Source organism: Micromonospora sp. RP3T, from assembly GCF_003027925.1.
Classification (GTDB): Bacteria; Actinomycetota; Actinomycetes; order Mycobacteriales; family Micromonosporaceae; genus Micromonospora.
In genome coordinates this window covers 1-57398 of sequence record NZ_PYPS01000042.1, presented here as the reverse complement: position 1 = coordinate 57398, position 57398 = coordinate 1, and the positions used below count along the sequence as shown (strand labels likewise).

General features: G+C 72.6%; 52 protein-coding genes and 1 tRNA gene (1 of these 53 running past the window's edge). 36 read left to right on the top strand and 17 right to left on the bottom strand.

Features of this window, described 5'->3' with window-relative positions; genetic code table 11:
* Positions 1–2496: the 3' portion of an ATP-dependent Clp protease ATP-binding subunit gene (locus C8054_RS27240; protein ID WP_107161747.1), read on the top strand. It extends 42 nt beyond the left edge of the window; 2496 of the gene's 2538 nt are visible here — the last part of the coding sequence; the start codon falls outside the window, past its left edge; its stop codon occupies positions 2494–2496.
* A gap of 79 nt (positions 2497–2575) precedes the next feature.
* Here C8054_RS27240 and C8054_RS27235 read toward each other — a convergent pair whose 3' ends face one another.
* Positions 2576–3475 carry an A/G-specific adenine glycosylase gene (locus C8054_RS27235; protein WP_107161745.1) on the bottom strand — a complete coding sequence of 300 codons (900 nt, stop codon included), beginning with the start codon at positions 3473–3475 and terminating at the stop codon, positions 2576–2578.
* A 96-nt stretch (positions 3476–3571) separates the two neighbouring features.
* Here C8054_RS27235 and C8054_RS27230 point away from each other — a divergent pair, with 96 nt between their 5' ends.
* From C8054_RS27230 to C8054_RS27220, 3 genes are all read left to right on the top strand, one after another.
* Positions 3572–4084: a glycine cleavage system protein R gene (locus C8054_RS27230; RefSeq protein ID WP_107161743.1), complete on the top strand. Its 513-nt coding sequence runs from the start codon at positions 3572–3574 to the stop codon at positions 4082–4084.
* On the top strand, positions 4081–4644 hold the full coding sequence (locus C8054_RS27225) for a peptide deformylase (protein ID WP_107161741.1): 564 nt from the start codon (positions 4081–4083) through the stop codon (positions 4642–4644). The genes C8054_RS27230 and C8054_RS27225 overlap by 4 nt, the downstream gene beginning before the upstream one ends.
* Before the next feature lie 105 nt (positions 4645–4749).
* On the top strand, positions 4750–5514 hold the full coding sequence (locus tag C8054_RS27220; protein ID WP_107161740.1) for a hypothetical protein: 765 nt from the start codon (positions 4750–4752) through the stop codon (positions 5512–5514).
* A 6-nt stretch (positions 5515–5520) separates the two neighbouring features.
* Here the strand turns inward: C8054_RS27220 and disA are convergent, their stop codons facing one another.
* The 4 genes from disA to C8054_RS27200 form a co-directional block, all read right to left on the bottom strand.
* Positions 5521–6708 (bottom strand): DNA integrity scanning diadenylate cyclase DisA, encoded by a 1188-nt coding sequence (disA, locus tag C8054_RS27215; RefSeq protein ID WP_107161783.1) that lies wholly within the window; start codon positions 6706–6708, stop codon positions 5521–5523.
* Between the two features lie 142 nt (positions 6709–6850).
* Entirely contained in the window at positions 6851–8299 is a 1449-nt protein-coding gene (gene radA, locus C8054_RS27210; protein WP_107161781.1) for a DNA repair protein RadA, read from the bottom strand.
* Positions 8300–8406: 107 nt separating this feature from the next.
* Positions 8407–9204 carry a hypothetical protein gene (locus tag C8054_RS27205; RefSeq protein ID WP_107161739.1) on the bottom strand — a complete coding sequence of 266 codons (798 nt, stop codon included), beginning with the start codon at positions 9202–9204 and terminating at the stop codon, positions 8407–8409.
* A gap of 142 nt (positions 9205–9346) precedes the next feature.
* Positions 9347–10186 carry a UbiA family prenyltransferase gene (locus C8054_RS27200; protein ID WP_107161737.1) on the bottom strand — a complete coding sequence of 280 codons (840 nt, stop codon included), beginning with the start codon at positions 10184–10186 and terminating at the stop codon, positions 9347–9349.
* 45 nt (positions 10187–10231) lie between these two features.
* Between C8054_RS27200 and C8054_RS27195 the strand changes: the two genes are divergently transcribed.
* From C8054_RS27195 to C8054_RS27180, 4 genes are all read left to right on the top strand, one after another.
* On the top strand, positions 10232–10987 hold the full coding sequence (locus tag C8054_RS27195; RefSeq protein WP_107161735.1) for a methyltransferase domain-containing protein: 756 nt from the start codon (positions 10232–10234) through the stop codon (positions 10985–10987).
* A 41-nt stretch (positions 10988–11028) separates the two neighbouring features.
* Positions 11029–12195, top strand: a complete 1167-nt coding sequence (locus C8054_RS27190; RefSeq protein ID WP_107161733.1) for an acyl-CoA dehydrogenase family protein — start codon at positions 11029–11031, stop codon at positions 12193–12195.
* A gap of 77 nt (positions 12196–12272) precedes the next feature.
* Positions 12273–13292 (top strand): type III polyketide synthase, encoded by a 1020-nt coding sequence (locus C8054_RS27185; protein ID WP_107161779.1) that lies wholly within the window; start codon positions 12273–12275, stop codon positions 13290–13292.
* A 31-nt stretch (positions 13293–13323) separates the two neighbouring features.
* Entirely contained in the window at positions 13324–13917 is a 594-nt protein-coding gene (locus C8054_RS27180; protein WP_107161728.1) for a hypothetical protein, read from the top strand.
* Positions 13918–13932: 15 nt separating this feature from the next.
* Here the strand turns inward: C8054_RS27180 and C8054_RS27175 are convergent, their stop codons facing one another.
* Complete coding sequence (locus C8054_RS27175) at positions 13933–14613, bottom strand: hypothetical protein (RefSeq protein WP_107161726.1); 681 nt, start codon at positions 14611–14613, stop codon at positions 13933–13935.
* Positions 14614–14943: 330 nt separating this feature from the next.
* Between C8054_RS27175 and C8054_RS27170 the strand changes: the two genes are divergently transcribed.
* The 5 genes from C8054_RS27170 to C8054_RS27150 all read left to right on the top strand — a co-directional run bounded on the left by C8054_RS27170 (position 14944) and on the right by C8054_RS27150 (position 18849).
* A complete protein-coding gene (locus C8054_RS27170) occupies positions 14944–15429 on the top strand; it encodes a CarD family transcriptional regulator (RefSeq protein WP_091610855.1) in 486 nt (161 codons plus the stop codon).
* 53 nt (positions 15430–15482) lie between these two features.
* Complete coding sequence (gene ispD / locus C8054_RS27165; protein WP_107161777.1) at positions 15483–16178, top strand: 2-C-methyl-D-erythritol 4-phosphate cytidylyltransferase; 696 nt, start codon at positions 15483–15485, stop codon at positions 16176–16178.
* A gap of 97 nt (positions 16179–16275) precedes the next feature.
* Positions 16276–16758, top strand: coding sequence for a 2-C-methyl-D-erythritol 2,4-cyclodiphosphate synthase (gene ispF, locus C8054_RS27160; protein WP_107161724.1), 483 nt, complete (start codon positions 16276–16278; stop codon positions 16756–16758).
* Positions 16759–16800: 42 nt separating this feature from the next.
* On the top strand, positions 16801–17799 hold the full coding sequence (locus tag C8054_RS27155; RefSeq protein WP_107161722.1) for a lipopolysaccharide assembly protein LapB: 999 nt from the start codon (positions 16801–16803) through the stop codon (positions 17797–17799).
* Positions 17800–17808: 9 nt separating this feature from the next.
* Entirely contained in the window at positions 17809–18849 is a 1041-nt protein-coding gene (locus tag C8054_RS27150; protein ID WP_107161720.1) for an NAD(P)-dependent alcohol dehydrogenase, read from the top strand.
* A 51-nt stretch (positions 18850–18900) separates the two neighbouring features.
* Here C8054_RS27150 and C8054_RS27145 read toward each other — a convergent pair whose 3' ends face one another.
* Positions 18901–20067 carry a homogentisate 1,2-dioxygenase gene (locus C8054_RS27145; RefSeq protein ID WP_107161718.1) on the bottom strand — a complete coding sequence of 389 codons (1167 nt, stop codon included), beginning with the start codon at positions 20065–20067 and terminating at the stop codon, positions 18901–18903.
* Positions 20068–20160: 93 nt separating this feature from the next.
* Here C8054_RS27145 and C8054_RS27140 point away from each other — a divergent pair, with 93 nt between their 5' ends.
* The 5 genes from C8054_RS27140 (at position 20161) to C8054_RS27120 (ending at position 24576) form a co-directional block, all read left to right on the top strand.
* Entirely contained in the window at positions 20161–21027 is an 867-nt protein-coding gene (locus C8054_RS27140) for a hypothetical protein (protein ID WP_199199941.1), read from the top strand.
* Positions 21024–22223, top strand: coding sequence for a fumarylacetoacetase (gene fahA, locus C8054_RS27135; RefSeq protein WP_107161713.1), 1200 nt, complete (start codon positions 21024–21026; stop codon positions 22221–22223). Before C8054_RS27140 ends, fahA begins: the two co-directional genes overlap by 4 nt.
* A 161-nt stretch (positions 22224–22384) precedes the next feature.
* Complete coding sequence (locus tag C8054_RS27130) at positions 22385–22594, top strand: DUF397 domain-containing protein (protein ID WP_107161711.1); 210 nt, start codon at positions 22385–22387, stop codon at positions 22592–22594.
* Between the two features lie 112 nt (positions 22595–22706).
* Positions 22707–23189, top strand: coding sequence for an SRPBCC domain-containing protein (locus C8054_RS27125; RefSeq protein ID WP_107161708.1), 483 nt, complete (start codon positions 22707–22709; stop codon positions 23187–23189).
* A gap of 133 nt (positions 23190–23322) precedes the next feature.
* Entirely contained in the window at positions 23323–24576 is a 1254-nt protein-coding gene (locus tag C8054_RS27120; RefSeq protein ID WP_107161706.1) for a PQQ-binding-like beta-propeller repeat protein, read from the top strand.
* A gap of 73 nt (positions 24577–24649) precedes the next feature.
* Here the strand turns inward: C8054_RS27120 and hisC are convergent, their stop codons facing one another.
* The 4 genes from hisC to hppD are packed head-to-tail and all read right to left on the bottom strand — an operon-like array spanning position 24650 to position 28757.
* Entirely contained in the window at positions 24650–25753 is a 1104-nt protein-coding gene (gene hisC / locus C8054_RS27115; protein WP_107161704.1) for a histidinol-phosphate transaminase, read from the bottom strand.
* Positions 25750–26799 carry an RDD family protein gene (locus C8054_RS27110; protein WP_107161775.1) on the bottom strand — a complete coding sequence of 350 codons (1050 nt, stop codon included), beginning with the start codon at positions 26797–26799 and terminating at the stop codon, positions 25750–25752. Before C8054_RS27110 ends, hisC begins: the two co-directional genes overlap by 4 nt.
* A 28-nt stretch (positions 26800–26827) precedes the next feature.
* Positions 26828–27541 carry an RDD family protein gene (locus C8054_RS27105; protein WP_107161702.1) on the bottom strand — a complete coding sequence of 238 codons (714 nt, stop codon included), beginning with the start codon at positions 27539–27541 and terminating at the stop codon, positions 26828–26830.
* Between the two features lie 10 nt (positions 27542–27551).
* Positions 27552–28757 (bottom strand): 4-hydroxyphenylpyruvate dioxygenase, encoded by a 1206-nt coding sequence (hppD, locus tag C8054_RS27100; protein WP_107161699.1) that lies wholly within the window; start codon positions 28755–28757, stop codon positions 27552–27554.
* A 138-nt stretch (positions 28758–28895) separates the two neighbouring features.
* On the opposite strand from hppD, the gene C8054_RS27095 reads away from it, so the two are divergent.
* The 7 genes from C8054_RS27095 (at position 28896) to C8054_RS27060 (ending at position 38855) form a co-directional block, all read left to right on the top strand.
* Complete coding sequence (locus C8054_RS27095) at positions 28896–29402, top strand: Lrp/AsnC family transcriptional regulator (RefSeq protein WP_107161697.1); 507 nt, start codon at positions 28896–28898, stop codon at positions 29400–29402.
* Between the two features lie 138 nt (positions 29403–29540).
* Positions 29541–30938 carry a PQQ-binding-like beta-propeller repeat protein gene (locus C8054_RS27090; RefSeq protein ID WP_233220203.1) on the top strand — a complete coding sequence of 466 codons (1398 nt, stop codon included), beginning with the start codon at positions 29541–29543 and terminating at the stop codon, positions 30936–30938.
* Positions 30939–31015: 77 nt separating this feature from the next.
* Complete coding sequence (locus C8054_RS27085; RefSeq protein ID WP_107161695.1) at positions 31016–32683, top strand: fumarate hydratase; 1668 nt, start codon at positions 31016–31018, stop codon at positions 32681–32683.
* A gap of 226 nt (positions 32684–32909) precedes the next feature.
* Positions 32910–35891, top strand: coding sequence for a BTAD domain-containing putative transcriptional regulator (locus tag C8054_RS27080; protein ID WP_107161693.1), 2982 nt, complete (start codon positions 32910–32912; stop codon positions 35889–35891).
* Positions 35892–35935: 44 nt separating this feature from the next.
* A complete protein-coding gene (locus C8054_RS27075; RefSeq protein ID WP_199199940.1) occupies positions 35936–37345 on the top strand; it encodes a class II fumarate hydratase in 1410 nt (469 codons plus the stop codon).
* Positions 37346–37891: 546 nt separating this feature from the next.
* Positions 37892–38122, top strand: coding sequence for a winged helix-turn-helix domain-containing protein (locus C8054_RS27065; protein ID WP_107161689.1), 231 nt, complete (start codon positions 37892–37894; stop codon positions 38120–38122).
* Positions 38123–38258: 136 nt separating this feature from the next.
* The gene (locus C8054_RS27060; protein ID WP_107161687.1) at positions 38259–38855 is read left to right on the top strand and encodes a GNAT family N-acetyltransferase; all 597 of its coding nucleotides are present in this window, start codon (positions 38259–38261) and stop codon (positions 38853–38855) included.
* On the opposite strand, the gene C8054_RS27055 is transcribed toward C8054_RS27060, so the two are convergent.
* The gene (locus tag C8054_RS27055) at positions 38822–39367 is read right to left on the bottom strand and encodes a CGNR zinc finger domain-containing protein (protein ID WP_107161685.1); all 546 of its coding nucleotides are present in this window, start codon (positions 39365–39367) and stop codon (positions 38822–38824) included. The genes C8054_RS27060 and C8054_RS27055 overlap by 34 nt on opposite strands.
* 73 nt (positions 39368–39440) lie before the next feature.
* Here C8054_RS27055 and C8054_RS27050 point away from each other — a divergent pair, with 73 nt between their 5' ends.
* The 4 genes from C8054_RS27050 (at position 39441) to C8054_RS27035 (ending at position 46194) form a co-directional block, all read left to right on the top strand.
* Entirely contained in the window at positions 39441–40403 is a 963-nt protein-coding gene (locus C8054_RS27050) for a DMT family transporter (protein ID WP_107161769.1), read from the top strand.
* The gene (locus tag C8054_RS32905) at positions 40393–40572 is read left to right on the top strand and encodes a hypothetical protein (protein WP_233220202.1); all 180 of its coding nucleotides are present in this window, start codon (positions 40393–40395) and stop codon (positions 40570–40572) included. The genes C8054_RS27050 and C8054_RS32905 overlap by 11 nt, the downstream gene beginning before the upstream one ends.
* Positions 40573–40661: 89 nt before the next feature.
* Entirely contained in the window at positions 40662–42353 is a 1692-nt protein-coding gene (locus tag C8054_RS27040) for a S8 family serine peptidase (protein ID WP_199199939.1), read from the top strand.
* A 289-nt stretch (positions 42354–42642) separates the two neighbouring features.
* Entirely contained in the window at positions 42643–46194 is a 3552-nt protein-coding gene (locus tag C8054_RS27035) for a hypothetical protein (protein WP_107161681.1), read from the top strand.
* 125 nt (positions 46195–46319) lie between these two features.
* On the opposite strand, the gene C8054_RS27030 is transcribed toward C8054_RS27035, so the two are convergent.
* The gene (locus tag C8054_RS27030; RefSeq protein WP_107161679.1) at positions 46320–47621 is read right to left on the bottom strand and encodes a hypothetical protein; all 1302 of its coding nucleotides are present in this window, start codon (positions 47619–47621) and stop codon (positions 46320–46322) included.
* Between the two features lie 290 nt (positions 47622–47911).
* A complete protein-coding gene (locus tag C8054_RS27025) occupies positions 47912–48559 on the bottom strand; it encodes an IclR family transcriptional regulator (RefSeq protein WP_107161677.1) in 648 nt (215 codons plus the stop codon).
* A 63-nt stretch (positions 48560–48622) separates the two neighbouring features.
* Here C8054_RS27025 and cysS point away from each other — a divergent pair, with 63 nt between their 5' ends.
* Positions 48623–50038, top strand: coding sequence for a cysteine--tRNA ligase (gene cysS, locus C8054_RS27020; protein WP_107161675.1), 1416 nt, complete (start codon positions 48623–48625; stop codon positions 50036–50038).
* On the top strand, positions 50038–51162 hold the full coding sequence (gene rlmB, locus C8054_RS27015; protein ID WP_107161673.1) for a 23S rRNA (guanosine(2251)-2'-O)-methyltransferase RlmB: 1125 nt from the start codon (positions 50038–50040) through the stop codon (positions 51160–51162). The genes cysS and rlmB overlap by 1 nt, the downstream gene beginning before the upstream one ends.
* Before the next feature lie 61 nt (positions 51163–51223).
* On the opposite strand, the gene C8054_RS27010 is transcribed toward rlmB, so the two are convergent.
* Positions 51224–52315 carry an ABC transporter ATP-binding protein gene (locus C8054_RS27010; protein WP_107161670.1) on the bottom strand — a complete coding sequence of 364 codons (1092 nt, stop codon included), beginning with the start codon at positions 52313–52315 and terminating at the stop codon, positions 51224–51226.
* Positions 52316–52680: 365 nt separating this feature from the next.
* On the opposite strand from C8054_RS27010, the gene C8054_RS27005 reads away from it, so the two are divergent.
* Positions 52681–52757: transfer RNA gene (locus tag C8054_RS27005), tRNA-Thr, on the top strand.
* 300 nt (positions 52758–53057) lie between these two features.
* Here C8054_RS27005 and C8054_RS26995 read toward each other — a convergent pair.
* Entirely contained in the window at positions 53058–53300 is a 243-nt protein-coding gene (locus tag C8054_RS26995) for a hypothetical protein (protein ID WP_107161667.1), read from the bottom strand.
* Positions 53293–53571 (bottom strand): hypothetical protein, encoded by a 279-nt coding sequence (locus C8054_RS26990; RefSeq protein ID WP_107161665.1) that lies wholly within the window; start codon positions 53569–53571, stop codon positions 53293–53295. The genes C8054_RS26995 and C8054_RS26990 overlap by 8 nt, the downstream gene beginning before the upstream one ends.
* 356 nt (positions 53572–53927) lie before the next feature.
* Between C8054_RS26990 and C8054_RS26985 the strand changes: the two genes are divergently transcribed.
* The 4 genes from C8054_RS26985 to C8054_RS26970 all read left to right on the top strand — a co-directional run bounded on the left by C8054_RS26985 (position 53928) and on the right by C8054_RS26970 (position 56756).
* Positions 53928–55151, top strand: coding sequence for a helix-turn-helix transcriptional regulator (locus tag C8054_RS26985; protein WP_107161663.1), 1224 nt, complete (start codon positions 53928–53930; stop codon positions 55149–55151).
* Between the two features lie 23 nt (positions 55152–55174).
* Complete coding sequence (locus C8054_RS26980) at positions 55175–55642, top strand: NUDIX hydrolase (RefSeq protein WP_233220201.1); 468 nt, start codon at positions 55175–55177, stop codon at positions 55640–55642.
* Between the two features lie 296 nt (positions 55643–55938).
* Positions 55939–56373, top strand: a complete 435-nt coding sequence (locus C8054_RS26975) for a hypothetical protein (protein ID WP_146179990.1) — start codon at positions 55939–55941, stop codon at positions 56371–56373.
* A 32-nt stretch (positions 56374–56405) separates the two neighbouring features.
* Positions 56406–56756, top strand: a complete 351-nt coding sequence (locus C8054_RS26970; RefSeq protein WP_233220200.1) for a hypothetical protein — start codon at positions 56406–56408, stop codon at positions 56754–56756.
* The last annotated feature ends 642 nt before the right edge of the window (positions 56757–57398 follow it).

Genomic DNA, 57398 nt, shown 5'->3' with positions numbered 1-57398 from the left:
CTGGCCCAAGAAGAGGCCCGGATGCTCAACCACAACTACATCGGTACGGAGCACATCCTGCTGGGCCTGATCCACGAGGGTGAGGGTGTCGCGGCAAAGGCCCTGGAGAGCCTCGGCATCTCCCTCGAGGGCGTCCGCCAGCAGGTCGAGGAGATCATCGGCCAGGGCCAGCAGGCGCCGAGCGGGCACATCCCGTTCACGCCGCGGGCCAAGAAGGTGCTGGAGCTGTCGCTGCGCGAGGCGCTGCAGCTCGGCCACAACTACATCGGCACCGAGCACATCCTGCTCGGCCTGATCCGCGAGGGCGAGGGCGTGGCCGCCCAGGTGCTGGTCAAGCTCGGCGCCGACCTCAACCGGGTCCGCCAGCAGGTGATCCAGCTGCTCTCCGGCTACCAGGGCAAGGAGCCGGCCGCCGCGGGCGCCGCGCCGGGCGAGGCCGCGCCGTCGACCAGCCTCGTGCTGGACCAGTTCGGCCGCAACCTGACCCAGGCCGCCCGCGAGGGCAAGCTCGACCCGGTCATCGGGCGCGAGAAGGAGATCGAGCGGGTCATGCAGGTGCTGTCCCGCCGCACCAAGAACAACCCGGTGCTGATCGGTGAGCCCGGTGTCGGCAAGACCGCCGTGGTGGAGGGCCTGTCCCAGAAGATCATCAAGGGCGAGGTGCCCGAGACGCTCAAGGACAAGCAGCTCTACACGCTCGACCTCGGTGCCCTGGTGGCCGGTTCGCGTTACCGCGGTGACTTCGAGGAGCGCCTCAAGAAGGTGCTCAAGGAGATCCGCACCCGCGGCGACATCATCCTGTTCATCGACGAGATCCACACCCTGGTCGGCGCCGGCGCCGCCGAGGGCGCGATCGACGCCGCCAGCATCCTCAAGCCCATGCTGGCTCGCGGCGAGCTGCAGACCATCGGCGCGACCACGCTCGACGAGTACCGCAAGCACCTGGAGAAGGACGCCGCGCTCGAGCGCCGTTTCCAGCCGATCCAGGTGGGTGAGCCGTCGCTGGCCCACACCATCGAGATCCTCAAGGGCCTGCGGGACCGCTACGAGGCGCACCACCGGGTGAGCATCACCGACGCCGCGCTCGTGGCCGCCGCGACGCTTGCCGACAGGTACATTTCCGACCGCTTCCTGCCGGACAAGGCGATCGACCTGATCGACGAGGCCGGTGCCCGGATGCGCATCCGCCGGATGACCGCGCCGCCGGACCTGCGTGACTTCGACGAGCGCATCGCCCAGGTGCGCCGCGACAAGGAGTCCGCGATCGACGCGCAGGACTTCGAGCGGGCCGCTCAGCTCCGCGACAAGGAGAAGCAGCTCCTCGGCCAGAAGGCCCAGCGGGAGAAGGAGTGGAAGGCCGGTGACCTGGACGTCGTCAGCGAGGTCGACGACGAGCAGATCGCCGAGGTGCTCGGCAACTGGACCGGCATCCCGGTCTACAAGCTGACCGAGGAGGAGACCTCGCGCCTGCTGCGGATGGAGGACGAGCTGCACAAGCGCGTCATCGGCCAGGAGGACGCGGTCAAGGCGGTCTCGAAGGCGATCCGGCGGACCCGGGCCGGCCTGAAGGACCCGAAGCGCCCGTCCGGCTCATTCATCTTCGCCGGCCCGTCCGGTGTCGGTAAGACCGAGCTGTCCAAGGCGCTCGCCGAGTTCCTGTTCGGCAGCGAGGACGCCCTCATCCAGCTGGACATGTCCGAGTTCCACGACCGCTACACGGTCTCCCGGCTGGTGGGTGCCCCTCCCGGCTACGTCGGCTACGACGAGGGCGGCCAGCTCACCGAGAAGGTGCGTCGCCGGCCGTTCTCGGTGGTCCTCTTCGACGAGATCGAGAAGGCCCACCCGGACGTGTTCAACACGCTCCTCCAGATCCTGGAGGACGGGCGTCTCACCGACGGCCAGGGCCGGATCGTGGACTTCAAGAACACGGTCATCATCCTGACCACCAACCTCGGCACGCGGGACGTCGCCAAGGCGGTCTCCCTGGGCTTCCAGGCCTCGGAGGACTCCGAGTCGAACTACGACCGGATGAAGCAGAAGGTCAACGACGAGCTCAAGCAGCACTTCCGGCCCGAGTTCCTGAACCGGATCGACGACACCATCGTCTTCCACCAGCTGCGCGAGAACGAGATCCTGCAGATCGTGGACATCATGATCCAGCGGATCGAGGGCCAGCTGCGCAACAAGGACATGGGTCTGGAGCTGACCGACAACGCCAAGAAGTACCTGGCGAAGAAGGGCTTCGACCCGGTGCTGGGCGCACGGCCGCTGCGTCGCACGATCCAGCGCGACATCGAGGACAACCTGTCCGAGCGGATCCTCTTCAACGAGCTGACCCCGGGTCAGATCGTGGTGGTGGACTGCGAGGGCGACCCGGAGAACATCGACAAGTCCAAGCTCGTCTTCCGGGGCGCGGACCGGCCGGACGCCGTGCCGGACGCGGTCCCGGCGGATCTCGGCGCCGCCGCCACCGGCGCGGACGACGCCGCCGCGTAAGGCGGGCAACTGTTCCAGGGCGACGGCCCCGGTCGGCGAGAGCCACCGGGGCCGTCGCCTTTCCCGTGCCACCCGTGGGTCAGGGCAGCGGGATCGGGGGGCCGTCGCCGGCCAGTCGGAAGGACTCCGGGCCGACCGGCTCGACCAGCCCGTCGGTGACCAGCCCGGCCAGCGCCCGGGCCCGCTGCACGTCGTCGTGCCAGACCTGGTCCAGCCGCTGGTGCGGCACCGGCCCGGTGGTCTCCCGGAGCACCGCCAGGAGCAGGCCGCGTACCTGCCGGTCGGTGCCGGCGTAGCGCTGCGGGCGGCGGGTCGGACCGTCCGGGGCGGCCTGCCCGGAGGCCCGCCAGGCGCAGCTCGACTCGACCGGACACACCGCGCAACGGGGCGACCGGGCGGTGCAGACGACCGCCCCGAGTTCCATGAAGGCGGCGCTGGCCAGAGCCGCCGCGGCCGGCTCGATCGGCAGCAACTCCTCGGTGGCGACCAGGTCGGCGGGTCGGGTGGTCGGGCCGGCGTCCGGCTCACCGGCGACCGCCCGGCACACCACCCGCCGGACGTTGGTGTCGACCACCGGGTGCCGCTGCCCGTACGCGAACGCGGCCACCGCCCGGGCCGTGTACGTGCCGACGCCGGGCAGCGCCAGCAACTGGTCCAGTCGGTCGGGCACCACGCCGCCGTGCCGCTCCACGACGGCCACCGCGCACTCGCGCAGGCGTACCGCCCGGCGGGGGTAGCCGAGCCGGCCCCACATCCGGATCGCCTCGGCCGGGGTGTCCTCGGCCAGCGCGCGCGGTTCCGGCCAGCGGGCCAGCCACGCCTCCCACGCGGGCACCACGCGGACCACCGGCGTCTGCTGGAGCATGACCTCGCTGACCAGGATCGCCCAGGCGCCGATGCCGGGCTTGCGCCAGGGCAGGTCGCGGGCGTTGCGCTCGTACCACCGGCTGACCTGGGTGGCGAAAGTGGGCTCAGTCATGGCGGTGCCGATGATGTCACGGGCGGGGATCCCGCTGATTGGGCGGGCCGGGTGGGCCGCCGCGGCGGCACTTCGGCGGCGCGGCAGAATGTCCGAATGAACGAGCTCGCGATCACCGTCATCGGCCGGGACCGGCCGGGCATCGTCGCCGACGTCGCGGAGGCCCTCGCCCGGCTCGGCGCGAACCTCACCGACTCGACGATGACCCGGCTGCGCGGCCACTTCGCGATGACGCTGATCTGCGTGGGCCCGGCCGCCGCCGACGTCGAGGCCGCGCTGGCCCCGCTCGCCGCCGACGGGTACCTGCTGGCCACCGTACGCGCGGTCGCCCCGGACAGCGCCAGCGTGCCGGTCGGCGAGCCGTACGTGCTGGCGGTGCACGGCGCGGACCGGATGGGCATCGTCGCGGCGATGACCCGGGTGCTGGCCGACGCCGGCGGCAACGTGACCGACCTGAGCACCCGGCTGACCGGCTCGCTCTACGTGGTGGTCGCCGAGGTGGAGCTGCCGCCGGGCAGCTCGGACGAGGTGGCCGGGCGGCTCACCCGGGCGGCGGCCGAGCTGGGTGTCGGCGTCAGCCTCCGCCCGGCGGACTCGGACCTGCTGTGACCGGCGAGGGGTACGCCGGCCTGGGTGGCTGGACACCGGAGAAGCTGGGTGTCCCGGGCGAGGTCCGTCCGGTGGTCGCCGCCCCGGAGCCGGTGCTGAGCCGGCCCGGTCCGGAGGTCGACCCCACCTCGGACGAGGTGGTGCGGCTGGCCGCCGACCTGGTGGCCACCATGCGTGTCTCGCCGGGCTGTGTGGGGCTGGCGGCGCCGCAGATCGGGGTGAACGCCCAGGTGTTCGCGGTGGACGTGACGGGGCATCCGAAGGCGGTCACCGTGCACGGCACATTCGTGCTGTGCAACGCCCGGGTGGTGGAGGCGAGCCGGTGGAAGGCCGGCCGCGAGGGCTGCATGTCGGTGCCCGACCTGACCGGCGACGTGAAGCGGGCCAGTCGCCTGGTGGTGGAGGGGGCGCTGCCGGGCAGCGGGGAGCCGGTACGGCTGGTGACCGACGGTTTCGAGGCGCGTGCGCTCCAGCACGAGATCGACCACTGCGCCGGGTTGCTCTTCCTCGACCGGGTGGCCGGGGCGCACGCCGTCTACCAGCGGCAGGTCTATCTCTGACCGACCCCGTGGCGTTCCACAGTGGATGCCCGGATCGGGGTGACACGCGGTCACCGGCGCGTCGGACCGGCGCACCGAGCGTCGCGCGGCTACGGTAGGCGCATCATGCGTCTGACGGTCGGCCCCCTGCCCCCCACCGTGTACTGGCGGCGTCGTGCCGTCGTGCTCGGCGCGGGCCTGCTCTTCCTGATTGTCCTGCTCTACTCCTGCACCGGCACGGACCGTAACGCCGGCGGGCCGGGCGGGGGTGACCCGTCGCCGGGCGGCTCCGCCGGGGCGGCCCCGGGCCCCTCCGGCTCGGTGCTGACCCCGCAGACGGCCAGCCCGTCGCCGGCGCCGGATGCCTCGGGTGGTGACACCGGCGCCGACGGTGGTGGCACGAGCAGTGGCGGCGGCACGAGCACCGGGGGCGGGTCGGGCACGGGTGACGGCTCGGGCGACGGCGGCGCGTCCGGGGAGCCGGTCTCCGCCGACGGCGCCTGCACCGACGCCGAGCTTCAGGTGACGCCGGTCGCGGTGCCGGCCGCCGCCCAGCGGGGCACGGTGGTCACGCTGCGCCTCAAGGTCAAGAACGTCTCGAACCGCACGTGCAGCCGGGACGTCGGCGCCGATCTCCAGGAGCTCTACGTCAAGGCGGGCGCGGAGAAGATCTGGTCGTCGGACACCTGCGGCACCGGCAAGGGCTCGGACGTGCAGTCTTTCACGCCGAACTTCGAGCGCGCCTACGAGTTGGGCTGGAACGGGCGGGACACCACCCGCTGCGCCGACGGACTGGCCGCCGGCCCGTACGCCCCGATCGGCACGTACCAGGTCTTCGCCCGGGTCGGCACCAAGATCAGCGAGCCGGTGAAGCTGACCGTCACCGGCTGAGCCGGGTCAGACGTACCGCTCCAGGATGGACGCCTCGGCGAGCCGGGACAGGCCCTCGCGGACGCCCCGGGCGCGGGCGTCGCCCACCCCGTCGACCGCTTGAAGATCCTCCACTGTCGCCCCGAGCAGCCGCTGGAGGCTGCCGAAGTGCACCACCAGCCGGTCGACCACGGCCACGGGCAGCCGGGGCACCTTGGCCAGCAGGCGGAACCCGCGCGGGCTGACCGCCGCGTCGAGCGCGTCCGAGGCGGACGGGTAGCCGATCGCCTTGGCCACCGCCACCAGGTCGATCAGCTCGGTGGCGCTGAGCAGGTCCAGCTCGACGAGCGCCTCGTCGAGCGTGCGTGACTTGCGGCCGACCGGCAGGTAGTCGCGGATGACCAGGGTGCGGTCGGCGTCCACGCCGGCCATCAGCTCGTCGAGCTGGAGCGCCAGCAGCCGGCCGTCGGTGCCCAGCTCCACCACGTAGCCGGCGATCTCGTCGGCGATCCGCCGGACCATCTCCAGCCGCTGCACCACGGCGACCGCGTCGCGGACGGTGACCAGGTCCTCGATCTCCAGCGCGGAGAGCGTGCCGGAGACCTCGTCCAGCCGGAGCTTGTAGCGCTCCAGCGTGGCCAGGGCCTGGTTGGCCCGGGACAGGATCGCCGCGGAGTCGTCGAGCACGTGCCGCTGGCCGTTGACGTAGAGGCTGATGATCCGCATCGACTGGCTGACCGAGATGACCGGGTAGCCGGTCTGCCGGGCCACCCGCTCGGCGGTGCGGTGCCGGGTGCCGGACTCCTCGGTGGGGATGGACGGGTCGGGCATCAGGTGCGCGCCGGCCTGGACGATGCGGGTGCCGTCGCTGGAGAGCACCACGGCGCCGTCCATCTTGCACAGCTCGCGGACCCGGGTGGCGGAGAACTCGACATCCATCGGGAAGCCGCCGGTGCAGATCTGCTCGACCACCTTGTCGTAGCCGAGGACGATCAACGCGCCGGTGCGACCGCGCAGGATCCGCTCCAGGCCGTCGCGGAGCGCGGTGCCCGGTGCCATCAGGGCGAGATTGGCCCGCAGCGGGTCGGCCCCGGCCCCGCCGACGCTGCCGGCGACGCTCACGCTGATGGCGCGGGTGGGGCTGCCGCTCACGGCGCCGGTGCGGGCCTGCGGCGTCGCCGTTGCGGGCTTGGTGGCATCGCGGTCGATCGGCACGGGCACAGTCTACGGACTGCGGTGCGGTGGGTGCTCTCGTGGTTACTGTGATGTGTCGTGAGGTCGGGCGCGACGGGTCGCCTGCGGGCGGCGTGACCTGTCCGGAATCGTCCGGCCGCGCCCGGCACGTGACTACCCACTGTCACTCCGCGGATGCTCGGGCGGCGGCTTGGAGCGCCGCGCGCACGTCCGTGACCTCGATCACCCGCATCTGCTCGGGGGCCATGCCGCCGCTGCCGGGGCCGGCGCCGGGCGGCACCAGGGCCAGTCGGAAGCCCAGCCGGGCGGCCTCGGCCAGCCGCCGGGACACCGCGCCGACCCGGCGCACCTCACCGGTGAGCCCGACCTCGCCGATGGCGACCAGGTGCGGGTTGAGCGCGAGGTTGAGCCCGCCGGACGCCACCGCGAGCGCCACCGCCAGGTCGGCGGCCGGCTCGACCACCCGGATGCCGCCGACGGTGGCGGCGAAGACCTCGCGGTCGTGCAGCGTCAGCCGCTCGGTGCGCCGCTGGAGCACCGCCAGCACCATGGCCAGCCGGGCGCCGTCGAGACCGGAGACGGTACGCCGTGGCGAACCGGCGACCGTGGCCCCGATCAGCGCCTGCACCTCGGTGACCAGCGCCCGCCGGCCCTCCATGGCCACCGTGACGCAGGTGCCCGGCACCGGCTCGGAATAGCGGGTCAGGAACAGGCCGGACGGGTCGGCCAGGCTGCTGATGCCGCCCTCGTGCATCTCGAAGCAGCCCACCTCGTCGGCGGCCCCGAACCGGTTCTTCACGCCGCGCACCATTCGCAGCGAGGAGTGCTTGTCGCCCTCGAAGTGGAGCACCACGTCCACCAGGTGCTCCAGCACCCGGGGGCCGGCCACCTGGCCGTCCTTGGTGACGTGCCCGACCAGGACGGTGGCGATGCCGCGCTCCTTGGCCACCGCGACCACCGCCGCGGTGACGGCGCGCACCTGCGTCACGCCACCGGGCACGCCCTCGGTGCCGGTGGTGGAGATGGTCTGCACCGAGTCGAGCACCAGCAGGCCCGGCTTGACCGCGTCGAGGTGGCCGAGCACCGCCGCCAGGTCGCTCTCGGCGGCCAGGTAGAGCTGGTCGTGCAGGGTGCCCATCCGCTCGGCCCGCAACCGCACCTGGCTGACCGACTCCTCGCCGCTGACCACCAGCGACGGGCTGCCCGCGCCGGCCGCCCACTGCTGGGCGACGTCGAGCAGCAGCGTCGACTTGCCGACGCCCGGCTCACCGGCCAGCAGCACCACCGCGCCGGGCACCAGCCCGCCGCCGAGCACCCGGTCGAGCTCGCTGACGCCGGTGGGCCGGGCCCGGGCCGGCGCGGCGCTGATGGTGGCGATCGGGCGGGCCGGCTCGGCCGGCATCCGGGAACTGACCACCCGACCGGAGACCAGCGGGCCGGTGACCGTGGACTCGACCACCGAGCCCCACTCGCCGCACTCGGGGCACCGGCCCATCCACTTGGGCGGCTGGTGGCCGCAGGCGTCGCACTCGTAGGCCGGGCGGGGTTCGCGGGCGGCGGCGCGACCGCGGCCGGCGCCGGCGCGGGACGGGGTCGATCGGGGCGTGGTCACCACCGGACGCTATCCGGCCGGTACGACGAACGCCCACCGCCGAGACGACGACACCGCCGCGTGGCGCTGGCCACCGCGGCGGTGTCGGACGGAACGGGGGTACGGCGTCAGCCGTGGCTGCCGCCCTCGGTGCCACCCTCTTCGGCGGCGTGCTCGCGCGGGTTGACGATCTGGGACGGCTGCGCCGGCGGGGTCAGCGGGACACCGATCGGTGCCGGCGTCTTGATCACCTTGCCGCCGCCGAAGTCGAAGGTCAGGTTGACCTGCTGGCCGACGAGGAGCTTCTGGTTCAGGCCGACGAGCTGGAGGAACTGCGGGTTGCCGCTGTTGAGCTGCGCGTAGCCGAGCGCCGGGATCTCGATCCGGGCCGGCTGGCCGGCGGGCGCCGACGCGCTCTCCGACGGCGACGCGCTTCCCGACGGGGACCCGCTCTCCGACGGCGACCCGCTGGGCGACGCGGACGGTGAGGCGGGCACCTCCAGCGACTGGCTGGGGGAGGCGCTCGGGTCGGTGGCGGTGGGCGACGCCGACGCCGGCTCGGTCGGCGAGCCGGTCGGGGTGGCCGCGCCGTTGGAGCCGGCCGCGCCGGTCAGCAGGATCTCCCGGGCGCTGTCGGTGGTGACGGTCACCGTCACCGGGGCCTCGCTGTCGTTGTAGATCACGACGTTCAGCGGGGCGGTCGCGCCGGCCTGGTAGCCCTCCGGGCCGGGGAACTGCACGTAGAGCCCGCGCACCTTGTAGAGGTTGTCGGAGGTCTGGACGTTGACGCCCTGGACCGACGGGATCTTGTTGGCGGTCTCGGCGATCTGACCGGCGCCGCACCCGGACAGCAGCAGGCTCGCCGCCGCCGCCGAGCCGGCCAGCAGCAGGGCCGGTCGCCGGGAACCCCTGATCGAGCGCGTCACGTCGGTCCTCCTCGTCACGATCCCCGCCCGGTCGACCCCCGGGCACGGGGTGGCCATACCCGCGCAGACCGCGCTCCAGGGTAGTTGGAGCTGATCGAGGCCCGCACGCGGACCCGGCAATGCCACCCTCGGCGGCGACGGCTCAGACCACCCGGCCGTTCGCCACCAGCAGCACCACATCGATGAGCGCCACCACCAGCACCGACCGGAAGGCGGCCACCGGTCGGCCACCGGCGGCGGTCGCGGTGCGCCCGGCGTACCAACCGAGGGCCGGCACCGCGACGGCGGCGGCCACCGCCGACAGGCCGGTCCACGACGGCGGTCCGGGCGGGCCGAACACCAGCGCGACGGTGGCGGCGAGGAGCAGCCCGGCGGCGGCCAGCCGGCTGCCCGTGGGGCCCAGTCGGTGGGGCAGCCCGCGCACCCCGGTGCGGGCGTCGTCGGCCAGGTCGGGCAGCACGTTCGCGAAGTGCGCCCCGGCGCCCAGCAGCGCGGCGGCGGCCACCAGCCAGGCCGGCGGCGCGGGCGAGCCGGGCCGGGCCAGCACCACGAACGCGGGCAGTGCGCCGAACGAGACCGCGTAGGGCAGCACCGACACCGCCGTCGACTTCAGCGGCTTGTTGTAGAGCAGCGCGGAGACCAGCCCCAGCGTGGCGCAGGCCGCGGCGGCCGGGCCGCCGGTCAGCGCCAGCAACGGGGTGGCGACGGCGGCCACCGCGGCGGCCCGGGCCAGCGTCGGCCGGGCGACCGCGCCGGTGGTCACCGGTTTGTCGGTACGCCCCACCGCGGCGTCCCGGTCGGCGTCGATCAGGTCGTTGCTCCAGCCGACGGCGAGCTGGCTGGCCAGCACCGTCAGCGCCACCGTGACCACGCCGGCGGCGGAGTGCCCGACGCCGGCGGCGAGCAGCGCGGCGACCACGACGACCGCCGCGGCCGGCTCCGGATGGCTCGCTCTGACCAGCCCTAACACCCGCGTCGACATAAGGGAAGTCTGGTCGTTACCGGGTAGTCGTGCCACGCTCGGTCCATGCCCGACGCGTCGCCGGTGTCCAGCCCGCACCGGGCGCTGTCCCCGAACGACCCCCGACAGTACGACGACCTGGCCGGCGAGTGGTGGCGACCCGACGGCGCCTTCGCCATGCTGCACTGGTTGGCCCGCGCCCGTGCCGCCCTGGTGCCGCCGGCGTCCACCCGGGACGACCTGCTGGTCGACCTCGGCTGCGGGGCCGGGCTGCTGGCGCCGCACCTGGCCGGCAAGGGCTACCGGCACGTCGGGGTGGACCTGACCCGCTCCGCGCTCGACCAGGCCGCCACGCACGGCGTGACGGTGCTCCAGGGCGACGCCACCGCCGTGCCGCTGGCCGACGGCTGCGCCGCCGTGGTCTCCGCCGGTGAGCTGTTGGAGCACGTGCCGGACTGGCGGCGGGCGGTGGCCGAGGCGTGCCGGTTGCTGCGGCCCGGCGGCCTGCTGGTGCTGGACACGCTCAACGACACGCTGCTGGCCCGGCTGGTCGCGGTGGAGTTGGGCGAGCGGTTGCCGACCGTGCCGCGCGGCATCCACGACCACCGGCTGTTCGTGGACGCCCGCGCGCTGGTCACCGAGTGTGCCCGGCACGGCGTGTCGTTGCGCCTGCGCGGGGTCCGGCCGCAGCTGGGCGGCACGCTGGCCTGGTTGCTGCGCCGGTGGCGGGGTGGCGACCGTCCGGTGCGGACGGAGCCGCGCATCGTGCCGACGCGGTCGACGGCGGTGCTCTACCAGGGCAGTGGCCGCCGGGGCGGATAGCGGAGGTCACCGGGGGTAAGGGACGCCGAGAAGGGGGCGACATGACCGTGTACGCGCTGGAGGCGGCCCGCCGGTTGGCGCCGCGACTGGCCGCCCGCGCGGCCGGGCACGACCGGGACGGCTCGTTCCCGGTGGACGACTTCGCCGACCTTCGCCAGGCCGGCCTGTTCGGCCTGATGGTCCCGCGTGAGCTGGGCGGGCAGGGCGCGACCTTCGCCGAGTACGCCGCCGTCGCCACCGAGCTGGCCCGGGGCAACGGCGCCACCGCGCTGGTGTTCAACATGCACGCCTCGGTCACCGGGGCGTTGGGCGCGGTGACCGAGGAGCTGGCCGAGGCGCTCGGCGTGCCGGAGGAGGCGCTGGCCGCCCGCGACCGGCTGTTGCGCGCGGCGGCCGACGGCGCGTGGTACGCGGTGGCGATGAGCGAGCGCGGCGCGGGCGCGCGGCTGTCCCAGCTCAGCACCGTATACGAACCGGTCGACGGCGGCTGGCACGTCAAGGGCAGCAAGACGTTCTGCTCCGGCGCCGGCCACCCGGACGGCTACCTGGTGGCCGCGCGCAGCGCCACCGACCAGTCGGTGGTCTCTCAGTTCCTGGTGCCGGCCGGGGAGGGGATCACGGTCGAGCCGACCTGGGACTCGCTCGGCATGCGCGCCACCTCCTCGCACGACCTGCACCTGGACGTGACCGTCCCGGCCGACCGGCTGCTCGGCGGCGTGGAGGGGTTGGCGCTGGTGGTGGCCCAGCTCATGCCGCACTGGCTGGTGGCCAGCTACGCCGCCGTCTACGTCGGGGTGGCCCGGGCGGCGATCGACGCCGCCGCCGAGCACCTGAACACCCGCGGCCTGGCCGGGCTGCCGGCGGTCCGGGCCCGGCTGGGCCGGGCGGACGCGGCCACCGCCGCCGCCGAGCTGGTGGTCGCCGAGGCGGCCCGCCGGGTCGACGAGGAACCCGGCTCCGCCGAGACGAACCGCTGGGTGTGGCGGGCCAAGCTGCTGGCCGGCACCACCGCCGCGGAGGTGGCGGCGTCCATGCTGGAGGCGGCCGGCACGTCGGCGACCCGCCGCGGTCATCCGTTGGAGCGCCTCTACCGGGACGCCCGGTGCGGTTCGCTGCACCCGGCCACCTCCGACGTGTGCGCCGACTGGCTCGGCATCGCCGCGCTCGGCGGCGACCCGGACCGGGACAGCACGGTCCCTCGTTGGTAAGCCGGAGTTCGACGGGCCGCAGGACTGAGCGAAGCTGAGGTGGGGACGTGGGCGTACCGGTGATCGCGGGTCTGGGCATGGCGCTGCCGCCGGGCGCCGCGCAGGACGAGCTGTGGACGGGTTTCTTCGAGAAGCACTTCTCGGGCACCACGCGGGTGCTGGCCGAGAAGATCTTCGCCAACTCCGGGGTGACCCGGCGGCAGGCGGCGGTGAATCCGCTGCTGGAGGACGTCTCGGAGTGGCCGACCGAGCGTCGGATGCGCCGCTACCAGGTCGAGGCGTTGCCGCTCGGGAAGGAGGCGGTCAGCCGCGCGCTCACCGCCGCCGGCCTGGACGCCGGCGACATCGGGCTGTTCGTGGTCTGCTCCTGCACCGGTTACGCGACGCCCGGCCTGGACATCCTGCTGGCCCGTGACCTCGGCATGGCCCCGGACACCCAGCGGATGTTCGTCGGCCACATGGGTTGCTACGCGGCGCTGCCCGGGCTCGGCGCGGCGAGCGACTTCGTCACCGCCCGGGGGCGGCCGGCGCTGCTGCTCTGCGCGGAGCTGACCAGCCTGCACATCCAGCCGCCGGGTGCCCGGGTGGACACCCAGCAGATCGTCTCGCACGCGCTGTTCTCGGACGCCGCGGTCGCCGCCGTGGTGGTTCCGGGCGGCCCGGGGTACGCGTTGCGCGAGGTCACCTCCGTCACCGACACCTCCACCGCCGACCACATGACCTGGGACGTCACCGACACCGGTTTCCGGATGGGGCTGTCGCCGAAGGTGCCGAAGGTGCTGTCCCGGTTCGTCGGTGACCTGGTGGACGACCTGTTGGCCCGGCACGGCTGCGACCGGTCCGGGGTGGACGGCTGGGCGGTGCATCCGGGCGGCCCCCGGATCCTCAACGTGGTGGAGCGTGAGCTGGAGCTGCCGCCGACGGCGCTGGCGGCGTCCCGGGAGACGCTTGCCGAGCACGGCAACTGTTCGTCCCCGACGGTGCTGCTGATCCTGGACCGGCTGAGCCGCCTGCCGTCGCCGCCGCGCCGGGTGGTGATGCTCGCGTTCGGGCCGGGGCTGACGCTCTACGCGGCCCTGCTGGAGCGCGCGGGCTGACGGTTCGCCGTGGCGTCGATACGCTGCCGGCATGGCCTCGGAGGAGCGGATCCGGCGGGCAGTGCTGGTGGGCCTGACCGTGTTGGCGTTGGCGGTCGGCGCGTGGTGGTGGCGGTCGGCGGCGCCGTGGTTGGGCACGACGGTCGGTTCCTCCACCGACGACCTCGCCCGGTCCCGGGTGGATCTCGGCGTGGGGGCCGGGTCGACACCGCCCGAGCGGCCGTCACCCCGCTCCCGGATGGTGGCCGAGGTCGATCCCCGCACCGGTGAGGTCCGTTGGCCGGTGGTGGTCGACGGGGAGCCCGACGGCGGGACGCACCAGGGGAACGTGTCGCACGTGGTGTGGCGGGAGACGTCGCGGCTGATGCCGGGTGACCCGCCGGTCGTGCGGCAGGCGAACCCGTCGCCGGGTGACGAGTACCGGCTATCGGTGGGCTGCGGCGGTGACGGCGCCGTGTCGATGCGGGTGGCCGGTGCGGGCGCCGACGGCGTCGAGCGCGTACTGAGCTGCGGCGGGCAGGTGAACGTCGCGTTCCTGGACGGCACGGGCGCGCCGGTGTGGGTGCGGTTCGCCGCGCTGCGGGGCGAGGTGGAGCTGAACGCCCGGCTGGAGGCGCTCTACTGAGCCGCTGAGCCGGGTTCAGCCGGTCAACCGGGCCAGGTCGGCCTGGTAGTCCGCCGCCGGCCCCAGCTCCGGCACCATCCGGACCAGCGTGCCCCGCCGGTCCACGAGCAGCGCGGCGGCGGTGCCCGGCCGGGCGGAGAGATGCAGGTAGGAGCGCAGGCCGCCGGCCGGGTCGCCGAGCGGGCGTACGCCGGTCGCGGTGGCGGGCCCGGCGCTGCGGCCCTCGGTCACGGTGACCACGGTGACGCCGGCGGGCGCGGTGGCCGCCGCCGTGCCGACCTGCTCGGCGCAGGCGCAGGCGTCGACCAGGATGATCATGGCGGGGAGCAGGCTGCGCAGTGGCACCGGCGTGTTGTCGGCGCCGACCAGGTCGAGCGCGGGCAGCGGGCCGATCGCCGCGGGGGTGGACCGGGGCAGCACGGTGGGCGCGCCGGGGGAGCGGTGCGGCCGTGGCCAGGTGACGGCGGCCAGGCCGGCGAGCGTGATCGACACCGAGGCCAGCAGCGCCAGCAGGGGAAGCATGAACCGGGCGGGGCGCCCGGCGGGGCGCGGGGCGCGGCGCAGCTCGCGGCGGATCTGCCGGGCCTCGTCGTCGAGTGCCGAGGCGTCGTCGGGCACGACGATGCGACCCCACTCCGGTGGCAGCCCCGGCAGTCCGTCCGCCGGCCCCTGGCCGTCAGCGTCAGGCACGCCCATCGGACCCCCAGGAACGTCTCGGCGAGCGGACGTCACGTCCACTACCAGCGTCCCGCACCGGGGGCCGTACCGCCACACCTGGGCGCGGGTGGAGTTACGGAGCTACCATGGAAGGAGCGCATTGCCCTAGATCTGATCGCTCCGGTCATCACCCGTACCGGGTAGTTATTTGTTCGTCACGGAGCGTGGCTAAACCATCGTCTTGGCCTCCTGTCAAGCCGAAGAAATACCTCTCACAGGGCCCCTGAGCTGCGCCAACGATCAGGACAGCGGTGAGACATCGGTGCCTGAGCGTGTTACCCTAGACACAGCGAAAGGGGTTTCGAACCTATGGTTTTCAGTGTCGGCGAGACCGTTGTTTACCCCCACCACGGGGCCGCACTCATCGAGGCAATCGAGACTCGGGTCATCAAGGGCGAGCCCAGGGAGTACCTCGTCCTGAGGGTCGCGCAGGGTGACCTGACGGTCCGGGTGCCCGCCGAGAACGCCGAGATCGTGGGTGTGCGCGAGGTGGTCGGCGAAGAGGGCCTGGGCAAGGTCTTCGACGTGCTCCGTGCTCCGCACACCGAGGAGCCCACCAACTGGTCGCGGCGTTACAAGGCAAATCTGGAGAAGCTGGCCTCCGGCAACCCGCTGAAGGTGGCCGAGGTCGTCCGCGACCTGTGGCGCCGGGAGCGGGAGCGGGGCCTGTCGGCGGGCGAGAAGCGCATGCTCGCCAAGGCCCGTGACATCCTCGTGGGTGAGGTCGCGCTGGCCGAGAAGAGCACGAAGGACGAGGCGGAGTCGCTGCTCGACAAGGTGCTGACCGAAGCCTGATCCGCACCGCTGCCTCTACCCGCAGCACCATGAACGAAACCGAGGACCGCGACGTGACCGCGCAGCTCAATCCGCGCGGTGACGTCGCGGTCCTCGTTCCTGCGGCCGGTGCCGGCGTACGCCTCGGTCCGGGCGCTCCCAAGGCGCTCCGGGCGCTCGGCGGCGAGCCGCTGCTGGTGCACGCCGTCCGCCGGATCGCCGCCGCGCCGTCGGTGCACACGATCGTGGTGGCCGCGCCGGCCGCCGACGTCGAATCGGTGCGGGCGCTGCTGGCCCCGGTGGCGCCGGTGACCGTGGTGCCGGGCGGCGCCGAACGCCAGGCTTCCGTCGCGGCGGCGCTCGCCGCCGTGCCGGCCGGGCCGGAGATCGTCCTGGTCCATGACGCGGCCCGGGCGCTCACCCCGCCCGAGCTGGTCGAGTCGGTGGCCGCGGCGGTCCGTGGCGGGCACGACGCGGTGATCCCGGTGCTGCCGGTGGTCGACACGATCAAGGAGGTCGACGCCGTCGAGCGGGTGCTCGGCACCGTCGACCGGGCCGTCCTGCGCGCGGTGCAGACGCCGCAGGGCTTCCGCCGGCCGGTGCTGACCGCCGCGCACCGGGCGGCAGGTGATCCGCTCACCGACGACGCCGGCCTGGTGGAGAAGCAGGGCGTCGCGGTCTTCTGCGTGCCCGGCTCCGAGCTGGCCCTGAAGATCACCCGCCCGTTCGACCTGACCCTGGCCGAACACCTCCTGACCACCGGCGCCTGACCGGCGACCTCCGGAGTTGACCAGGGGGTTCGCGTCGCCGTCCGGTCCGACGGTGACCCGTACTCCTTGATCACGGCGTACGCGTACGCTCGGCGTCATGATCGTTCCTCGGGTGGCCGTCGGCACCGACGTGCACGCGTTCGCGGCCGGTCGGCCCTGCTGGGTCGCGGGCCTGCACTGGCCGGGGCAGGACGGCCTGGCCGGCCACTCGGACGCCGACGTGGTGGCGCACGCCGCCTGCAACGCGTTGCTCTCCGCCGCCGGCCTCGGCGACCTGGGCGCCAACTTCGGCGTCGGCCAGCCGGAGTGGGCCGGCGCCTCCGGGGTGGCGCTGCTGACCGAGAGCGCGTGCCGGGTACGGGCGGCCGGCTTCGTGATCGGCAACGTGTCGGTGCAGGTGGTCGGCAACCGGCCCCGGATCGGTTCGCGTCGGGACGAGGCGCAGCGGGTGCTCTCCGAGGCGGTCGGCGCGCCGGTCACCGTGTCCGCGGCGACCACCGACGGCCTGGGCTTCACCGGGCGCGGCGAAGGGCTGGCCGGCATCGCGGTGGCGCTGGTGTACGAGGCGCCGCCGGCCTGACCCGTTCCGGGTCGCCGGGTGACGGCGGTTACGCTCGCCGGGATGCCGAGTGACGCCGCCCCCGACCAGTCCGCCGCCGACGGCTACCTGCAACGCGCCCACCTCCTCGCCGAGCTGGGCCGCTACGACGAGGGGATCGGCGAACTCGCCGCGCTGATCGCGGCGGAGCCCGCGCACCTCGCCGCGCTGACCATGCTGGCCCGGATGCAGCTCGCCGCCGGTCGTCCCGCCGAGGCGCTGACGGTGGCCGAGGCGGCGGTCGCCGCCGCGCCGGGGAACGCGCCGGCGCTTGTCGCACGCGGGTTCGCGCTGCTCGACCTGGAGCGTTGGAAGGCCGCCGCGGGCACCGCTGACGAACTCCTGGCGCTGGGCCCGACCGACGCGTACGCGCAGCGCAGCGCCGCCGCCATCCTGTCCGCCTCGCGCAACGGGCAGCCGGCGCTGGACGCGGCCTGGCGGGGCGTCGAGCTGACGCCGGACGAGCCGGAGGCGCACCTCGTGCTCGGCCTGGTAGCGGTTCGGCTGGAGCTGTTCGACCTGGCCGAGCGGGCCTACCGGGAGGCGTTGCGGCTGGACCCGGAGCTGGCCGGCGCGGGGCGGGACCCGGGCGTGGCCCGGCTGGAGCGACGGCGCTACGCGGAGACACTGGAGCACCTGACCGAGGTGGCCGACATCGCCCCGCCCGGCCCCGATCCGGTGCGTGCCGTCGACGCGGGCGTACGCCGGCTCGTGCTGTCCGCCGCCGGCTGGTCGCTGGCCGCCACCGTGCTGGTCGCCGTGCTGGGACCGACCGCGCCGGTCGCGTCCCGGCTGCTCGCGGTGCTGGCGGCGGTCGGGGTGGGGCTGCTGGCCTGGCGGCCGGTGAGCCGGCTGCCCGGCGTGCGGGATGCGATGTCCCGGGGTCTGGCGCCGGCCGTCTACGCGGGGGCCGCCGCGCCGGTGCTGCTGGTGGTCTACGCGTTGGTCGGCGGCCCGTGGCCGCTGGTGGGCGCCGTCACGGCCTCGGTGGTCGCCGGATTCGCCCTGCTCAACCGGGGGTAGGAAAGTCGCATGCTGACTGTCAACGCCTACGCGGCGACGTCCGCGACCGACCCGCTCACGCCGACCACCATCGAGCGGCGGGACCTCGGCCCGGACGACGTCCTCATCGACATCAAGTTCGCCGGCATCTGCCACTCCGACATCCACACCGCGCGCAGCGAATGGGGACCGACCACCTACCCGATCGTGGTCGGTCACGAGATCGCCGGCGTGGTGCGGGAGGTCGGCTCCGCGGTGACGAAGTTCGCCGTCGGCGACCGGGTCGGGGTCGGCTGCATGGTCGACTCCTGCCGGGAGTGCGACAACTGCCGCAAGGGTCTGGAGCAGTACTGCCTCAAGGGCAACATCGGCACGTACGGGGCGGTCGGCCGGGACGGCCAGCCGACCCAGGGCGGCTACGCGCAGGCCATCGTGGTCACCGAGGACTTCGTGCTGCGCATCCCGGACGGCATCGAGCTGGACGCCGCCGCGCCGCTGCTCTGCGCCGGCATCACCACCTATTCGCCGCTGCGGCACTGGAACGCCGGGCCGGGCAAGCGGGTGGCCGTGATCGGCATGGGCGGCCTGGGCCACATGGCCGTCAAGCTGGCGCACGCCATGGGCGCCGAGGTGACAGTGCTGTCCCAGTCGCTGAAGAAGCGGGAGGACGGGCTGCGGCTCGGCGCCGACCACTACTACGCCACCTCGGACGAGGGGACGTTCACGGAGCTGGCCGGCTCGTTCGACCTGATCGTCAACACGGTCAGCGCGGCCATCGACATGGACGCCTACCTCGGGCTGCTGGCCGTGGACGGGACGCTGGTCAACGTGGGCGCGCCGGAGGACCCGCTGTCGGTGCGCGCGTTCTCGCTGATCCCGGCCCGGCGGTCGTTCGCCGGCTCGATGATCGGCGGCATCGCGGAGACCCAGGAGATGCTCGACTTCTGCGCCGAGCACGGGCTGGGCGCCGAGATCGAGGTGATCCCGGCCGAGAAGATCAACGAGGCGTACGAGCGGGTGCTCGCGTCCGACGTGCGCTACCGCTTCGTCATCGACACCTCGACGCTCTGACGACCTGCCGAAGAAGGGGCCGCGCCCGGCGCGGCCCCTTCTTCGCGTACGTCAGGGCTTGCGCGCCCAGGTCCAGGCGTAGCCGTCGTCCTCACAGGCGGTGCCCGCGTCGCAGAGGTCCAGCGGGCGGAACGTGTCCACCATGACCGCCAGCTCGTCGAAGAAGTCCGCCCCGATCGACCGCTCGGCGGCGCCCGGCTGCGGGCCGTGGGTGAAGCCGGACGGGTGCAGCGAGATCGAGCCCTGCTCGATGCCGGAGCCGCGCCGGGCCTCGTAGTTGCCGCCGGTGTAGAACAGCATCTCGTCCGAGTCGACGTTGTGGTGGTTGTACGGCACCGGGATGGCGGCCGGGTGGTAGTCGACCTTGCGCGGCACGAACGAGCAGATCACGAAGTTCGGGCCCTGGAACGTCTGGTGCACCGGCGGCGGCTGGTGGATCCGCCCGGTGATCGGCTCGAAGTCGTGGATGGAGAACGCCCACGGGTACAGGTGCCCGTCCCAGCCGACCACGTCGAACGGGTGGTTCGCGTAGACGTACCTCGTCCAACCGCGCCGGTGCTTGACCAGCACCTCCACCTCCTCGCCGTCGACCAGCAGCGGGGTGTCCGGGCCCCGGACGTCGCGCTCGCAGTAGGGCGAGTGCTCCAGGAACTGCCCGCGTACGGAGAGGTAGCGCTTGGGTGGGCCGATGTGGCCGGACGCCTCGACGGCGAGCAGCCGGGTCGGCTCGTCGCCGGTCGGCACCAGGCGGTGGATGGTCGAGGTGGGGATGACGACGTAGTCGCCGGCCACCGCGTCGAGCACGCCGAACGGCGACTCCACCCGCATCGAGCCGGACTCCAGGTAGAGGCAGTGGTCGCCGGTGGCGTCGCGGAACAGCGGCGACGGCCGGTCGGCCAGCACGTACGCGATCCGGACGTCGTCGTTGGCGAGCAGGTAACGCCGGCCGAGCACCGGGTCCGCGCCACCGCCGTCGAGCTTGTGGGTGCGCAGGTGACGCGGCTTGAGCGGCAGGTTCGGCACCCGGGTGACGGTCGGCGGGGCGAACTCCTCGGCGGCGAGGATCGCGGTCGGCGCGTGCCGGTGGTAGAGCAGCGACGAGTCGGCGGAGAAGCCCTCCTGACCGACCAGCTCCTCGGCGTAGAGCGTGCCGTCGGGCTGCCGGAACTGGGTGTGGCGCTTGCGGGGCACCTCGCCCACGCTGCGGTAGTACGGCATGTCGCCTCCGTTATGTCCCGTTGGCCGGCCGGTGGCGTCCGATAATCGGACGCTGTTGTCCGTTCCTCGTAGCGTCCCGTACATTCTTCTCTCGTGTCAACGCAGGTGCCCCGCCTCCTCGCCGGCCTGGTCGACGACGCCGCGGTCTTTCCGCCCGGCAACGCCGCGCTGCCCGACGCGGTGACCGCGCACCGCCGGCACCGCGACGCCTGGTACGCCGGCCTGGTCGGCCCACTGCTGCTGCCCGCCTCGGAGATCGAGGACGGCGCGCTGCACGGCCGGGTGGACCCGTCCGAAGGCTTCGTCATCGGGCTGATCGGCGACACCGGCCTCGACCGGCTGCCCGCCGCGCTCGCCGCCCTGACGCCGGACGGCGTCACCGCCCGGCAGGTCGAGGCGCCGGTCGCCAAGCGGGGCGAGGACCCGCAGCCCGGCCTCGCCGAGCTGGTCGCGCTCGCCGGGCGGCTCGACGCCACCGCCGTCTACGCGGAGATCCCACTGACCTTCGGGCTGATGGGGGCGCTGGACGCGCTCGCCGAGGCGCGGGCCGGCGGACTGCCGGTGGCGGCCAAGTTCCGGACCGGCGGGTTGGCCGCCGAGCTGTTCCCGACCCCGGTCGAGCTGGCCGCCGTCATCTGCGCCTGCCGGGACCGCGACCTGCCGTTCAAGCTCACCGCCGGGCTGCACCACGCGATCCGGCACCGCGACCCGGAGACCGGCTTCACCCACCACGGTTTCGTCAACGTGCTGGCCGCCACGCTGGCCGCGGTCGACGGCGCCGACGTGGACGGCGTGGCCGAGATGCTGGCCGTCACCGACGTGGTGCGCGTGGTCGAGGCGGCCCGGAGCCGGCGCGAGGCGCAACGCCCGCTCTGGGTCGGGTACGGGTCGTGCAGCATCTCCGAACCACTTACCGATCTGATCCGGCTGGGGCTGGTGAACGGAGGCTACGAATCGTGAGCTGGGTACCGGGGGCGGCGGGTTCGCCGTACGGAGTGACGAACCTGCCGTACGGAGTGTTCCGGCACGGCGACCGCGAGCCGCGCGTCGGCGTCCGCATCGGCGACCTCGTGCTGGACCTGGCCGGCGCGGAGGCCGCCGGTCTGGTGCTGGCCGGCGGCGCGCTGGGCCGGCAGACGCTCAACGCGTTCCTGGCGCTCGGCCGGCCGCAGTGGACCGCCGTCCGGGAACGCGTCATCGAGCTGCTCACCGATCCGGCGCACCGGCCGGCGGTGGAGCCGCTGCTGGTGCCGGTGGGCGAGATCGAGCTGGTGCTGCCGTTCGAGGTCGCGGACTACGTCGATTTCTACTCCTCGGAGTACCACGCCTCGAACGTCGGCCAGATCTTCCGGCCCGGTCAGCCGCCGCTGCTGCCGAACTGGAAGCACGTGCCGATCGGCTACCACGGCCGGGCCGGCACGGTGGTCGTCTCCGGCACGCCCGTGGTCCGCCCCACCGGGCAGCGCGCCAGCGCTCAGGGCCCCACCACCGGCGCCTCCGTACGCCTCGACATCGAGGCCGAGGTCGGCTTCGTGGTCGGCGTGCCGAGCCGGCTCGGCGACCCGGTCCCGGTGGCCGACTTCGCCGACCACGTCTTCGGCGTGGTGCTTGTCAACGACTGGTCGGCCCGGGACATCCAGGCCTGGGAGTACCAACCCCTCGGCCCGTTCCTGGGCAAGTCGTTCGCCACCTCGGTCGCCGGCTGGGTCACGCCGCTGGACGCGCTGGCCGACGCGTTCGTGCCCGCGCCCGACCAGGACCCGCCGGTGCAGGCGTACCTCCGCGACACCCCGCACCTCGGGCTGGACCTGACGCTGTCGGTGGAGTGGAACGGCGAGCGGGTGGCCGAGCCGCCGTTCGCCACCATGTACTGGACGCCGGCCCAGCAGCTCGCGCACCTCACCGTCAACGGGGCGTCGCTGCGCACCGGCGACCTCTACGCCTCCGGCACCGTGTCCGGGCCGGAACGCGGCCAGGTCGGCTCGTTCCTGGAACTCACCTGGGGCGGGTCCGAGCCGGTGAAGTTCGCCGACGGCAGCCAGCGGACGTTCCTGGAGGACGGTGACACCGTGACGATCACCGCCACCGCGCCCGGACCGGACGGCACCACGATCGCGCTCGGCGAGGTCACCGGGACGGTCCTCCCGGCCCGCTGAGAGCCGGCTTTCCGAGCCCACGGCCCCGGTCGCACCCACTGTGCGACCGGGGCCGTTTCCTCGCGCGTTGATCGACGCGGATCGGGTGCGCCCCGGGCGGTGCCGGCCCTGGGCGGTGCCGGTCCGGGCGCATCCAGCAGGAAACACAGGAAGGACCGAGCATGACCGAGCTGATCGGTGCCGTGTGGCGCACCAGCAGCCGTTCCAACGACCAGGGCCTCTGCGTCGAGGTGGCCACGAACGTGGTGGCCGCGCACGGCGTGGTGGGCGTACGCGACTCCAAGGACCCGACCGGTCCGACGCTCGCGGTGAGCCCGCCGGGGTGGAGCGCGTTCGTCACGGCGTTGCGACGCGACGCCTTCCGCGACTGATCGATCCGGGCGACCCCGGTGTCCCGCCGTGGGGGCACCGGCGGCGGAAATGTCACGGTGGGGCTCCCCCACATCGGTGACGGCCCGTACCGTGGACGACACGGGAGGTGCCATGTCGACGGTGACCGTTTCCGCCTTCATCGAGGCGCAGGACGCCGACCTCTGGCGCCTGCTCACCGACCTCCCGGCGCGCGCCGACTGGCTCTCCGCGGTCGGCGCGGTCGAGGTGCTCACCGCCGGTGCGTTCGGGCCGGGCACCACCTGGCGGGAGACCCGCCTCCGGCCGGACGGCGGGGCCGAGCCGGAGGAGTTCGAGGTGGTCGAGGCCGTCCCCCCGCGCCGCCTGGTGCTCGGCTCACCCGGGTCCGGCGTCGACTACCGGATCACCTTCACGTTGCGGACCGTCGAGCGGCGGCGGCGCGGCTGCACCGAGGTCACCGTCGAGCAGGAGGCGGTGCCGAACCGGCCGTACGGCAAGGTGCTGGCGCTGATCCTCGGCGGCCTGGCCGCCCGGGCGGTGGACAGCGCGCTCCGGCGTGACCTGGCCGACCTGGCGCTGGCCGCCGGTCCCGCCCACTCCACCGAGGCGGCCTGAGCCCCCGCATCGCGCCCGGGCACGCTCGTGGTCGCCCCGGCGGCCACGGCACGGGCTGACCTTCCCGCCGTGAGCCGGGCGACCGGATCGCGGCCCGGCCCCGGCCGGTAGGGTGCCGGGGCGGAGGTGGCGGATGGCGAAGGCCGGCAGGCGGCGGGCCGTGGTGGCGCTGGTGGCGGTGCTGGCCGTCGCGGCGTCGGTCGCCGTGGTCGCCCGGGTGCTGGCGCCGGCCGAGGTCGAGACCGTGGCCCGGGACCCGTACCCGGAGGCGCCCGCACCGACCGTCGGGGTGATCGGGCGGCTGCCGGTGGCGCCGCTGGTCGTGGACGGCCGGCTCCGCGTCTACGCCGGCACCCGCCAGGTGTACGCGGACCAGCCGGTCACCGGCCGGCACCGGGTGACCCCGTTCTGGTCCTACCGCCGGTGGCCGGCGACGCTGGTCGGGGTGCTCGCCGAGGGCACCACGGTGGTCAGCCGCTGGTCCGACGGGAAGCTGGTGGCGCTGGACGCGCGTACCGGTCGGGTGGCCTGGCGGGCCGACGGCCCGGTGCCGGGGTCGGTGCCGGAGCCCCGCCGCACGTTCGCGGCCACGGTCTGGGATCCGGCCGGCCTGCACGTCGCCCGCACCGCGGACGGCCGCGACGTGCTGCTCGCCGCCGGTCCGGGCGCGGTCGGCGGATACGCGCTGGCCGACGGCCGCCGGCTCTGGCGTGCCGATGTCGGCCGAGGCTGCCGCACCGACGTGGGCAGCACCGCGAGCGGTGACCTGGTCGGGGTGGACAACTGCGCGGGACCGGCCACGGTCGAGCTGCGGGACGCGGGGACCGGCACGGTACGGACCCGCTGGCGGCCACCGGACGCACCGGGCCAACTCGTGGTCACGCCGGTCGGCTGCCGCGACGGGCACTCCGGCTGTCGTGGCCTGCGTACCGCCGGGCCGGGCGGCGAGCAGAGCCGGGGCTGGCTGGTGACGGATCCCGGCGAGCCGGTGGCCGCGCCGGGCCTGGACGCCCCCGGCTCGGTGCTGGACGGCGAGCGGGTGGTGGACACGTCCGGCGGCGTGGTGGTCGGGCGGTCCCCCCGCACCGGCGAGGAGCTGTGGCGCCGGGCCGACGTCCACCCGGCCCTGGTGCTCGCGCAGGAGCCGGGCCGGGTGCATCTGCTGACCGACCGGCGGGAACTTGTCACGCTGGACCCGCTCACCGGCGCGTCCCGGTCGGAGTTCGTGCTGGACGTCGGGCGGGACGGGATCGGGTGGCGACCGGGCCGGGCGTACGCGGTGGACGGCTACGTGGCGGTGGAACGGGTGCGGGAGCATGCCACCGAGACCGACGACGACCAGGGCTGGTTCCTGATGGCCGAGCCGGTGCTGCTCGCCGCCACCTGAGCGGCCGGCGCTTGCCGGTGAGAAGGGGCCCCTTCTCGACGCCAGGCGTTAAGCAGGGGCCCCTCCTTGCACGTCAGGCGAGGGCGGCCTCGGCGGCGGCCAGGAACGCGTCGTTCTCGGCCGGGGTGCCGATGGTGACGCGGACCCCGTCGCCGGGGAACGGCCGCACGATCACGCCGCGCGCCTCGCACGCCTTGCCGAACTCGATCGCCCGGTCGCCCAGCGGCAGCCAGACGAAGTTGGCCTGGCTGTCCGGCACGTCCGGCACGAACTTGCGCAGCGCCTCGGTGACCCGGTCCCGCTCGGCCACCACCAGCGCGCAGCGCCGCCGCACCTCGTCGGCCTGGGCGAGCGCGGCCAGCGCGCCGGCCTGGGCGGCCATGCTGGTGGAGAACGGGGTGACCACCTTGCGGACGGCGGCGGCCACGGCCGGCGCGGCCACCAGCCAACCGATCCGCAGGCCGGCCAGGCCCCACGCCTTGGACAGCGTGCGCAGCACCGCCACGTTCGGCCGGTCCAGGTAGCTCAGGCCGTCCGGCACCTCGGCGTCGGTGACGAACTCCCGGTACGCCTCGTCGATCACCACGAGCACGTCGTCCGGCACCGTGTCGAGGAAACGGTCCAGCTCGGCCTTGCGCACCGCCGTACCGGTGGGGTTGTTCGGGTTGCAGACCAGGATCATCCGGGTCCGGTCGGTCACCGCCGCCGCCATCGCCGCGAGGTCGTGCCCGTGGCCGGCGTCGTTCGGCACCCGCACGCTGGTCGCGCCGCTGGTCGCCGCGATGATCGGGTACGCCTCGAACGAGCGCCACGAGTAGAGCAGCTCGTCACCGGGCAGGCAGGTGGCCCGGACCAGGTGCTCGGCCAGCGCCACCGAACCGCAGCCGGTGGCGATCCGGTCGGCGTCCACGCCGTAGCGCTCGGCGAGCGCCTGGCGCAGCGCGACCACGCCCATGTCCGGGTAGCGGTGCGAGCCGGCGACCGCCTCGGTGACCGCCTCCACCACGCCGGGCAGCGGGCCGTACGGCACCTCGTTGCTGGCCAGCTTGATCGCCTCGGCCAGGCCCAGCTCCCGGGCCAGGTCGGCGGGGCTGCGGCCGGGCACGTAGTTGGGCAGCGCGTCCAGATCGACGCGGGTGAGCCGCAGCGGAGGCTGGTGACGTCCGGTCTCGGTCATGGGGTGTCTCCCGGGGGGTCGGCGCGGTCGCGCGGGGCGGTACGGGGGTCGGGCCGGTTGCGGGGGAGTTGGACCACCACGGTCTGCGCCCGCTTGTCGTGCAGCGCCTGGCGCAGCGGCTGGTCGAACAGGGGCGAGACGGCGTCGACGAACTGGAGCAGCAGGCCCAGCCCGCAGCAGTACCAGAGCAGCGTGGGCAGGCCCATCGTGCTCCACCGCCGGGTCGCCCGGCCGAAGCCGAGCGGCTGGTCCGCGTCGATCGGCAGCGCGCGTACGCCGGCCACCCGCTTGCCGAACGTCTGCCCGCGCGCCGCCATCGACGGCACCTCGTACGCGAACCAGAGCGCGGTGGCGATCAGCAGGATGGCGACCTGCAACCCGCCGGCCTGGTCGTCGATCTGGGGCAGCCCCTCGGTGGAGGTGTCGCCGTTCAACGCCCGACGCATCGTCTCCCGCAGGTAGGGCTCGATCGCCTCGAAGTAGCGGTAGACGAACCACCCGTTCACCACCACGTTGAGCAGGAACACCACGCCCAGGTCGATGAGGCGGGCGACCAGCCGGGCACCGTACGAGGCGAGCGGCAGTCCGTGCGGACGCGGCACCGGCGGCCGGCCCGGCCACTGCGGGTACGGCCACCCCGGCGGCGGCCCCTGCTGCCCGGGGTGGCCGGGGTGCGCCTGGCCGGCCTGGCCGGGTTGCCCCGGCTGTCCCGGCCACGGTCCGGTCTGGCCGGGTTGACCCGGCTGCCCGGGCCAGGGGCCCGCCTGGCCCGGCTGCCCGGGCTGTCCCCAGCCGGGGCCGGGGTGACCCGACGGGACCGGCCCGGCCGGCTGACCGGTGCGGCCACCCGGCGCGCCGGACGTCGGCCGGTCGGGGGCGGGGCCGGCGGCCGGCGTCGTGGCGGCCGGTTCGGGCTCGGCGGGCGGTGGACCGTCGGGCGGGGTGACGTCGACCGGGATCGGCGCACCGATCCAGCCCTCCCCGTCCCACCAGCGGCGGGTCTCCGGTTCGGCGGGGTCGACGTACCAGCCGGGTTCCAGACTCACGGACATGCCTCGCTGCACTCGTTCACGGTCACGGTGCAACCTTAACGACGACCGTGCCGGCGGCCTTGTCGTGCAGGCACTGCTGCCAGGGCTTGTCCCAGAGCTGCCAGAGGCCGTCGAGGTAGTTGAGGAACGGCACCAGCGAGGCGGCGACGAACTCGACCAGGTAGCGCTTGCCGAGCATGCCGCGGGTCAGCGCCGCGTCGGGCCGGGCCGGAACGATCCGCAGCTTCATCACCTTCTTGCCGAGCGTCTGCCCGGTCCGGCGGGCGTACTCCACGTGGTAGAGCCAGTAGAAGACCAGCAGCAGGAGGAACAGCCCCAGCTCGGCCAGGAGCACCGGCAGGAGGAAGTCGCCGAAGATCATCAACGGGTCGGGCTCGGCCACGGTGCCGTCCGGGCCGGGCGCCGGCATCCGGTCGATCATGCGGAGGACGAGCCAGATGAAGACCGGCGCGAAGAGCACCATCGCCACCGCGGTGGCGACCGCCGTGTCGATCAGCCAGGCCACCAGCCGCTCGCCGAACCCGGCCAGCGGCTGGCCGTTCGGGGCCAGGGCCGGTGGCACGGGCGCGGCGTGCGGGGCGTACCCGGGTGGGGGCGGCGGGTAGCCGGGGAGCGGCGGGTACGTCTGCGGGATGGGCTGTGCGGGCACCGCCGGGCCGCTGGGCGGCGCGAAGCCGCCGCCCACGGGCGGGGGCCCGGCGGGCGGCGGCGTCGTGTTCGGGGGAGGCTGGGTCACGCGGACAGTGTCACAGATTGCCGCGCTTCTCCTGCTCCCGCTCGATCGCCTCGAACAGGGCCTTGAAGTTGCCCTTGCCGAAGCCGAGGGAGCCGTGCCGCTCGATCAGCTCGAAGAAGACGGTGGGGCGGTCCTGCACCGGCTTGGTGAAGATCTGGAGCAGGTAGCCGTCCTCGTCCCGGTCCACCAGGATCTTGCGGGACTGGAGCTCCTCGATCGGCACCCGCACGTTGCCGATGCGGGCGCGCAGCTCCGGGTCCTGGTAGTAGGAGTCCGGGGTGTCCAGGAACTCGACGCCGGCCGCCCGCATGGCGTCCACGCTGGCCAGGATGTCGTTGGTGGCCACCGCGACGTGCTGGGCGCCGGGGCCCTGGTAGAACTCCAGGTACTCGTCGATCTGCGACTTCTTGCGGGCCACCGCCGGCTCGTTGAGCGGGAACTTCACCTTGCGGGTGCCGCTGGCCACCACCTTGCTCATCAGCGCGGAGTAGTCGGTGGCGATGTCGTCGCCGATGAACTCGGCCATGTTGCTGAAGCCCATGACCCGCTTGTAGAACTCGACCCACTCGTCCATCCGGCCCAGCTCCACGTTGCCGACCACGTGGTCGACGGCCTGGAAGAAGCGCTTCGGCTGGAGGCCGGCGTCGATCATCGGCTGGCGGTCCACGATCGGGGCGCGGGCCACGAAGCCGGGCAGGAACGGCCCGGTGTAGCGGGACCGGTCGACGAGCGTGTGCCGGGTGTCGCCGTACGCGCCGATGGCCGCCATCCGGACGGTGCCGTGCTCGTCGCTGACGTCGTGCGGCTCCAGCAGGCCGGTCGCGCCCTGCGCGGTGGCGTGCGCGTACGCGGCGTCCACGTCCGGCACCTCCAGCGCGATGTCGGAGATGCCGTCGCTGTGCTTCGCCACGTGCGCCTCGCCGTCGGCGCCCGGACGCACCACGCCGGTCAGCACGAACCGGGCCGAACCGCTGGTCAGCACGTACTGCGCGTGGTCCCGGTAGCCCTGCTCCGGCCCCCGGTACGCCACACAGGTCATGCCGTAGGCGGTGGAGTAGTAGTGCGCCGCCTGCTTGGCGTTGCCGACCAGGAAGTGCAGGTGGTCGAGGCCCTTGACCGGGAACGGGTCCCGGCTGATGTCGTGGTTGACGGCGCCGACGAGCACGTCGGCGTCGACCTCCTCGGTCAACTGGGGTCGGTCGATCGCCTGGGTCATGGTTGCCTCCCTCGCGTACCGGCCGGCCTCGTGGGCCGCCGTGGATGTGCTTCCGGCGAGCATCTCCGGATGTCCGGGAGCTGGGCAATAGTTGGCGGTTTTCCTGGTCAGGTTGCGCATTCGGTATCGTCAACTACCGTGAACACTGGTCAGGATGTGCAGCTCGACGAGTTGGACGCGCGCTTGATCGAACTGCTCGCCGAGGAGCCCCGGATCGGGGTGCTGGAGTGCTCCCGGCGGCTCGGCGTGGCCCGGGGCACCGTGCAGGCCCGGCTCGACAAGCTGGTCGGCCGGGGCGTGGTGGGCGGCTTCGGGCCGGAGATCTCCCCGGCCGCGATCGGGTTCGGGGTGACCAGCTTCGTCACCCTGGAGATCAGCCAGCGGCACGGCCACGATCAGGTCACCGCGCACCTGGCCGCCATCCCGGAGGTGCTGGAGGCGCACACCATCACCGGCTCCAGCGACCTGCTCTGCCGCATCGTGGCCCGGTCGAACACCGACCTCCAGCGGGTCATCGACCAGATCGTCGACTCGGCGGCCATCCGGCGGGCCTCCACCATCATCGCGTTGGCCGAGCAGATCCCCTACCGCACGCTCCCGCTGGTCCGCTCCGCGGCCCAGCGGGAAGGAAGGGCCCCCGCTTAACGCCTCCGGTAGAGGCGGGGCCCCCTCTTAACACCTCGGGCCGGGCAAGAAGCGGCGCGACACGCCCCGCACGGAGCCCGGGGAACGGTGATCGTCGCTACCGTGTCCGGTGTGAGGGGCCTAGGCATACGCGGCTGGTTGCTGCTCGGGCTCATCACCGTGGTCGTGCTCGCCGCCACCGGCGTCTGGAACCCCTTCCCCCGCCTCTGGGACTGGGTCGACCGGAGCAAGCCGATCTCCGAGCCGGACGTGGTCTGGCAGCAACGCGTCGGCGGCACCCCGCGCAGCGTCACCATCGCCGGTGACACCGTGATCGTCGAGCAGCGCACCCGGATCGAGGCCCGCAAGCTCGCCGACGGCAGCCAGCTCTGGGAGCGCAAGGCCGACTGGTCGGCGGTGGCCGGCAGCGGCCGGGAGTCGGTCGTCGCCGTGGGCAAGCTGCTCGACAAGGGGTACGAGGTCCTCGACCCGACCACCGGCGTGACCCGCCGACGCGACGAGCGCGCGATCGCCGTCTGGACGTACCGCAACCTGCTGCTCGACGCGTACTGCGTGCAGGCCACCGACTGCACGCTGCGGGCCTGGGACCCGCGCGGCACCGCGCCGCTGTGGAGCGCGTTCCTGCCCGGCGTGCACAGCGGGGTGCTCGCCGACAACCCGGAGCTGCTCGGCACCCGCCGGCTGGGCGCGACCCGCATCGACGGCGGGGTGGCCGGGCCGGAGTCGGTCCCGCCGCTGCTCGGCTTCCCGGTCGACGGCCGGGTGCACGTGGTGGACACCGCCACCGGGCGGGTGCTCCAGAACGTGCAACCCGGTCGGGAGGAGCGGCTCGCGGTGGTCGGCGGCCGGCTGCTCCGGGCCGCGGCCACCTCCCGCGACGGGAGCTGCTACTTCGTCGTCACCGCCGTCGACCCGGCCACCGGCCAGCAGGTGTGGCGACGGGCCGGCATCAACCTGCGTACCGCGGACGCCGCCGGCTGCGTGCAGCGGGAGGACCCGCAGGGTGCCCGCAACGTGCTCATCGGGGTGGCCCCGGACGGCCGGGAGGCGGTGCTCGACGGCTACGACGGCCGGCTGCTCCAGGTGGGCGCGGAGGGCGAGAAGCTGCTCGCCGTCGACGACCGGTACGCGGTGGTGCGCAGCGCCGACAAGGACTCGCTGCTCGGCCGCGAGCTGTCCGCCGACCGGACCCGGTGGACCCGGCCGGCCGGCCAGAAGAGCGGCGCGGCGCTCACCCCGTACGCCGTGGTGATCACGGAGGAGAAACCGTCCCGGCTGGTCGCGGTCGAGCCGCGCGGCGGTCGGGTGCTGGCCGAGCTGCGCACGTCGGCGAACGCCCTGGCGGTCGGCCCGAACGGCATGATCGTCGGGGAGGGGCGGGAGATCGGGTACGTCCGCTGGGGCACCGGAGGCACCGGAGCGCCGCCGGCCGACCAGGGTGCCGTGCCGGTGCCCGACCCGGGCGACACCTGGCGGCCCCCGGGCGGCCGGGGCGACTGCGGGCCGAAGAAGGAACTCTGCGCCGACGGGAAGTGACGTCGGGTGAGATCGGCGTCCCAGGACCCCACCGGCGGGTGTCACCGATCGACCGCTCTGCCCTAGGCTTTTCGGTCATGAGCAGTGCCGCCGCCTTCTCGTACGCGCCCCTCCTGCCGACCGGTCCCGACCAGACGGAATATCGCCTGGTCACCGACGAGGGCGTGGACGTCGTCAACGGCCCGGGTGGTCGCCGCTTCCTCACCGTGGAGCCGGCCGCGCTGACCGCGTTGACCGCCGAGGCCATGCACGACATCGCCCACTACCTGCGCCCGGCCCACCTGGCCCAGCTCCGGTCGATCATCGACGACCCGGCAGCCTCGCCGAACGACCGGTTCGTCGCGCTCGACCTGCTGCGCAACGCCAACATCGCGGCCGGTGGCGTGCTGCCGATGTGCCAGGACACCGGCACCGCGATCGTGATGGGCAAGCGCGGCCGGCACGTGCTCACCGACGGCACCGACGCGGAGGCGATCTCGCGCGGCGTCTACCAGGCGTACACGAAGCTGAACCTGCGTTACTCGCAGCTCGCGCCGCTGACCATGTGGGACGAGCGGAACACCGGCAGCAACCTGCCGGCCCAGGTGGAGCTGTACGCCGAGGACCCGGACGGCCATCCGGACGCGTACAAGTTCCTGTTCATGGCCAAGGGTGGGGGCTCGGCCAACAAGTCCTACCTCTACCAGGAGACCAAGGCGCTGTTGAATCCGACGCGGATGATGCAGTTCCTGGAGGAGAAGCTGAGGCTGATCGGCACCGCCGCCTGCCCGCCCTACCACCTGGCCGTCGTCATCGGCGGCACCTCCGCGGAGTACGCGTTGAAGACCGCCAAGTACGCCTCCGCGAAATACCTGGACGCGCTGCCGACGCAGGGTTCGATGAGCGCCCACGGTTTCCGCGACCTGGAGCTGGAGGCGGAGGTGCTGGAGCTGACCCGCAACTTCGGCATCGGCGCGCAGTTCGGCGGGCGCTACTTCTGCCACGACGTGCGGGTGGTCCGGCTGCCCCGGCACGGCGCGTCCTGCCCGGTCGCCATCGCGGTCTCCTGCTCCGCCGACCGGCAGGCGGTTGCCAAGATCACCCCGTCGGGCGTGTGGCTGGAGCGCCTCGAAACCGACCCGGCCCGCTACCTTCCCGACGTCACCGACGAGACGCTGGATACCGAGACCGTCGTCCGCGTCGACCTGAACCGGCCGATGGACGAGATCCGCGCCGAGCTGTCGAAGTATCCGGTCAAGACGCGCCTGTCCCTGACCGGCCCGCTGGTCGTCGCGCGGGACATCGCGCACGCGAAGATCGCTGAGCGGCTGGACGCGGGCGAGCCGATGCCGCAATATCTGCGCGACCACGCGGTCTACTACGCCGGCCCGGCCAAGACCCCCGAGGGTTACGCCTCCGGCTCGTTCGGCCCCACCACGGCCGGCCGGATGGACGCCTACGTGGAGAAGTTCCAAGCGGCCGGCGGCTCGATGGTGATGCTGGCCAAGGGCAACCGGTCCGCCCAGGTCACCCGCTCCTGCCATACCCACGGCGGGTTCTACCTCGGCTCGATCGGCGGCCCGGCGGCCCGGCTGGCCCAGGACTGCATCAAGCACGTCGAGGTGCTCGAATACCCGGAGCTGGGCATGGAGGCGGTCTGGCGGATCGAGGTGGAGGACTTCCCGGCCTTCATCGTGGTCGACGACAAGGGCAACGACTTCTTCGCCGAGGTCACCAAGCCGGTGCTCACCGTCGGCCGTCGCTGACGCCGCTGCGCGCGGCCCGGTTCCACCTTCCGACATCGGTGCGCTCGCCCGGCCTCGCGACCGGACGGGCGCACCGCCCCCGTCGGATGTCGTCACCGACAACCGCGACGAGTCTGTCCGGCGGCGCTGTCGATCCGCTATCAGATCACTATCGTCTCGCCGCGTCATGCGGTTACCAGCGGGTTACGCTGCAGTAAGTGCACAAAAGGGCGTACGGGGGCGGCGCATGCGGTTCGGGATCCTGGGACCACTGCGGGTAGGCGGGGGCGAAGCCACCGTCACCGCAGGTCGGGACCGGACCGTGCTCGCCCTCCTGCTGCTGCGCGCCGGTCGTGTGGTGCCGTTCGACGAGCTGATCGACGCCGTCTGGGAGGACCGTCCGCCGGCGACCGCCCGGGCCCAGCTGCAGATCTGCGTGTCGCGACTGCGGCAGCGCCTCGCGGTGCTGGGGTTGCCGCCGGACGTCATCGTCACCGATCCGGCCGGCTACGGCATCCGGGTCGCACCGGACGACCTCGACGCCGACATCTTCGGCCGGGCGGTGGACGCCGCGCGGGCCGCGGTCGCCGCCGGCCAGTCCGAGGAGGCGCGTCGCCACTACCGGGCCGCGTTGGCCCTGTGGCGAGGGCCGGCGCTCAGCGGCATTCCCAGCCGGAGCGTACGCCGACGGGCGCTGGCCCTCGACGAGCAGCGACTGGCGGCGTTGGAGGAACGCGTCGAGATCGAGCTGCGCCTACGGCCGGCGACCGACCTGGTCGACGAGTTGGTCGAGAGCGTCGAGCGGAACCCGCTGCGGGAGCGGCTGCGCGGCCAGCTCATGCGGGCCCTCGCCGCGGTGGGCCGGCAGGCCGACGCGCTCGCCGTCTACCGCGAGGGCCGCCGGCTGTACGCCGAGGAGCTGGGCATCGAGCCCGGCCCGGAGTTGCAGGACCTGCACCAGCGGGTGCTCGCCGGTGACCTGGCCCTGGGGGTCGCGGAGCACCGGTCCGCCGTGCCGGTCCGTTCGCTGCCGCGCGCGATAAGCGACTTCACCGGCCGTCAGCAGACCGTGGTGCGGCTGGTGAAGGAGATCGAGGAGGACCGGGTCCGGGTCCAGCTCATCGACGGCATGGCCGGCAGCGGCAAGACCACGCTGGCGGTGCACGTGGCTGCGGCCCTCGGTGACCGCTACCCGGACGCGCATCTCTTCGTCGACCTGCACGGGCACAGCGAGCGCATGCCGTTGACCCCCTCGGCGGCGGTGGCGGTCCTGCTGCGCCAGCTCGGGGTGCCGCCGGAGCGGATGCCGCTGGACCTGGCCGACCGGTTGACGCTGTGGCGGACCGAGCTGGCCGGCCGCCGCGCGCTCGTGGTGCTCGACAACGCGGCCGACAGCGCGCAGGTCACGCCGCTGTTGCCGAACGGCCCGGACTGCCTGGTGCTCATCACGAGCCGCCGCCGACTGGTCGGGTTGGACGAGGGGCGCCCGTCGTCCCTGCCCGTGCTCGACCCGGAGGAGGCGGTGGAGCTGCTCGTCCGGATCGTCGGCCGGGACCGGGTCGCCGCCGAACCGGAGGCGGCCGCCGAGGTGGCGCGGCGCTGCGGGCACCTGCCGCTGGCGCTGCGGCTGGCGGCGGCCCGGCTGGCGCACCGGCCCCGCTGGCGGGTCGCGGACCTGGCCGAACGGCTGGCCACCAGTCGGGACACGCTGTCCGAGCTGGCCGCCGGGGAGCGTTCCGTCGGGCAGGCGTTCGCGCTCTCCTACGCCCAGGTGTCGCCCACGGCGCAGCGGATGCTGCGGCTGCTCGGTCTGCCGCCGGGTGGTGGGTTCGACAACCGGGTGGCCGCCGCATTGGCCGACATCCCGCTGGCGGAGGCGCAGGATCTGCTCGACGAGCTGGTGGACGCGCACCTGGTGGAGGAGGCCGACCCGGGCCGCTACCGGCTGCACGACCTGATCCGCGAGTACGCCCGGACGCTGCTCGCCGAGGCGGGCCGGGCCGGGGAGCGCCGGGCGGCCCTGGAACGGCTGCTGGACCATCATCTCGACGTGGCTTCGGCGATCGCCCGGACGATCGAGTCGGCGGGCAGCCTGCGGTCCCTGCCCGCCCACCCGCCGCGCCGGCCCGACCTGGTCGACGCCACGCTGCCGCAGGGCCGGGCCTGGTTCGACGAGCACGTGGCGCTGTTGACCGCGCTGGTCCAGCTCGCCGAGGCGGAGGGCTTCCGGCGGCACTGCTGGCAGCTTGCCCGGGCGTGCTGGCGGGCCAACTTCGACAGTGGACACCTGGACGACCTGTTGGAGACGCACACCGTCGGCCTGCGCGCGGCCGAGGCGCTCGGTGACGAGGCGGCGGTGGGCACCATCTACAACTACCTGTCCTCGGTCTACTACCGGCAGGCCCGGTTTCCCGAGGCCATCCGGTTGATGCGGCGGGCCCTGGAGATCCGCCGGCGGCTCGGGCTCCGCGACGAGATGCGGGTGTCGCTGTGGAACCTCGGGGTGTCCTACTCGGCGAACGGGGATCACCAGCAGGGGATGGAGTGCCTCGACAGCGCGATGCAGATGATTCGCGGCGCCGACCACACGGCGGAGCTGGCCAACCTGATCAACAACGTGGCGTACGCGTTGCTGTCGGCCGGCCGGCACGCCGAGGCGCTGCGGCTCAGCCGCTCCCACCTGGTGCTGGCGCGGCAGAACGGGGACTTCCGGCAGTTGGCGAACGCGGTCGCGCACACCGGCATGATCCGGCACCGGATGGGTCACCTGGAGCCGGCCCAACGACTGCTGCGGGTCGCCCTGCGACTCAAGAAGAAGTACGTCGGCCGGTACGGCGAGGCGGAGGTGCTCAACGAGATGGGCGCCCTCCAGCGGCGGGTCGGCCGGCCCGAACGGGCGGCCGACCTGCACCGGGAGGCGCTGGTGGTGGTGACCGACTCCGGCGACCGGATCGGTCAGTGCGCCTCGCGCAACCTGCTCGCCCAGGCGCTGCTCGACCAGGGTGACGTGGCCAGCGCGCTCGACCTGCACCGCCGGGTGCTCGCCGACGCGACCCGGCTCGGGGCCCGTTACGAGCAGGCCCGTGCGTTGGACGGCATGGCCCGGTGCCTGCGCGACACGGATGCCGGGCAGGCCCGCCGCTACGCCGGCCGGGCGCTGGTGTTGTTCCGGCAGATCGAGTCCCCGGGCCGGCGGGCGACCGAGGAGCTGTTGGCCGAGCTGGGCTGAGGCCGGCGTCGCTTTCCCTGCGTACCGGCCGGCGGCGCGGCAGGATGGTACGCGTGACGACTCCAGAGGCGACCGGTTACCGGATCGAACGTGACTCGATGGGCGAGGTGGAGGTGCCCGCCGAGGCGCTGTGGCGGGCGCAGACCCAGCGCGCGGTGCAGAACTTCCCGATCTCGGGGCGCGGGCTCGAACCGGCCCAGATCAAGGCGTTGGCCCAGATCAAGGGGGCGGCTGCCCAGGTCAACGGCGAGTTGGGCGTGATCGACGCGGACGTGGCCGAGGCGATCGCCACGGCCGCCGCGCACGTCGCCGCCGGGGGCTACGACGACCAGTTCCCGGTGGACGTGTTCCAGACCGGTTCCGGCACGTCGTCCAACATGAACACCAACGAGGTGATCGCGTCGCTGGCGAGCCGCGAGCTGGGCCGCGACGTGCACCCGAACGACCACGTGAACGCGTCGCAGTCCAGCAACGACGTGTTCCCGACCTCGATCCACCTGGCCGCCACCCAGTTCGTGGTGGAGGATCTGCTCCCGTCCCTGACGCAGCTCGCGATGGCGTTGGAGGCGAAGGCGGCCGAGTTCGAGACCGTGGTGAAGGCGGGCCGGACGCACCTGATGGACGCCACGCCGGTGACGCTCGGGCAGGAGTTCGGCGGGTACGCCGCGCAGGTCCGCTACGGCGTCGAGCGGCTGGAGTCGGCGCTGCCCCGGCTGGGCGAGCTGCCGCTCGGCGGCACCGCGGTGGGCACCGGCATCAACACCCCGCTCGGGTTCGCGGGCAAGGTGATCGGGCGGCTGCGGGACTCGACCGGCCTGCCGCTGTCCGAGGCGCGCAACCACTTCGAGGCGCAGGGCGCGCGGGACGCGCTGGTGGAGACGTCCGGGCAGCTCCGCACCGTCGCGGTCGGCCTTTACAAGATCGCCAACGACGTACGCTGGATGGGTTCCGGCCCCCGCGCGGGCCTGCGCGAGCTGCGCATCCCCGACCTCCAGCCCGGCTCGTCGATCATGCCGGGCAAGGTCAACCCGGTGGTGGCCGAGGCGATGCGGCAGGTCTGCGCGCAGGTGATCGGCAACGACGCGGCGGTGGCCTTCGCCGGCTCGCAGGGCGACTTCGAGCTGAACGTGATGCTCCCGGTGATGGGCCGCAACCTGCTGGAGTCGATCAAGCTGATCGCCGCGTCCAGCCGGCTCTTCGCCGAGCGCCTGGTGGCCGGCCTGGTCGCGGACGCCGAGGTCTGCCTGGCGTACGCGGAGGGCTCGCCGTCGATCGTCACCCCGCTGAACCGCCATCTCGGGTACGACGAGGCCGCCTCGATCGCCAAGGAGGCGCTGGCCAAGCAGGTCTCCATCCGCGAGGTGGTGATCTCGCGCGGGCACGTCGACTCGGGCAAGCTCACCGAGACCCAGTTGGACGAGGCGCTGGACCTGCTCCGGATGACGCATCCCTGAGGTCAGGGCATGGCCCGGCGTCGTGCCCAGCCGAGGAAGCGGGCGAACAGGGCGGCCGGGTCGAGCCGTTCGGCCGGGTGCAGCCGGTGCAGGTCGGCGGTCGCCTCGTGGAGCACGCCGCAGAGATAGACGCTGAGCCCGACCGGGTCGCCCGCGCACTCGTCGAGCAGGGTGAGGCGCGCGTCGGCGCACGGCCAGGGCGTGCCGCACGTCCGACAGAGCCAGAGCGGGCGTAGCGGCAGGTGGGGCCGGTCAGGGAGGGGTATGTGCGGTCCCTTTCGAGCTGAGTCGTTCGTGACATCGCCGCCCCGGGCTGGTGTGGGAACCGCCCGGCCGGTGGAGCGGACGGTCCTACCGCGACGCCGCACTTGGGAGATCTCGTGCCGATTACCCGTATGGCTTACATGGCTCGGCTCGTCGTTTGCCGAACGAAGGGGCCTCACCACAGCCATAAGCTTAGAGACCTTTAGTACCTAAGGCAATGTTGGTCTTGAAGGCGTGTATTGCTCATGATCCGATGGAGGTGCCGAACGAAGGAAACCTCCCATGCCCATACCGAGCGCCGGCTACCGAGAGGTTGCCGAAGACCTGGCCACCCGGATCAAAAGCGGGGAATACCCGCGAGGTGAGCGGCTGCCCACCTACAAGGAACTCGCCGATCTCTACAGCGTGAGCGTCACCACCGTGCAGCGGGCGATCATCATCCTTCAGGACCGGGGCCTCGTTGTGGGCTTGCAGGGTCGTGGCCTGTGGGTCGCGGAGGCGCTGCCGAGCTGACGCGGTGACCACAGATCTTGGTACGAAACGGCCCTCGGAGGGGCGCAATTCTTCCAAGATCTACCGCAACACCAGCCGGGCCACCGCGGCGGTAATTGCCTCGCCCCGGGCGACGGGTCGGCGGGATGATCCGAGCGTGTCTGACGACGACGGGGTGTTGCGGGAGACCGGCCGGCTGACGCTGCGCCGGTTCACCATGGCCGACGTGGACCGACTGGTCGCGCTGGACGCCGACCCGGAGGTCATGCGGTTCCTCACCAACGGTGTGCCCACGCCGGCCGCGACGATCCGCGACGAGGTGCTGCCCCGGCTGCTCGCGCAGTACGACAGGCATCCCGGGCTGGGCCGGTGGGCCGCGCTCGACCGGTTCACCGGTGAGTTCCTCGGCTGGCTGGCGCTCGACCCGTCCGACGACGGCGGTGAGGCGGAGCTGGGCTACCGGTTGCGCCGTGCGGTGTGGGGGCACGGGCTGGCCACCGAGGGCGCGCGGGCGCTGGTGCGGCACGCGTTCGACACGGTCGGCGTGCGGCGGGTGTGGGCGCAGACCATGGCGGTGAACGACAGGTCCCGCGCGGTGATGACCCGCGCCGGGTTGCGCTACGCCCGCACGTTCCACCTCGACTTCGACGACCCGATTCCGGGTACGGAGCACGGCGAGGTGGAGTACGAGCTGCTCCGGGCGGACTGGCCCGCGATCCGTCAGGAGTGGGACGCCGCCCTGCGGGCCCGGTAGGCGCTGACCGCGGCCCGGTTGCCGCAGCCGGCGTCGCAGAACCGGCGGGACCGGTTCTTCGACAGGTCGACGAGCACGTTGTCGCAGTCGGGGTGGTCGCAGCGACGCAGCCGGGTCAGCTCGCCGGAGCGGACCAGGTCGGCCACGGCCATCGCGGCCTCGACCGCCATCCGGGTGGCCAGCGGCGCGTCGAGAGGCACGGCGTGCAGATGGTACGGCTCGTCGTCGTGCCGGATGAGCTGCGGCAGGGCGTGCGACTCGCGGAGCAGCCCGTTGACGATCTCCACCACCTCGTCGGTGTCGGCGTACCAGATCCGGCGCAGCCGGGGCCGCAGCGTGCGGACCTGGCGCAGTTCCGCCTCGGTGTGCTCGTGCCGGCCGCTCCACCCGTACGCGGTGAAGAACGCGTCGAGCGCGTTGACGTCCGGCAGGTCCTCCCGGCCCGGGCCGGTGGTGTTCACCAGTGCGGCGGCGGCCACCAGCCCGCACTCGGTGTCATGAGCGAAAAGCAACTTGACTCCTGTCGGACGGCACCCCTAACGTCATCAGCGTAACGCTTCTTCACTCATGACCGGGGGAATGTCGATGCGCGAACGGTCCGGCACCGGGCTCGGCCTGGCCCTGCTCTCCGCGCTCACGTTCGCCACCTCGGGCACGTTCGCCCGGCCGCTGATCACCGGTGAGTGGTCGGCGGTCGCCGTGGTGATCGCCCGGGTCGGCATCGCCGCGCTGGTGCTGGCCGTGCCCGCCCTGCTGGTGCTGCGCGGTCGCTGGCCGGTGCTGCGCCGCAACGCGCTCACCGTGGTGCTGTTCGGGCTGCTCGGGGTGGCCCTGGCCCAGGCGTGCTTCTTCAACGCGGTCCGGTACCTCCCGGTCGGCGTGGCGCTGCTGCTGGAATACCTCGGCATCGTGCTGGTGGTCGGTTGGATGTGGCTGGTCCACGGCCAGCGACCCCGGGTGCTGACCGTGGCGGGTTCGCTCACCGCGCTGGCCGGGCTGGTGTTCGTCCTCGACCTCACCGGCGCCGGGCGTCTCGACCCGACCGGCGTGCTCTGGGGGCTCGGCGCCGGCGTGGGGCTGGCCGGCTACTACGTCATCGCCGGCCGCGTCGACGCCGAACTACCCTCGGCGGTGATGGCCAGCGGCGGCATGGCCGTCGGCGCCGTGGCGCTGCTGCTGCTCGGTGGGCTGGGGGTGCTCCCACTGGCCGCCGGGACCGCCGACGTCAGCTTCGCCGGGCATCGGGTGAGCTGGCTGGTGCCGATCGTCGGGCTGTCGCTGATCGCCGCCGTGGTCGCGTACCTGGCCGGGGTCGCCGGGGCGCGGCTGCTCGGCGCCCGGCTCTCCTCCTTCGTCGGGCTGACCGAGGTGATGTTCGCGGTGCTGATCGCCTGGTTGGTGCTGAACGAGCTGCCGAGCGCGATCCAACTGGTCGGCGGCGCGCTCATCGTCGGCGGCGTCGCGCTGGTCCGGGTGGACGAGCTGCGGGCCGGTCCGGGGGAGGCGGCACCGGCCCCGGCCGGGGCGGCGCTTGTCGGTGAGCGGTGACCGCACCCCGACCGCCGTCGTCTTCGACGCCGACGAGACCCTGGTCGACCTGCGCCCGGCGGTCATCGGCGCGCTGCCCCGGCCGGCCGGCCTTGAACCCGACGCCGAGGTCTCCACGCTGGCCGAGTTGCCCGGGGTGCTCGCCGCGTTGACGAGCGCGAATGCCTGATTGTGGCTTATTCCGGGCGCACACCTGGCGAAACTCGCTCCCGTGATGTGGGATGACTGCCACGTCCCTCAACGAGAGGATCTGATGTGGTGAGCAAGCGCTTCACCGCCGGTGCGGTCGCGGTCGCGGCCTCGCTGGCACTCACGGTGACCGGTCTGGGGGTTCCGGCGACGGCCGCGCCGACCAGCACCCGGACCTTCACCGTGCTGGCGGAGAGCGGCGTCTCCACCGACGCCGCGATCGCCGCGATCAAGGCGGCCGGCGGCACCGTCGTCTCCCGCACCGACGACGTCGGCCTGTTCCAGGTGCGCAGCGACCGGGCGGACTTCGCCAGCCGCGCCACCGCAGCCGGCGCGCTCCTCGGCGCCGCCGAGGAGAAGGCGATCGGCCGCAAGCCCAAGCTCGACCGGGTCGAGCAGGAACACCTGGTGGCCGCCGCCGCGACCAAGGGCAAGGTCGCCAAGGGCAACGCCAGGAAGATGGACCCGCTGGACGACAAGCTCTGGGGCCTGGACATGATCCGGGCCGACCGGGCGCGCAAGATCGAGCCGGGCGACCGCCGGGTCACCGTCGGCGTCCTGGACACCGGCGTCGACGCCAGCCAGCCCGACCTGGCCCCGAACTTCAACTGGGCGCTGTCCCGCAACTTCGCGCCGGACATCCCCGACGTCGACGGCCCGTGCGAGGTGGCGAGCTGCCTCGACCCGGTCGGCACCGACGACGGCGGTCACGGCACCCACGTGGCCGGCACGATCGGCGCCGCCGCCAACGGCTTCGGCCTCTCCGGCGTGGCCCCGAAGGTCTCCCTGGTCGAGCTGAAGGGCGGCCAGGACAGCGGCTACTTCTTCCTCAACCCGGTGGTCAACGCGCTGGTGCACGCCGGTCGTTCCGGGCTCGACGTGGTCAACATGTCCTTCTACGTCGACCCGTGGCTCTACAACTGCGCCGCCAACCCGGCGGACAACCCGGAGCAGCAGGCCGAGCAGCGGACCATCATCGAGGCCATGAAGCGGGCGCTGAACTTCGCCCACCGCAAGGGCGTCACGCTGGTCGGCTCGCTCGGCAACAACAACGAGGACCTGGGCGACCCGCGGACCGACGAGAGCAGCCCGGACTACGGCGACACCCCGCCGTACCCGCGGCCGATCGACAACGCGAGCTGCTGGGACCTGCCGGTCGAGGGCCCGCACGTGATCGGTGTCTCGGCGGTCGGTCCGTCCGGCAAGAAGGCCGACTACTCGAACTACGGCACCGAGCAGATCTCGGTGGCGGCCCCGGGTGGTTGGTTCCGGGACGGCTTCGGCACCGACACCTACCGCACCGACGCCAACATGATTCTCTCCACGTACCCGAAGAAGGTGCTCCAGGAGGAGGGGTCGGTCGACGAGGACGGCAACATCGTGGCCGGCTTCGAGGACTCGGTGTTCAAGCAGTGCACGGCCAAGGGTGAGTGCGGCTACTACACCTACCTCCAGGGCACGTCGATGGCGTCCCCGCACGTCTCCGGCGTGGCCGCGCTGATCGTCAGCCGGTACGGCAAGCAGCAGGGCCGCAACGGCTACGGCATGGCGCCGGACCAGGTCGAGCAGCACCTCTACCGGACGGCGGCCGAGCACGCCTGCCCGGAGCCGCGGCTCCAGACCTACACCAACGAGGGCCGGGACGAGACGTACAACGCGTACTGCGCGGGTTCGTTGAACTTCAACGGCTTCTACGGCTACGGCATCATCGACGCCTACGCGGCGGTGACCACGCCGGTCAGGCCGAACGCCAAGCCGTAACCCATTCCCCGCACCCGCGAGGCCCGGACGACTTCGGTCGCCCGGGCCTCGTGCTGTTCCCGTCGGCCGGGCTTCCCGAATCCACAAGGGTGGCGATCCGTAATCCCGCTCATCGCTGTCCACTTCGCGGCCTATGACGTTTCTGCAGCTCAGGGCAGGTGTGCCCGCCGAAGGCCCCTACCATTCCCGACCGTTGCGCAGTTGACTGAACACGAAGAGTCACTGCGAGCGCGAACTGATGGCCGGGGAGAAGTGCGGAGGCCGCCGGTCCGTGCGGGGAGGAACAGTCATGTCCGACGAGAAGACCACCACCCAGGGGACTGCCATCCCCAAACAGAGCACGGCCGAGGCGGCGCCGGCCATCGGTCCCGCCGACCCACCCGACTACTTCGGCTTCACGCCGAACTTCGCCAACAGCCCGCTGCGTCAGGTGATCGGTGGGGTGCAGTACCCGGGCCTCCGGAAGTTCATCAACACCCTGCCCGGGCTGGGCCCGACCAAGGCCAACGAACTGGGCAACTACCTCCCGGTGGCGGCGCCCGACACGATCACCTACCCGGGCAGCGACTACTACGAGATCGGCATCCAGCAGTACACCCAGCAGATGAGCCGGGACCTGCCGTCCACTCGGTTGCGGGGCTACAAACAGCTCAACAACGGCACCGACCCGTCCGGCCACAACACGATCGCGCCGCCCGCGCGGCCGTACTACCTCGGGCCGGTGATCCTCGCGCACCGCAACCGGCCGGTCCGGATCAAGCTGGTCAACCAGTTGCCGACCGGCCCCGCCGGCAAGCTCTTCCTGCCGGTGGACGTCACCATCTGCGGCGCCGGCACCGGGCCGTTGAACCCGACCGAGCTGTACACGCAGAACCGCACCGTCGGGCACATGCACGGCTCGGAGACGCCGTGGATCAGCGACGGCACGCCGTTGCAGTGGTTCACCCCGGCCGGCGAGACCACCTCGTACCCGAAGGGCGCCAGCTACGCCGAGGTGCCGGACATGCCGCCCGCCGGCGGCGGCGCGGTGACGCTCTACTTCCCCATGCAGCAGAGCGCCCGGATGATGTGGTTCCACGACCACACCGAGGGCATCACCCACCTGACGCCGTACAGCGGACAGATCAGCTTCGTCCTGCTGGACGACCCGGTGGAGCAGCAGCTCGTGACCGATGGGGTGATCCCCGCCGAGCAGATCCCCATGGTCATTCAAGACAAGACGTACGTGCCGGACCCGCCGCAACTGGCCCAGCAGGACCCCACCTGGGACACCGCCAACTGGGGCGGCAAGGGCAGTCTCTGGATGCCGCACGTCTACATGCCGAACCAGAACCCCTACAACGAGGCCGGCGCCAACCCGATGGGTCGCTGGGACTACGGCCCCTGGTTCTGGCCGCCGTTCACCGGCATCGAGTTCGGCCCCGAACCCAACCCGTACTACGACCCGGTCACCCGGCCCTGGGAGCCGCCGGTGCAGCCGGCCACCCCGACGCCCTCGATCACCCCCGAGGCGTTCATGGACACGCCCGTCATCAACGGCTGCCCGTACCCGGTGCTCTTCGTGCAGCCGAAGGCGTACCGGTTCCGGATCCTCAACGCCTGCAACGACCGGGCGTTGAACCTCCAGCTCTACCACGCCGCCTCCAACGGAACGATGTGGAACACCAACGGAACCCTGCGCGACGGCGACGCCGGCGAGGTGCACATGGTGGAGGCCTGCCCCAACCCGGACTTCCCGCCCACCTGGCCGACCGACGGTCGCGCGGGCGGTGTGCCGGACCCGAACGCGGTCGGTCCGGACTGGATCCAGATCGGCAACGAGGGCGGCCTGCTGCCGGGCGTCGCGGTCATCCCGCCGCAGCCGATCAACTACGAGTACGACCGCCGCTCGATCACCGTGCTCAACGTCTCGGACCACTCGCTGCTGATCGGTCCGGCCGAGCGGGCCGACGTGATCGTCGACTTCTCCCAGCTGCCGCAGGGCACGAAGATCATCCTCTACAACGACGCCCCGGCCCCGATGCCGGCCTACGACACCCGGTACGACTACTACACGAACGACCCCGACCAGACCGACACCGGCGGGGCGCCCAGCACCCCGCCCGGATACGGGCCGAACACCCGGACCATCGCCCAGTTCCAGGTGAACGGCACCCCCGCCCCGCAGTTCGACCTGGCCCGGTTGCAGGCCCGGCTGCCCCAGGCGTACGGGCAGAGCCAGCCCAAGCCGATCGTGCCGGAGAAGGCGTACGACGCGGCCTTCGGCACCACCACGCCGAAGAACACCTACGTGGCGATCCAGGACACCGAGATCACCTTCACCCCGATCGGCGGCAGCGGACCGGTCACCCTGCCCCTGCAGCCGAAGGCGATCGTCGAGGACTTCGACCCGGTGTACGGCCGGATCCTCACCAACCTGGGTGTCGAGCTGCCGAAGACCAGCGCGTTCATCCAGACCACCATCCCGCTGCCGTACATCAACCCGCCCACCGAGATCCTCACCATGTCGAACCTGGCCACCCCGGTCGGCTCGCCCGGTGACGGCACCCAGCTGTGGAAGGTCACCCACAACGGGGTGGACACCCACTTCATCCACTTCCACTACTTCAACGTGCAGCTGATCAACCGGGTCGGCTGGGACGGCGTCTACAGCCCACCCGACGCCAACGAGCTGGGCTGGAAGGAAACCGTGCGGATGAACCCGCTGGAGGACTGCATCGTGGCGATGCGGCCCGCCCTGCCGGCCAATCTGCCGTTCAAGGTCGGGGACAGCGTCCGGCTGCTCGACCCGACCCAGGTGCCGGGCACCACCAACGGCTTCGCCCAGATCGACCCGCAGACCGGGAACCCGGCCGTGGTGACAAACGTGCCCTACGACTTCGGCTGGGAGTACGTCTGGCACTGCCACATGGTCGACCACGAGGACTTCGACATGATGCGGCCGATGGTGATCCGGGTGTCGCCGGCGCCGCCGACCAACCTCACCGCCACCGCCACCGCCGGATCGACCACGGTCCCACCGGCGATCGTGCTGACCTGGACCAATCCCGCCGGCCTGCCGGCCGCCACCCAGGTCCTCGTGCAGCGATCCACCACCTCCACGTTCACCGCCAACCTCACCACCTTCACGGCCGCGGCGGGGGCGACCAGCTACACCGACTCGACAGCGGTGCCCGGTACTACCTACTTCTACCGGGTGCGGCGGGAGAACAGCGCCAGCTACTCCGGTTGGTCGAACACCGCGTCGGCGGTGGTCACCCTGACCGCCCCCACGAACCTGACCGCCACCCAGCCGAGCGGCACCCCGGTGCGGGTCACGCTCAACTGGATCAACCGGTCGTACTCCACCTCGGTGGAACTCCAACGCGCGACGAACGCCGCGTTCACCACCGGCCTGACCACTGTCACGCTGGGCGCCAACGCGACCAGCTACACCGACACCACGGTCGTGGGCGGCACCACCTACTACTACCGGGTGCGCACCGTCTATCTCGGCGTCGGCTCGCCCTGGTCGAACACCGCGACGATCACCGTCGGCGCCCCGCCGGCCGCCCCGACGAACCTTGCCGGCACGGCCGTCGCCGTGGCCGGAGGCACGGCGACCGTGAACCTCACCTGGCAGGAGAGCGCCAGCAGCGTGGTCACCAGCTTCGTGCTCCAGCGGGCGACGAACGTGGCGTTCACCGCCAACCTGGCCACGTTCACGCCGGCCGGAACCGCTCGCAGTTACAGCGACACCGGACGGGCCCGGTCGACCACCTACTACTACCGGATCCAGGCCGTGAACTCGTTCGGCAGCTCGGCGTTCAGCGGCGTCATCGCCGTGACCACACCGGCCTGACCGGAACCGGTGCGGCGGCGTCCGACTCTCCCGGGCGTCGCCGCCTCTCCGAGCGGTGAGGCGACATCGGCGAAGCTGGCGCGACGGGATGCGCGTCTTCGGACCGGTGCGCCGGAGTGGAGAGGTCACGGACGCCAGCCGCGGGCCACCAGCGCGGCGCGGATCTCGCGGACCAGGGCCGGGAACTCCTGACGCAGGCGTCGACCGGTCACGTGCAGCACCAGCCAGCCAGCCCCCACGAACTGGTTGAGCCGACACCGGTCGAGGTGCATCCGATCGGGATCCGCGTGCCACCGACCGTCGTACTCGACCGCCACGCGGAACTCCGGCCACGCCAGGTCGGGATGCAGGACAGGGCCGGCAGGCACGCGTACCGGGTGCTGTGCCACCGGGCGCGGCAGACCGGCGAGCACGAGCCGCACCCGCAGATGTGACTCGGGCGGTGACTGGGCGCATCCGTCGGTCAGGCCGAACACCCAGGACGCCCGCCGGCCGCCCGGACGGCCGGCGTTCCGCGCCGCCTCGGTGGCGAGCCCGGCCGGGCTGACCGCACGGACGCGCAGCAGCCCGTCGATGATGCCGACGGCACGCACGGGATCGGCCCAGACCGCCGTCTCCCAGGCGCAGGCGATGGGTGCGGTGCGGGGCAGCGGCCCGGCCGGACCGGGCGGCCTCGGCTCCCGCGGCCCGGCCGGGGCGGGTGTTCTCGGGTTCGGTGGGCTGGTCGGGGTGGAGGTTCTCGGGTTCGGCGGTCCGGCCAGGCTGGGCGGTTTCAGGTTCGGTGGCCCGGCCGGGGCGGGTGGTCTCATCAGTTCCGGCGGACCGATCGGTCCGGCCGGCGATCCGGGGGGAGTCGTCGGGCCGGCCGGACGCGGCGGGCGGTGCCGAACCGGCGGCCGGCCCGGGCCCACCGCGTCGGGTGGCCGGAGGGCCGGGAGTCGTCTGCCCGCGTCGCGCCGCGTGGTCGTGTCGGTCGACATGGCGGCACGTGCCGGCATCGGGCCGAAGCCGGTCGGCGCGGCGGTGCTCGTCGGTGCCGTGGCGGCGCCGGCGGGGACCAGCAGGCCGCTGCGGGTGCTGGACACCGGGGCGTGGTGCACCCGGACGCCGGGTTGGGAGTCGGCTCGGACCGTGGCCGGCAGCAGGACGTGCACATCGTCGGTGAAGTCGGCGGCGTGCTCGACCCCGTGCAGGTAGGCCGCCGACGGCCCGGCGATCGACGTGCCGGGCGGCATGCGGAGCAGCACGGCGCGGCAGGCCAGCTCGTGGTCGCGGTCGAGGCGGGCGTCGGCGTAGACGTCATGCCGGAGTCGGAGCCAGGACGCGCCCCGGAGGTGGTGACGCGAGAGAAGGCCGCGCCGGACCGCGTCCGAGCCACGAAAGACCTGCCAGGCCAACTGCGGCGGGCGATGAGGATGAGGTGGCATCCGACAAGCGTGGTGGCGCCGAGGCGGCTGTCGACAGCCCTGTGGACAACCACAAAGACCGAGTCCGTACCACGCCTGTGGACAGCCCCCACCGGCGCCCGCGATGTGCTAGGGGCCCGCACCCGTTCCCGAGCCGCCGCCGCGGCGAGGAGACGCCGTTCCGGCGAGATGGGCGTATCCGCGGCGGGTGGCGCCGCCAGTTCGCCGAGGTGGGCGTATGCGACCCGGGCGGATGCCGCCACTTCCCCGAACCTGCGCCCGGCGGCCGGCGGCCGGCGGGGTGGGCGCGGTCAGGAGAGCGCGGCGGCGACCGCCTCGGCGGCGGCGGTGACCTGGGCGCCGACCTCGGTCACGTCGAGCGGGGTCAGCGAGACCACGCCGACGCTGCCCTCCAGGCCCGGCACGCCCAGCACCGGCGCCGCCACCCCGTACGCCCCGGACTGGAGTTCCCCGCTGGTGCTCACCGGGCCGGCCGCGCCGGCCCGCCCGGCCAGCACGGCCCGGCCGGCCGCGCCCCGCTCCAACGGGTGCCGGGAGCCGGTCCGGTACGCCACGTGGAACGCGGTCCAGCTCGGCTCGACCACGGCCAACGCGACCCCCTCGCCGCCCTCCACCACGGTCAGGTGGGCGGTCGCGCCGGTCCGCTCGGCGAGCCGGCGCAGCGCCGGCAGCGCACCCTCGGCGAGCAGCGGCTGGGCGCGGCGGGCCAGGTGCAGCACGCCCGCGCCGAGCCGCAGCCGGCCCTCGCCGTCGCGCCGCAGCATGCCGTGCCCGGTCAACGCGCCGACCAGCCGGTAGACGGCCGCCCGACCGATGCCGAGCCGGTGCGCGGCCTCGGTGACGGTCAGCCCGCCCGGCGCGTCCGCGACGAGGTGCAGCAGGCGCAGACCCCGGTCCAGGGTCTGCGCGGTCTCTCCCGGGCGTGCCGCCGTGTCCACAGCACGCAGCGTACGACCCGGCTCGGGCCAACCCGGAAATGTGTGGAGGGCTACCCTTGGGAGGTGACGCTACGCCTGTATGACACCGCCACCCGATCGGTGCGGGACTTCGTCCCGCGGGAAGCCGGCAAGGTGGGGGTCTACCTGTGTGGTCTCACGCTCCAGGCGCCCCCGCACATCGGCCACCTTCGTTCCGGCGTCAACTACGACGTGCTGCGTCGCTGGCTGCTGGGCAAAGGGTTCGAGGTCACGTTCATCCGCAACCTGACCGACATCGACGACAAGGTGCTGGCCAAGGCCATCGAGCAGGGCCGGCCGTTCTGGTCGATCGCGTACGCCAACGAGCAGATCCTCACCGCCTCCTACCGGGCGTTGAACGTGCTGCCGCCGACCTACGAGCCGCGGGCCACCGGTCACGTTCCGGAGATGCACGAGCTGATCGCCCGACTGATCGAGACCGGGCACGCCTACCCGGCCACCGACGGCTCCGGCGACGTCTACTTCGACGTGGCGTCCTGGCCGGCGTACGGCTCGTTGTCCGGGCAGTCCCCGGCCGACATGCAGCCGGCCGGCGACGCCCCCGACCGGGGCAAGCGCGACCCGCGTGACTTCGCGCTCTGGAAGGGCGTCAAGCCGGGCGAGCCGACCGAGGCCGCCTGGCCGTCGCCGTGGGGCCGCGGCCGGCCCGGCTGGCACATCGAGTGCTCGGCGATGTGCTGGCGTTACCTGGGCGCCGAGTTCGACATCCACGGCGGCGGGCTCGACCTGACGTTCCCGCACCACGAGAACGAGATCGCCCAGTCGCAGGCCGCCGACCTGCCGTTCGCCCGCTACTGGGTGCACCACGGCCTGCTCGGCATCGGCGGCACCAAGATGGGCAAGTCGCTCGGCAACACGCTCGACCTCGACTACGTGGCCTCGCTCGGGGTGCGCCCGGTGGAGCTGCGCTACTACTACGCCGCCGCGCACTACCGGTCCCGCATCGACTACTCCGAGGACGCGCTGCGCGAGGCCGCGGTCGCGTACCGGAGGATCGAGGGCTTCGTGCAGCGGGCGGTCGAGCGGGTCGGCGTAGGCCGACCCGGTGAGCTGCCCGCCGGTTTCGTGGCGGCGATGGACGACGACCTCAACACCTCGGCGGCGCTCGCCGTGCTGCACGAGGTCGTCCGGGACGGCAACACCGCGCTGAGCGGCGGCGACGATGTGACCGTCCGCACGACGCTGGCCGCCGCGCGGGCGATGCTGGATATCCTCGGCGTCGACCCCCTGGATCCGGCCTGGACCGGTGGCGACCGCACGGACGACCTGCGCGGCGTGGTGGACTCACTCGTCGCGTTGGCCCTGGAGCAGCGCGCGCAGGCCCGTGGCCGCAAGGACTGGGCCGCCGCCGACGCGGTCCGTGACCAGCTCAAGCAGGCCGGCGTGGTCGTCGAGGACACCCCCCAGGGCCCGCGTTGGACTATTGGAGAGCAGGACTGATGGCCGGCAACTCGCAGCGCCGTGGCCGGCGACTGACGCCGAAGGCAGGCGCCCCCAAGGGCACCGGTGGCAAGAACAAGGACTCCCTCGCCGGCCGGGGGCGCACCCTGCCGGCCGACGAGCGCCCCTGGCACAAGGCCTACTCGGGCACCGAGAAGCTGCCCCAGCGCACCGCCTGGAAGCAGGACAAGGAGCGCCGCGCCGCCGCCGAGGAGGGTCGCGCGCCCAAGATCGGCCAGCCCGGCAGCAAGGACACCACCTGGGGCAGGGGCGGCGGTCGGGGCGTACCCACCGCCAAGGGCCGCGGCGGCGGCAAGCCGGCGGGCCGGTCCGGCGGGCCGCGGGTCTCCCCGGGGCGCAAGTCGAACCCGGCGAAGGACAGCCCCGAGCTGCTCGTCGGCCGGAACCCGGTGCTGGAGTCGCTGCGCGCCCAGGTGCCGGCGACCGCGCTCTACACCGCGCAGGGCATCGACATGGACGACCGGGTCAAGGAGATCGTCCGTACCGCCGCCGACCGGGGCATCGCGATCCTCGAGGTGAGCCGCGCCGAGCTGGACCGGATGACCGGCGGGGTGCTGCACCAGGGCGTCGGCCTCCAGGTGCCGCCGTTCGCCTACGAGTCGTTCGACGACCTGGTCACCGCCGCACTGGAGCAGGCCGCCCCGCTGCTGGTCGCGCTGGACGGGGTCACCGACCCGCGTAACCTCGGCGCGGTGATCCGGTCGGCCGCCGCGTTCGGCGCGCAGGGTGTCTTCGTGCCCGAGCGGCGGGCCGCCGGGATCACCGCGACCGCCTGGCGGACCAGCGCCGGCGCGGCCGCGCGCGTTCCGGTCGCCCAGGTCACCAACCTGACCCGGTCGCTGAAGGCGTGCAAGGAGGCCGGCTTCATCGTGGTCGGCCTGGACGCCGACGGGCAGACCGACCTGTACGACCTGGAGGCCGCGGTCGGCCCGCTGGTCGTGGTGGTCGGCTCGGAGGGGCGCGGGCTGTCCCGCCTGGTCGGCGAGACCTGCGACCTGACCGTCAGCATTCCGATGATCTCCGACGTGGAGTCGCTCAACGCGAGCGTCGCCGCTGCGGTCACGCTCGCCGAGGTCGCCCGCCGCCGCGCGGTCGAGGGCTGACCCGCAAGCACGGAAAAGGGGCGGTCCGCCGTGGCGGGCCGCCCCTTCTGCTTCGCGTACGTCAGATCCGCTTGCCGGTGGCGGCGTTGAAGACGTGGTTGCGGCCGGTACGCGGCTTGACGAACACGGTGTCGCCCATGTTCGGCATGCTGCGCCGGTCGGTGCGGACCACGAAGCGCTCGTTGTGGCCCTCGAGCGCGGCGTGACCGTAGATGTTGGCGTCGGAGCCCAGGTCCTCGACCAGCTCGACCACGACCGGCATGCCACCCTCGGACGGGCTCACCAGGTCGCAGTCCTCCGGGCGGAAGCCGACGGTGACCTTGTTGTCGCCCCCCTCGGCGCGAGCCGCCGCGATCTGCTCACGGGTCAGCGGGATGATCATCTCGGCGAAAGCGCCGCCCTGCTCGGTCAGCGGCACCGTCTTGATGTTCATGGCCGGGGAGCCCATGAACCCGGCGACGAAGACGTTGGCCGGGGTGTCGTAGAGCGCCCGCGGCGTGTCCACCTGCTGGAGCACGCCGTCCAGCATGACCGCCACCCGGTGACCCATGGTCATGGCCTCGACCTGGTCGTGGGTGACGTAGACGGTGGTGACGCCGAGCTTCGCCTGGAGCGAGGCGATCTGGGTACGGGTCTGCACACGCAGCTTGGCGTCGAGGTTCGACAGCGGCTCGTCCATGAGGAAGACCTGCGGCTCGCGGACGATCGCGCGGCCCATCGCGACCCGCTGGCGCTGACCGCCGGAGAGCGCCTTCGGCTTGCGGCTGAGGAACTCCTCGAGCTGGAGCAGCCCGGCCGCCTCCTTGACCCGCCGGTCGATCTCCGACTTCGAGGTCTTGCGCAGCTTGAGCGCGAACGCCATGTTCTCGTACACCGTCATGTGCGGGTAGAGCGCGTAGTTCTGGAAGACCATCGCGATGTCGCGGGCCTTCGGCGGGAGGTGGGTGACGTCCCGGTCGTCGATGTAGATGGCACCGTCGTCGACGTCCTCCAGGCCGGCGAGCATCCGCAGGCTGGTGGACTTACCGCAGCCGGACGGGCCGACCAGGACGAGGAACTCCCCGTCACCGATCTGGAGGTCGAGCTGGTTGACGGCGGGGCGCTCGGTGCCCGGATAGATCCGGGACGCCTTCGCGTAGGTGACCGTAGCCATGATGAAGCGCTTCCTTTCACCGGCAGGAACGTGCCGGACGATCCGAGTGAAGGAGCGACCGGCACCCAGGGTGCCGGCCAACGGGAGCGTCGCCCGGGCAGCCGAGGCCGGCCCGGAGTGTCGTCCGTGTCACTGCACCGTAAACGGCTTTCGCGTTCGTGCCAAGACGAGACGCAGCGGGTGGGACGGACCGCATACACATTTCGGTCAGTCGGGCACTGAGAGGCATCAATCTCCCCGCTGTGAGCGCTATCAGTGGACGATCGGCCGGTCGACCCGGTGAGGTAACTGACGTTTTCCGTGCTCGGGAGCCCTGCCAGGCGGGATTTTCCAAGCCCAGTCGCTATGCTGAGCCCGTCACACGCGCCCCTGTAGCTCAGCTGGCCAGAGCACTCGCCTTGTAAGCGAGATGTCGCCGGTTCGATCCCGGCCGGGGGCTCCAATTCCACAAGGCGATCCCGGCCGGTGGCCGTCGTGATCTTCCCGGTTGACAGCAACGCTGACAGCAACGGGGTTCACGACAGCCGCCCGTCGAGCTTGCCGAGCGCCTGACGCATCGCGTCGAGGTTGGCGTGAGCGTAGACCTTCAGCGTCACCTTGACGGGAGGGCGGCCCGCTCCTCCTGCTGGCGCTCCCGGTGCTCCATCAGCGTGAGCCAGGTGAACTCGGGCAGCGGTAGCACCGCCTCGGAGTCCTCGGTCTTGGCGTCCAGGACGTGAAGCGTCCCGGCGAGAGGAGTTGATCAAGGTGTCGGACCGCGGGGGGAGAACAGTCGGACGGGTACGAGGATCTGGGTGTACTCGCCGCGTTGGTTGCGCGGGACCACCTTGGTTCCCTCGACCCAGATCCACTGCTCGCGCTCTGGACGGTTGAGCACCAGGCGGACGCCGGTCACCCGCAGCATCACCGGGCCGTCGGATGGACGGTAGCGGTCGGCCGCTTCCACCCGGAGCACTATGCCGAGCCGTACCCGAAGGTCAAACACCGCGCCTCCTTGCCGTCCGCGCCAAGGCTGGCGACGGAATGCTTGATGAGGGGCTGATCTGAAGCCCGGCGATCTTCGCCAAGACCTCCCGCTTCGCCGACGCTTGCCCGTCGGTCGGGTTGATGACGTAGCCGATCAGCCATACCCAGCCGTCATACGCCGGCCAGTCACCGATCGCGGTCACCCGCAGCCACAGCGCCCGATCGCCGCGGAACTGCACCGACGCGCGACCGTCTAGGTAGACCAGTTCGGCCGGCTTGGGTGCACCCACCGGAACCGGGTGGCTTCTGCGGGGCGCCGGAGTGGGCGGGCTCTCTCGGGACCCGCGTTCGGGTCGCGGTCCCATGCCAGCACCCACCCCGGGCCAGCCTCAGCAGGTCGTCGTGCGACCGGAGCCCGCGCAGTCCAGGCAGGACCGTCGAGCCAGGGAACGATTTCGCTCCGACCCCTGCCCGAAGGCCCGCGTAGCGGACCGCGCAAGGGTGTACTTCCAGCCGGCACCCGAGCAGGATTGGCAGTTGGTCGATACGTTCAGCCCCGTCATGCAGACAGGTTCAGGCACATACCGCCCAGTGACCCGGAAAATCCTTCCGGGGTCGCAGCCGGACGAGGGGAGAAGGTGAAACGGTGCACCGGACAACCAACACCCTGACCATCGGCGAGCGCATCGCCTGGTACCGCCGCCGGCGCGGCCTGTCGCAGGAAGTCCTTGCCGGACTCATCGGCCGCACCGCTGATTGGCTCGGAAAGGTCGAGAACAACCGCATCGAGCTGGACCGGCTCTCCGTAATCAAGTCCCTTGCCGAGGTCCTGGACGTATCCCTCGGTGACCTCCTCGGCGAACCCGTGCTGCTTGACTGGACCGCCGACACCGGTACCGGCACCGTTCCCGCTCTCCGGTCGGCGCTCATGAACTACCGCGCCCTTGCCCCGTTCGGCGGCACTTTCCACGACGAGCCACCGACCGTTGCCATGCTGCGCAAGGATGTCGGCGCGCTCTGGGACGCCTACCAGGACTCCCGATTCGGGTACGTCACCGGCCGACTACCCGACCTGCTCCACCGCGCCCAGGCCGCCGCCGACCGTCACGAGGGCGACGACCAGGACCAGGCCCGCCGGCTCCTCGGCCTTGCCTATCAGCTAACTGCCACCCAGCTCACCAAGCTCGGAGAGGTCGACCTCGCCTGGATCGCTGCCGACCGCGGCTTGGCAGCCGTCCGGCCCACCGGCGACCCGCTTATCACCGGTTCTCTGTTCCGGTCCGTCGGTCACGCCCTAAATGCCACCGGCCGTTACACCGAAGCCGTACGTCTCACCGAAGACGCCGCCGGCTACCTGGAGCCCCACCTGGCGCACGCCTCGCCGGCCCTGCTCTCCGTCTACGGCACCCTCTTCCTGTCCGGCTCCATGGCCGCTGCCCGCTCCAACGACGCCGGCACCACCCGCACCTTCCTCGCCGCAGCAGAGCACGCCGCCGACCAGCTCGGAAACGATGCCAACCACCTCTGGACCGCGTTCGGCCCGACCAACGTCGCCATCCACCGCGTCGCCACCGCAGCAGAGCTGGGTGATCTACAGGTGGCCGTCGACCTCGGCCCGCGCGTCGACACCACCGGACTCCCGATGGAACGTCGGGTACGGCACGCCCTCGAAGTCGCCCGCGCCTACAGCTCGTGGAACCGCGTCGACGACGCCCAAGCCGTACTGCTCGAAGCAGAGCAGATGGCGCCCGAGCAAGTCAGGCACCACTTCCTCAGCAGACAACTGGCGCTGACCTGGGTCCGCCGCCAGCGCGGTAAGCCGCCGGCCGAGCTGGTCGGCCTGGCTCGCCGGCTGAAGGTGCTCGACTGAACCGAGGCATCTAGGCTGCCCTGGTGACGGCCAACGAGATGCCACCCGTGGCGACCCCACGCGTCGCCGCCGGCGCCCTGTTCTTCGACAACGAAGGCAGGGTGATGCTCGTGCGCCCGAGCTACAAGAAGCACTGGGACATCCCAGGCGGTTACGTCGAAGCCGGCGAGTCGCCGCGGGCAGCCTGCGTACGGGAGATCCGAGAGGAACTCGGCCTCACGCCCGCGCTCGGACCGATGCTGGTCGTGGACTGGGCACCCGCCGAGCGCGAGGGCGACAAGCTCCTCTTCATCTTCGACGGCGGGTCACTTGAAGCCGAGCAGGAGCGCGCGATCCGCTTCGCGGACGGCGAACTCACCCAATGGCAATACGTAGACGCAGAGTCCGTAGAACACTACGGCCCCTCCCGGCTTGGCCGTCGGATCCGCACCGCGATCGCAGCCCGCAGCAGTAGCGTCTCCGCGTACGCCGAGCACGGCAGTGCTGTCTGACACGCGGACCTACTCAAGACCGCGCACAACGGGCTCCACGCTCCGCTGCGGATGCGCGGCCTATCGTCGACCCTTTCGCCACAGCAGTTAGCGCGGGGAGTCGGCCACGGGCACGACGTCCTTTGGGCACCTCGACGAGACTCTCTCCGAGAGATTCTCGTATCGTCATGTAAGTGATCATGGGGGAGGTTCTGCGTGGGTGGCTGCCGGGCCGAGTTCGGCAAGCTAGACATCCCGGGCGGTGGCCCTGGGTGCTGTTGGCGTTGGTAGTGATCGGTTGCGCTGGCCTTGTTGTGGTGCCGGCCTCATGGGCGGTGCGTAAGCAGTTGGAGGCGGAGCGGGGCGAGGCGACGCCGGAGGCCGCGGCCCGGGTGTGGCTGTTGCAGCTCAGCGCTGGTGAGGAGTTGGGGCTGTCGCGGGTGCTGGCCGGCGCGCGTCATGACGAGCTGCGGCAGCAGTGGCGGGACTACCGGGCCGAGATGACCGGGACTGGCCGGGAGCCTTCGAAGTTGGAGAGTGTGGGGCCGAGTGCGATCGAGCACCAGGCCGACGACCGTGCCAGGGTGACCGAGCAGGTACGCGCGGTCTGGTGGGACGACGCGCAGATCCTCGCCGGTACCGCGCATGCGTGGCGGTGGGAGTTGCGCAAGGATCGCGGCGGGTGGCGGGTCTGGTCCGTCGACCTTCCGGCCTGGTGCGGGGTGCACATCCGGGCGAACCTGTGCCCGTGACGAGCGTTGAGCGAGTGCGGCAGCATGTGCCGGTGAGTTTCGACCTTGACGTGCTGGCCATCGACGCGGCGGCGAGCGGCGACGCGGTGCGCGCCATGGTGAAGCGCTGCAGCAGCGGCGAGCATCCCGAGGGCGAGCTGGACGAACGCATCGTCGGCTTCTACGAGAGTCTGCGCGCCCGCTACCCCGACCTCCCGCCATACCGCGATGACTCGCCCTGGATGTCGATGCCACTCGACGTTGGTATCGACCACGTCAGCATGAACATGAGCTTCGGGCAGCGGAGCACTCCCGCCATCGAACTGATCCTGAATCTTGCAGCGCGATATGGGCTGACGATCTACGACCCGCAGAGCGATGAGGTGACCCGACCTCACCGTTGATGTGACATGTCAAGCATCTGGTGAGACGCGACTGTCAAGCATGTCCCGTGACGGGACAGAGAGCCTGTAGACGCAACTGCCGAAACGCTCTCTTCAGGATCAAGCGCGCTCCGCGCGGCGCGCGGCCGGGCGCGGTAACCGGCTCCTGACGGAGCCGCCGCCCCGCCCGCCTTCGGCGGCGGGGCGGAAAGTCAGCCGGCCCGAACCCCACGCCCGCCCCGCGCGTCACACCTGGGTCAGTGAAGTGACCCGGTGACGGTTCCTGAAGGACGACCAGGGCCAGGCGGACACGCTTCCATCCGGTGTCGGCGATCCCGAAGCAGCACGAGGTCCGGCAGGCCACCGCGGCGGACGAAGTTGCCGAACGGTTCCGCACGGTCGCTCAGGCCCAGGGTGGGGAAGGGGCGTAGGTGGGCGTGGGGGTGGTGAGGTGAGGGAGGGGGCGGGGTTAGGGCTGTGCCTCCGGCGGGGGCCAGACGACTCCGAGATGGAGTTGCCGAACGGTTCCGGTAGGAGAGTGGTTGAGGTGGGATGCCATCCCGCCAGCCACCGACCCAGGCAAGCCGAGCAGACCAGGGCCAGGGTGACAAGGTCGTACGTCCGGTAGGGCGCTCCACCTTGTCACCCTGGCCCTGGCCCGCT

Coding starts and splice junctions, on each gene's coding strand:
- C8054_RS27235 (WP_107161745.1), bottom strand. CDS start 3,475: ATGACTGAGCCCACTTTCGCCACCCAGGTCAGCCGGTGGTACGAGCGC.
- C8054_RS27230 (WP_107161743.1), top strand. CDS start 3,572: ATGAACGAGCTCGCGATCACCGTCATCGGCCGGGACCGGCCGGGCATC.
- C8054_RS27220 (WP_107161740.1), top strand. CDS start 4,750: ATGCGTCTGACGGTCGGCCCCCTGCCCCCCACCGTGTACTGGCGGCGT.
- C8054_RS27200 (WP_107161737.1), bottom strand. CDS start 10,186: ATGTCGACGCGGGTGTTAGGGCTGGTCAGAGCGAGCCATCCGGAGCCG.
- C8054_RS27195 (WP_107161735.1), top strand. CDS start 10,232: ATGCCCGACGCGTCGCCGGTGTCCAGCCCGCACCGGGCGCTGTCCCCG.
- C8054_RS27190 (WP_107161733.1), top strand. CDS start 11,029: ATGACCGTGTACGCGCTGGAGGCGGCCCGCCGGTTGGCGCCGCGACTG.
- C8054_RS27185 (WP_107161779.1), top strand. CDS start 12,273: ATGGCGCTGCCGCCGGGCGCCGCGCAGGACGAGCTGTGGACGGGTTTC.
- C8054_RS27180 (WP_107161728.1), top strand. CDS start 13,324: ATGGCCTCGGAGGAGCGGATCCGGCGGGCAGTGCTGGTGGGCCTGACC.
- C8054_RS27175 (WP_107161726.1), bottom strand. CDS start 14,613: ATGGGCGTGCCTGACGCTGACGGCCAGGGGCCGGCGGACGGACTGCCG.
- C8054_RS27170 (WP_091610855.1), top strand. CDS start 14,944: ATGGTTTTCAGTGTCGGCGAGACCGTTGTTTACCCCCACCACGGGGCC.
- ispF (WP_107161724.1), top strand. CDS start 16,276: ATGATCGTTCCTCGGGTGGCCGTCGGCACCGACGTGCACGCGTTCGCG.
- C8054_RS27155 (WP_107161722.1), top strand. CDS start 16,801: ATGCCGAGTGACGCCGCCCCCGACCAGTCCGCCGCCGACGGCTACCTG.
- C8054_RS27150 (WP_107161720.1), top strand. CDS start 17,809: ATGCTGACTGTCAACGCCTACGCGGCGACGTCCGCGACCGACCCGCTC.
- C8054_RS27145 (WP_107161718.1), bottom strand. CDS start 20,067: ATGCCGTACTACCGCAGCGTGGGCGAGGTGCCCCGCAAGCGCCACACC.
- C8054_RS27130 (WP_107161711.1), top strand. CDS start 22,385: ATGACCGAGCTGATCGGTGCCGTGTGGCGCACCAGCAGCCGTTCCAAC.
- C8054_RS27125 (WP_107161708.1), top strand. CDS start 22,707: ATGTCGACGGTGACCGTTTCCGCCTTCATCGAGGCGCAGGACGCCGAC.
- C8054_RS27120 (WP_107161706.1), top strand. CDS start 23,323: ATGGCGAAGGCCGGCAGGCGGCGGGCCGTGGTGGCGCTGGTGGCGGTG.
- hisC (WP_107161704.1), bottom strand. CDS start 25,753: ATGACCGAGACCGGACGTCACCAGCCTCCGCTGCGGCTCACCCGCGTC.
- hppD (WP_107161699.1), bottom strand. CDS start 28,757: ATGACCCAGGCGATCGACCGACCCCAGTTGACCGAGGAGGTCGACGCC.
- C8054_RS27085 (WP_107161695.1), top strand. CDS start 31,016: ATGAGCAGTGCCGCCGCCTTCTCGTACGCGCCCCTCCTGCCGACCGGT.
- C8054_RS27080 (WP_107161693.1), top strand. CDS start 32,910: ATGCGGTTCGGGATCCTGGGACCACTGCGGGTAGGCGGGGGCGAAGCC.
- C8054_RS27075 (WP_199199940.1), top strand. CDS start 35,936: ATGGTACGCGTGACGACTCCAGAGGCGACCGGTTACCGGATCGAACGT.
- C8054_RS27065 (WP_107161689.1), top strand. CDS start 37,892: ATGCCCATACCGAGCGCCGGCTACCGAGAGGTTGCCGAAGACCTGGCC.
- C8054_RS27050 (WP_107161769.1), top strand. CDS start 39,441: ATGCGCGAACGGTCCGGCACCGGGCTCGGCCTGGCCCTGCTCTCCGCG.
- C8054_RS27035 (WP_107161681.1), top strand. CDS start 42,643: ATGTCCGACGAGAAGACCACCACCCAGGGGACTGCCATCCCCAAACAG.
- C8054_RS27030 (WP_107161679.1), bottom strand. CDS start 47,621: ATGCCACCTCATCCTCATCGCCCGCCGCAGTTGGCCTGGCAGGTCTTT.
- rlmB (WP_107161673.1), top strand. CDS start 50,038: ATGGCCGGCAACTCGCAGCGCCGTGGCCGGCGACTGACGCCGAAGGCA.
- C8054_RS27010 (WP_107161670.1), bottom strand. CDS start 52,315: ATGGCTACGGTCACCTACGCGAAGGCGTCCCGGATCTATCCGGGCACC.